The 55,730-nt window shown below is 63.3% G+C and carries 55 protein-coding genes and 1 pseudogene (1 of these 56 running past the window's edge); 37 read left to right on the top strand and 19 right to left on the bottom strand.

Annotation, left to right across the window (positions count from 1 at the left end):
• Together GJ699_RS14685 and GJ699_RS34170 are read left to right on the top strand one after the other, a co-directional pair.
• A protein-coding gene (locus GJ699_RS14685) for a hypothetical protein (protein ID WP_154377436.1) crosses the window boundary here: on the top strand, positions 1-217 show its 3' portion. Its footprint begins 14 nt before the window's first position; 217 of the gene's 231 nt are visible here — the last part of the coding sequence; its start codon lies beyond the left edge, outside the window; it ends in the stop codon at positions 215-217.
• Entirely contained in the window at positions 214-357 is a 144-nt protein-coding gene (locus tag GJ699_RS34170; protein WP_195763549.1) for a hypothetical protein, read from the top strand. Before GJ699_RS14685 ends, GJ699_RS34170 begins: the two co-directional genes overlap by 4 nt.
• A gap of 6 nt (positions 358-363) precedes the next feature.
• Here the strand turns inward: GJ699_RS34170 and GJ699_RS14680 are convergent, their stop codons facing one another.
• Complete coding sequence (locus GJ699_RS14680; protein WP_154377434.1) at positions 364-1,593, bottom strand: CaiB/BaiF CoA transferase family protein; 1,230 nt, start codon at positions 1,591-1,593, stop codon at positions 364-366.
• A gap of 79 nt (positions 1,594-1,672) precedes the next feature.
• On the opposite strand from GJ699_RS14680, the gene ugpQ reads away from it, so the two are divergent.
• The 9 genes from ugpQ to GJ699_RS14635 all read left to right on the top strand — a co-directional run bounded on the left by ugpQ (position 1,673) and on the right by GJ699_RS14635 (position 12,673).
• A complete protein-coding gene (gene ugpQ, locus GJ699_RS14675) occupies positions 1,673-2,425 on the top strand; it encodes a glycerophosphodiester phosphodiesterase (RefSeq protein ID WP_154377432.1) in 753 nt (250 codons plus the stop codon).
• A 142-nt stretch (positions 2,426-2,567) separates the two neighbouring features.
• A complete protein-coding gene (locus tag GJ699_RS14670; RefSeq protein ID WP_154377430.1) occupies positions 2,568-4,541 on the top strand; it encodes a TonB-dependent receptor in 1,974 nt (657 codons plus the stop codon).
• A 113-nt stretch (positions 4,542-4,654) separates the two neighbouring features.
• Entirely contained in the window at positions 4,655-5,275 is a 621-nt protein-coding gene (locus tag GJ699_RS14665) for a helix-turn-helix transcriptional regulator (protein WP_154377428.1), read from the top strand.
• Positions 5,276-5,355: 80 nt separating this feature from the next.
• Positions 5,356-5,778: a hypothetical protein gene (locus GJ699_RS14660; RefSeq protein WP_154377426.1), complete on the top strand. Its 423-nt coding sequence runs from the start codon at positions 5,356-5,358 to the stop codon at positions 5,776-5,778.
• Positions 5,779-5,854: 76 nt separating this feature from the next.
• A complete protein-coding gene (gene alaS / locus GJ699_RS14655) occupies positions 5,855-8,464 on the top strand; it encodes an alanine--tRNA ligase (RefSeq protein WP_154377424.1) in 2,610 nt (869 codons plus the stop codon).
• A 212-nt stretch (positions 8,465-8,676) separates the two neighbouring features.
• On the top strand, positions 8,677-8,934 hold the full coding sequence (locus GJ699_RS14650; RefSeq protein ID WP_072787281.1) for a sulfurtransferase TusA family protein: 258 nt from the start codon (positions 8,677-8,679) through the stop codon (positions 8,932-8,934).
• Between the two features lie 176 nt (positions 8,935-9,110).
• Entirely contained in the window at positions 9,111-9,860 is a 750-nt protein-coding gene (locus GJ699_RS14645) for an electron transfer flavoprotein subunit beta/FixA family protein (protein ID WP_154377422.1), read from the top strand.
• A gap of 12 nt (positions 9,861-9,872) precedes the next feature.
• The gene (locus tag GJ699_RS14640; protein WP_154377420.1) at positions 9,873-10,805 is read left to right on the top strand and encodes an electron transfer flavoprotein subunit alpha/FixB family protein; all 933 of its coding nucleotides are present in this window, start codon (positions 9,873-9,875) and stop codon (positions 10,803-10,805) included.
• Between the two features lie 77 nt (positions 10,806-10,882).
• On the top strand, positions 10,883-12,673 hold the full coding sequence (locus tag GJ699_RS14635; protein WP_154377418.1) for an acyl-CoA dehydrogenase C-terminal domain-containing protein: 1,791 nt from the start codon (positions 10,883-10,885) through the stop codon (positions 12,671-12,673).
• Positions 12,674-12,808: 135 nt separating this feature from the next.
• Here GJ699_RS14635 and GJ699_RS14630 read toward each other — a convergent pair whose 3' ends face one another.
• From GJ699_RS14630 to GJ699_RS14620, 3 genes are read right to left on the bottom strand one after another with little or no spacing between them, the layout of a single operon-like run.
• A complete protein-coding gene (locus tag GJ699_RS14630) occupies positions 12,809-13,774 on the bottom strand; it encodes a proline dehydrogenase family protein (protein ID WP_154377416.1) in 966 nt (321 codons plus the stop codon).
• A 17-nt stretch (positions 13,775-13,791) separates the two neighbouring features.
• The gene (locus GJ699_RS14625; protein ID WP_154377414.1) at positions 13,792-14,379 is read right to left on the bottom strand and encodes a glycine zipper 2TM domain-containing protein; all 588 of its coding nucleotides are present in this window, start codon (positions 14,377-14,379) and stop codon (positions 13,792-13,794) included.
• 15 nt (positions 14,380-14,394) lie between these two features.
• Positions 14,395-14,823, bottom strand: a complete 429-nt coding sequence (locus GJ699_RS14620; protein ID WP_154377412.1) for a TM2 domain-containing protein — start codon at positions 14,821-14,823, stop codon at positions 14,395-14,397.
• Between the two features lie 219 nt (positions 14,824-15,042).
• On the opposite strand from GJ699_RS14620, the gene rpsP reads away from it, so the two are divergent.
• The 9 genes from rpsP to GJ699_RS14575 all read left to right on the top strand — a co-directional run bounded on the left by rpsP (position 15,043) and on the right by GJ699_RS14575 (position 23,051).
• Entirely contained in the window at positions 15,043-15,291 is a 249-nt protein-coding gene (rpsP, locus tag GJ699_RS14615) for a 30S ribosomal protein S16 (protein WP_072787273.1), read from the top strand.
• Positions 15,292-15,306: 15 nt separating this feature from the next.
• Positions 15,307-15,867, top strand: coding sequence for a ribosome maturation factor RimM (gene rimM, locus GJ699_RS14610; protein ID WP_154377920.1), 561 nt, complete (start codon positions 15,307-15,309; stop codon positions 15,865-15,867).
• Between the two features lie 26 nt (positions 15,868-15,893).
• A complete protein-coding gene (trmD, locus tag GJ699_RS14605) occupies positions 15,894-16,640 on the top strand; it encodes a tRNA (guanosine(37)-N1)-methyltransferase TrmD (RefSeq protein WP_154377410.1) in 747 nt (248 codons plus the stop codon).
• 87 nt (positions 16,641-16,727) lie between these two features.
• Positions 16,728-17,114: a 50S ribosomal protein L19 gene (gene rplS / locus GJ699_RS14600; protein WP_154377408.1), complete on the top strand. Its 387-nt coding sequence runs from the start codon at positions 16,728-16,730 to the stop codon at positions 17,112-17,114.
• Between the two features lie 86 nt (positions 17,115-17,200).
• Positions 17,201-17,869, top strand: coding sequence for a CoA pyrophosphatase (locus GJ699_RS14595; protein WP_154377406.1), 669 nt, complete (start codon positions 17,201-17,203; stop codon positions 17,867-17,869).
• Between the two features lie 54 nt (positions 17,870-17,923).
• Complete coding sequence (locus GJ699_RS14590) at positions 17,924-18,889, top strand: CobD/CbiB family protein (protein WP_154377404.1); 966 nt, start codon at positions 17,924-17,926, stop codon at positions 18,887-18,889.
• Positions 18,890-19,124: 235 nt separating this feature from the next.
• Complete coding sequence (locus GJ699_RS14585) at positions 19,125-19,454, top strand: DUF3579 domain-containing protein (RefSeq protein WP_154377402.1); 330 nt, start codon at positions 19,125-19,127, stop codon at positions 19,452-19,454.
• A gap of 87 nt (positions 19,455-19,541) precedes the next feature.
• The gene (locus GJ699_RS14580) at positions 19,542-22,295 is read left to right on the top strand and encodes a M16 family metallopeptidase (RefSeq protein ID WP_154377400.1); all 2,754 of its coding nucleotides are present in this window, start codon (positions 19,542-19,544) and stop codon (positions 22,293-22,295) included.
• A 147-nt stretch (positions 22,296-22,442) separates the two neighbouring features.
• Positions 22,443-23,051, top strand: coding sequence for an Npun_F0296 family exosortase-dependent surface protein (locus tag GJ699_RS14575; protein ID WP_154377398.1), 609 nt, complete (start codon positions 22,443-22,445; stop codon positions 23,049-23,051).
• Here GJ699_RS14575 and GJ699_RS14570 read toward each other — a convergent pair.
• Positions 23,048-23,989: a glycosyl hydrolase gene (locus GJ699_RS14570; protein ID WP_154377396.1), complete on the bottom strand. Its 942-nt coding sequence runs from the start codon at positions 23,987-23,989 to the stop codon at positions 23,048-23,050. The two genes, GJ699_RS14575 and GJ699_RS14570, sit on opposite strands and share 4 nt — an antisense overlap.
• Before the next feature lie 86 nt (positions 23,990-24,075).
• Between GJ699_RS14570 and GJ699_RS14565 the strand changes: the two are divergent.
• From GJ699_RS14565 to GJ699_RS14555, 3 genes and pseudogenes are all read left to right on the top strand, one after another.
• A pseudogene (locus GJ699_RS14565) lies at positions 24,076-24,426 on the top strand (Rrf2 family transcriptional regulator); the annotation flags it as partial.
• Positions 24,427-24,717: 291 nt separating this feature from the next.
• The gene (locus GJ699_RS35315) at positions 24,718-25,200 is read left to right on the top strand and encodes an FAD-dependent oxidoreductase (protein WP_371867566.1); all 483 of its coding nucleotides are present in this window, start codon (positions 24,718-24,720) and stop codon (positions 25,198-25,200) included.
• A gap of 24 nt (positions 25,201-25,224) precedes the next feature.
• Positions 25,225-27,594 (top strand): ATP-binding protein, encoded by a 2,370-nt coding sequence (locus GJ699_RS14555; RefSeq protein ID WP_195763548.1) that lies wholly within the window; start codon positions 25,225-25,227, stop codon positions 27,592-27,594.
• On the opposite strand, the gene GJ699_RS14550 is transcribed toward GJ699_RS14555, so the two are convergent.
• Both GJ699_RS14550 and GJ699_RS14545 read right to left on the bottom strand, forming a co-directional pair.
• Entirely contained in the window at positions 27,565-28,752 is a 1,188-nt protein-coding gene (locus tag GJ699_RS14550; RefSeq protein WP_229262105.1) for an MFS transporter, read from the bottom strand. The two genes, GJ699_RS14555 and GJ699_RS14550, sit on opposite strands and share 30 nt — an antisense overlap.
• 69 nt (positions 28,753-28,821) lie before the next feature.
• Positions 28,822-29,751: a LysR family transcriptional regulator gene (locus tag GJ699_RS14545; protein ID WP_229262104.1), complete on the bottom strand. Its 930-nt coding sequence runs from the start codon at positions 29,749-29,751 to the stop codon at positions 28,822-28,824.
• Between the two features lie 93 nt (positions 29,752-29,844).
• On the opposite strand from GJ699_RS14545, the gene GJ699_RS14540 reads away from it, so the two are divergent.
• Positions 29,845-30,699, top strand: a complete 855-nt coding sequence (locus GJ699_RS14540) for an NAD(P)-dependent oxidoreductase (RefSeq protein WP_154377392.1) — start codon at positions 29,845-29,847, stop codon at positions 30,697-30,699.
• Here the strand turns inward: GJ699_RS14540 and GJ699_RS14535 are convergent.
• Together GJ699_RS14535 and GJ699_RS14530 are read right to left on the bottom strand one after the other, a co-directional pair.
• Positions 30,696-31,646: a cupin-like domain-containing protein gene (locus tag GJ699_RS14535; protein ID WP_154377390.1), complete on the bottom strand. Its 951-nt coding sequence runs from the start codon at positions 31,644-31,646 to the stop codon at positions 30,696-30,698. The genes GJ699_RS14540 and GJ699_RS14535 overlap by 4 nt on opposite strands.
• A gap of 74 nt (positions 31,647-31,720) precedes the next feature.
• Positions 31,721-34,489 carry a TonB-dependent receptor gene (locus tag GJ699_RS14530; RefSeq protein ID WP_229262103.1) on the bottom strand — a complete coding sequence of 923 codons (2,769 nt, stop codon included), beginning with the start codon at positions 34,487-34,489 and terminating at the stop codon, positions 31,721-31,723.
• Between the two features lie 372 nt (positions 34,490-34,861).
• Between GJ699_RS14530 and GJ699_RS14525 the strand changes: the two genes are divergently transcribed.
• Entirely contained in the window at positions 34,862-35,617 is a 756-nt protein-coding gene (locus tag GJ699_RS14525) for a GntR family transcriptional regulator (protein WP_154377388.1), read from the top strand.
• Positions 35,607-36,791 carry a glycoside hydrolase family 18 protein gene (locus GJ699_RS14520; protein WP_154377386.1) on the top strand — a complete coding sequence of 395 codons (1,185 nt, stop codon included), beginning with the start codon at positions 35,607-35,609 and terminating at the stop codon, positions 36,789-36,791. The genes GJ699_RS14525 and GJ699_RS14520 overlap by 11 nt, the downstream gene beginning before the upstream one ends.
• Before the next feature lie 30 nt (positions 36,792-36,821).
• Here GJ699_RS14520 and GJ699_RS14515 read toward each other — a convergent pair whose 3' ends face one another.
• The 7 genes from GJ699_RS14515 to GJ699_RS14485 form a co-directional block, all read right to left on the bottom strand.
• On the bottom strand, positions 36,822-38,126 hold the full coding sequence (locus GJ699_RS14515) for a tetratricopeptide repeat protein (RefSeq protein ID WP_154377384.1): 1,305 nt from the start codon (positions 38,124-38,126) through the stop codon (positions 36,822-36,824).
• 74 nt (positions 38,127-38,200) lie between these two features.
• The gene (locus GJ699_RS14510) at positions 38,201-39,493 is read right to left on the bottom strand and encodes an MFS transporter (protein WP_154377382.1); all 1,293 of its coding nucleotides are present in this window, start codon (positions 39,491-39,493) and stop codon (positions 38,201-38,203) included.
• 10 nt (positions 39,494-39,503) lie between these two features.
• Positions 39,504-41,009, bottom strand: coding sequence for a beta-N-acetylhexosaminidase (nagZ, locus tag GJ699_RS14505; protein ID WP_154377380.1), 1,506 nt, complete (start codon positions 41,007-41,009; stop codon positions 39,504-39,506).
• Positions 41,010-41,077: 68 nt separating this feature from the next.
• On the bottom strand, positions 41,078-42,091 hold the full coding sequence (locus tag GJ699_RS14500; RefSeq protein ID WP_154377912.1) for an SIS domain-containing protein: 1,014 nt from the start codon (positions 42,089-42,091) through the stop codon (positions 41,078-41,080).
• A gap of 5 nt (positions 42,092-42,096) precedes the next feature.
• On the bottom strand, positions 42,097-43,194 hold the full coding sequence (nagA, locus tag GJ699_RS14495; RefSeq protein WP_154377378.1) for an N-acetylglucosamine-6-phosphate deacetylase: 1,098 nt from the start codon (positions 43,192-43,194) through the stop codon (positions 42,097-42,099).
• A 13-nt stretch (positions 43,195-43,207) separates the two neighbouring features.
• The gene (locus GJ699_RS14490) at positions 43,208-44,080 is read right to left on the bottom strand and encodes a glucosamine kinase nucleotide-binding domain-containing protein (protein ID WP_154377376.1); all 873 of its coding nucleotides are present in this window, start codon (positions 44,078-44,080) and stop codon (positions 43,208-43,210) included.
• A gap of 314 nt (positions 44,081-44,394) precedes the next feature.
• Entirely contained in the window at positions 44,395-45,492 is a 1,098-nt protein-coding gene (locus GJ699_RS14485) for a GIN domain-containing protein (RefSeq protein ID WP_154377374.1), read from the bottom strand.
• Between the two features lie 255 nt (positions 45,493-45,747).
• On the opposite strand from GJ699_RS14485, the gene GJ699_RS14480 reads away from it, so the two are divergent.
• From GJ699_RS14480 to bufB, 9 genes are all read left to right on the top strand, one after another.
• A complete protein-coding gene (locus tag GJ699_RS14480; RefSeq protein WP_154377372.1) occupies positions 45,748-45,933 on the top strand; it encodes a hypothetical protein in 186 nt (61 codons plus the stop codon).
• Positions 45,933-46,433, top strand: coding sequence for a hypothetical protein (locus GJ699_RS14475; RefSeq protein ID WP_154377370.1), 501 nt, complete (start codon positions 45,933-45,935; stop codon positions 46,431-46,433). The genes GJ699_RS14480 and GJ699_RS14475 overlap by 1 nt, the downstream gene beginning before the upstream one ends.
• 25 nt (positions 46,434-46,458) lie before the next feature.
• Complete coding sequence (locus GJ699_RS14470) at positions 46,459-48,078, top strand: AAA family ATPase (protein ID WP_154377368.1); 1,620 nt, start codon at positions 46,459-46,461, stop codon at positions 48,076-48,078.
• A 48-nt stretch (positions 48,079-48,126) separates the two neighbouring features.
• Complete coding sequence (locus tag GJ699_RS34975; protein WP_154377367.1) at positions 48,127-48,807, top strand: general secretion pathway protein GspB; 681 nt, start codon at positions 48,127-48,129, stop codon at positions 48,805-48,807.
• Positions 48,808-48,875: 68 nt separating this feature from the next.
• On the top strand, positions 48,876-49,055 hold the full coding sequence (locus GJ699_RS14460; protein ID WP_154377365.1) for a hypothetical protein: 180 nt from the start codon (positions 48,876-48,878) through the stop codon (positions 49,053-49,055).
• A gap of 42 nt (positions 49,056-49,097) precedes the next feature.
• Entirely contained in the window at positions 49,098-49,643 is a 546-nt protein-coding gene (gene mobB, locus GJ699_RS14455; protein WP_154377363.1) for a molybdopterin-guanine dinucleotide biosynthesis protein B, read from the top strand.
• A gap of 54 nt (positions 49,644-49,697) precedes the next feature.
• The gene (locus GJ699_RS14450; protein ID WP_154377361.1) at positions 49,698-49,889 is read left to right on the top strand and encodes a YjfB family protein; all 192 of its coding nucleotides are present in this window, start codon (positions 49,698-49,700) and stop codon (positions 49,887-49,889) included.
• Positions 49,890-50,032: 143 nt separating this feature from the next.
• Entirely contained in the window at positions 50,033-50,290 is a 258-nt protein-coding gene (locus GJ699_RS14445) for a BufA1 family periplasmic bufferin-type metallophore (protein WP_154377359.1), read from the top strand.
• Complete coding sequence (gene bufB / locus GJ699_RS14440) at positions 50,239-51,957, top strand: MNIO family bufferin maturase (protein ID WP_308495519.1); 1,719 nt, start codon at positions 50,239-50,241, stop codon at positions 51,955-51,957. The genes GJ699_RS14445 and bufB overlap by 52 nt, the downstream gene beginning before the upstream one ends.
• Here the strand turns inward: bufB and GJ699_RS14435 are convergent.
• The gene (locus tag GJ699_RS14435) at positions 51,931-52,224 is read right to left on the bottom strand and encodes a hypothetical protein (protein ID WP_154377355.1); all 294 of its coding nucleotides are present in this window, start codon (positions 52,222-52,224) and stop codon (positions 51,931-51,933) included. The two genes, bufB and GJ699_RS14435, sit on opposite strands and share 27 nt — an antisense overlap.
• A 157-nt stretch (positions 52,225-52,381) precedes the next feature.
• Positions 52,382-52,600, bottom strand: a complete 219-nt coding sequence (locus tag GJ699_RS14430; RefSeq protein ID WP_154377353.1) for an RNA-binding S4 domain-containing protein — start codon at positions 52,598-52,600, stop codon at positions 52,382-52,384.
• Between the two features lie 187 nt (positions 52,601-52,787).
• Between GJ699_RS14430 and GJ699_RS14425 the strand changes: the two genes are divergently transcribed.
• On the top strand, positions 52,788-53,699 hold the full coding sequence (locus GJ699_RS14425; RefSeq protein WP_154377351.1) for a hypothetical protein: 912 nt from the start codon (positions 52,788-52,790) through the stop codon (positions 53,697-53,699).
• On the opposite strand, the gene fumC is transcribed toward GJ699_RS14425, so the two are convergent.
• Complete coding sequence (fumC, locus tag GJ699_RS14420) at positions 53,696-55,093, bottom strand: class II fumarate hydratase (protein WP_154377349.1); 1,398 nt, start codon at positions 55,091-55,093, stop codon at positions 53,696-53,698. The genes GJ699_RS14425 and fumC overlap by 4 nt on opposite strands.
• A 139-nt stretch (positions 55,094-55,232) precedes the next feature.
• On the opposite strand from fumC, the gene GJ699_RS14415 reads away from it, so the two are divergent.
• The coding region (locus GJ699_RS14415) for a type IV pilus assembly protein FimV (protein WP_371867565.1) at positions 55,233-55,730 on the top strand (498 nt) is incomplete at its 3' end.

Raw genomic sequence — 55,730 nt, 5'->3', positions numbered from 1 at the left:
CCGGCTCGCTTACAGCTTTGTTTTCTTTCTGACGTTATCGGCCGTCGCTGCCGCAGTCGACTTGCTGTCGGAATGGGTACATCAGCTGGGCGTGGCGGATTTCACCTACTACCTGATCGCGCTGACAGCGCACTTTATGCTTGTCGTCGACGTGCTGCTGTTTTGCTGCTTCGTACTTTATTCCGCCTGGGATTTTTTGAAAGGAGAAATGTTATGAACGAGAGCTATGCCAAGCGCATGTTCAAGGAGACGCTGCGCATCTACTTTGCGCCGCTTACCGGAGCGGTACGCGGCGCGATCCGCGCTGTCAGGGCCGAGATGCGGCGCGCGGATCGGGAGCGCTTGCGCGGGCGCTGAAATCCTCTACAGCACACCTTTCGCGCGCAGGGCGGCGATGTCGGCGTCGCTGCGGCCGAGCAGGTCGCGCAGGACGCTGTCGGTGTGCTGGCCCAGCAGTGGCGGGGCGACCGCGTTGTCGGCCGGGGTGGCGGACAGGCGCATCGGACTGCGCACCAGCTTGGTGGTGCCGGCGGTCGGATGCGGCACGTCCATCACCACGCCGCGCGCCTGCACTTGCGGGTTCTGGTAGACCTCGTCCAGATTGTTGATCGGGCCGCAGGGCACGCCAACGGACTCCAGCGTGGAGATCCAGTAATCGCGCGGATGTTGCAGCACCATCTCGGCCAGCAATGGCACCAGCTCGTCGCGGTTCTGCACCCGCAGCGGATTGGTCGCATAGCGCTCGTGCAAGGCCAGCTCGGGCCGGCCGCCGGCCTCGACAAACTTCTGGTACTGCCCATCATTGCCGGTGGCGACGATGATATAGCCGTCCGCACACTGGAAGGTTTGATACGGCACGATATTCGGATGCGCATTGCCCCAGCGCTTCGGCACCTTGCCGCTGTTGAGGTAATTGCTGCCGGCATTGGCCAGCATCGCCACCTGCACATCCAGCAAAGCCATATCGATGTACTGACCTTCGCCAGTGCGGTCGCGATGCGTCAGCGCGGCCAGGATGGCGATGGTGGCGTACATGCCGGTCATCAGATCGGTCAGCGCCACGCCGGCTTTTTGCGGCCCACCGCCCGGCAGGTCGTCGCGCTCGCCGGTCACCGACATCAGCCCGCCCATGCCCTGAATCAGAAAGTCATAGCCGGCGCGATGCGCGTACGGACCATCCTGACCGAAACCGGTCACCGAGCAATACACCAGATCCGGCTTGATCGCCTTCAGCGATTCGTAGTCCAGGCCATAGCGCTTCAGTTGGCCGACCTTGTAATTCTCCAGCACCACGTCCGCATGGCGCACCAGCTCGCGCAGCAATTGCTGGCCGTCGGCGCTGGCGATATCCACCGTGACCGAACGCTTGCCGCGATTGGCCGACAAGTAATAAGCCGCTTCGCTGGTGTTGTTGCCGTCGGCGTCGCGCGCATACGGCGGACCCCAGGCACGGGTATCGTCACCGCTGCCGGGACGTTCGATCTTGATGACGTCGGCACCGAGATCGGCCAGATTTTGTGAACACCACGGACCCGCCAGCACGCGGCTCAGGTCGAGCACGCGAAGATGGCCTAGCGCTTTTGGAGCTGTCATGACTGGTATAACCTTTTGAGTAGAACAATCAGGCCGCTAGTGTAGTGCATGTAGTGCAATTCATGATAAGGTTGCCATCATGTGGCCCTATCCTAAAATCGTTGCGCACCGTGGTGGCGGCAAGCTGGCGCCGGAAAACACGCTGGCTGGCCTGCGCGCCGGTCTGGCCTACGGCTTCCGCGCCGTCGAGTTCGACGTGATGCTGTCGCGCGACGGCATCGGCATGGTGATGCACGATCCTGAATTCGGCCGCACCGTGGCCGGCCACGGCAGCGTGGCTGGAACCGATGCCAGCGCGCTGGCCGCGCTGGACGCCGGCGGCTGGTTCGGCCCGCAATTTCGCGACGAGCCGGTGCCGTACTACACCCAGTTCATCGACTACTGCAAAGCGCAGCGGATCTGGATGAACGTCGAAATCAAGCCGGCCGACGGCCACGAGGCCGCCACCGGCGCCTGGGTGGCGCGCATCACCCGCGACAGTTATGCCGACGAACTGCGGGCCGGCGACCCGGCCGGCTATCCGCTGCTGTCCTCATTCAGCTTCGAGGCGCTGGCGGCGGCCCGCGACGCCGCACCGGAACTGCCGCGCGGCTATCTGCTGGACCAGATCCCTGTGGACTGGCAACAACAGGCCGAACAGCTGCAAGCGGTGGCCATCCACACCAACCACAAGCACCTGAACCCCGAGCTGGCGGCGCGCATCAAGGCCGCTGGATATGGCCTGTTCTGCTACACCGTCAACGATCCGCAACGCGCCCGCGAGATCCTGTCCTGGGGCGTGGACGGCTTCTGTACCGACCGTATCGACCTGATCGGCCCGGCCTTCGTGTGACCCATGCTTGTAGCACAAACGTGCTACAAGCCGGTTTTTTGCCATTTTTCTCCGTTATGATGCAGCGGACTGTTGCTTAAGCGACAGTTTTTCCATGCTGGCGCCACGACGCTGGCAGTGCCCATTTCAAGAAAAATAACTCATGTCCAAAAAAACCTTGTCCACCAAGTTGCGCTCGCCCGCGCTGATGCTGGCGCTGTGCGCCGCCTTCGATACCCGTGCCCAGACCGTCACTACCGACGATGGCAGCACCGCCAACACCGCACTGGAGCGGGCGGTGACAGCGCTGGTGGTGGAGCGTACCGACCTGGACGCCAGCGGCGCGGTGGCGCCGGCCACCTTCGGCGGCTCCGAGTTCAACCGCGACTTCCTGCGCGGCTTCAAGAACGATAGCGCGTCGCGCAACGGTCACCGCGACTACGGTTATCTGGGCACCGAGTGTATTTGCGCGGTGGAGGCGATCGAGGTGCTGAAGGGGCCAGCCTCGGCGTTGTACGGCAACGGCAAGCCCGGTGGCGACCTGAACACCATCGAAAAGCTGCCCGGCCTGAAGGATTACCGCAACATCAGCCTGTTCACCACCAGCCCCGGCATGACGCGCGCGCGGCTGGACGTGGCGGATGTGGTGGACGATGTGGCCTACCGCGTCAATGCACAGGCGTACACCGGCTCCACCTACGCCGACCTTAACAAGCGCGATTCGGTGATCGTGGCGCCGGTGGTCGAATGGCGGGTCACACGCGACCTGAAGATCAAGGCATCGTATAACGGCGGTTACGTGAACATGACCTGGAATCCGCAATTCCTGGCCAATCAGGCCTTGTTGTCGGTGCCGGCCACGCGCTTCCTAGGCGAAGCCAGCAACAAGACCCGCATCGTCGACAACACCGCCCGCGTCTCGCTGGAATATCAGCTGAACAGCAGCACCCAACTGCGCCAGGCGTTCTTCTTCCAGTCCGAAAGTTTCAGCGACAAAGGCCTGACCTACGACACCTATAACTACGCGCTGAGCGATCTGGTCGACGCGGCCGGCAACGTCAAGCGGGTGTCGCAGCGCGACCGCTCCGATCAGAATATCTTCGTGTCGCAGTCCGAGATTCTCGGCCGTACCAGACTGGCCTCGGTGCCGCTGGACTATCTGCTGGGCGTGGAAGTCGGCCGTTTCCACTACCGTTATAAACTGGAAGTGGGCAGCGCCGCCAGCATCAATCTCTACCATCCGGTGTATGGCGCCAGCATGTCGAGCGCGTTGGATACCTTGGCCGACCAGGCTTACGGCACCGACAACGTGGTGCTGTATTCGCAGAACCGTTTCCAGCTGAGCCAGCACCTGCGCTTGCTGCTGGGCGTGCGTGCCGAGCACTACCGCAATTACCTGCAGGATGTCGGCGAAAGCCGCTCCGAGTTCAGCGACTCGCTGTTCTCGCCGCGCGTCGGCATGACCTATCAGCTGCATCCGCAATGGATCGCCGCGCTCAGCTGGACCAACTCGTCGCGGCCGCAGATCGGCGCCAAGAGCGCCACCGGCAAGTTGTTCAAGCCGGAAGCGGGCACGCAGACCGAGGGCAGCCTGCAGTACACGGCGCCGGATGAATCGCTGAAAACCACCACCTCGGTGTTCTCGATCACCCGCAAAAATGTGCTGACCCAGGATCTGACCAGCCCGGCGTTCCAGATTGACTCCGGCCGCCGTCACAGCCGTGGCGTTGAGCAGGACTTGAGCTACAGCTTCACGCCGGCGCTCAAGCTGGATTTGTCGGCGGCCTATACCGACGCCTCGGTCAGCCAGGATACCGTGCTGCCAGTGGGCGCCTTGCTGGCTGGCGTGCCGAAATGGTTCTCCAGCGTGTATCTGGGCTACGACCTGTCGCCGGCCTGGAGTGTGGGCGCCGGCTATGTGTTCGAATCGCGCCGCAATGCCACGCTGCCGAGCAATGGCGTGGTGCTGCCGACCATGTCCAGTGTCGACCTGACCGCCACTTACAAAACCAAAAAATGGAGTGTCGATGTCACGCTGGTCAACATCGGCAACCGCCTGGGTTACACCTCGGATGGCTACACGGTCACGCCGATCAACCCGCGCGAATTGCAGATCAACGCACGCTACAAGTTCTGAAGCCGATTGGCGCAGGCTAGGCGGTAAGCGGCTTCTCATAAAAAGCTTTTAATTCCGCTGCCGCATTCTGCGTGTATCCTGAGTGACGGGCATGCCGCCGCGCGGGAGGAAATATGCAACTGACGCCAACGTTCAATGCGGTTGCGGTCTATCTGGATGGCGCGCTCAATCGGGTGGATCGCGCGGTCTTCCTGGTCGATGCGGAGTTGCGGCTGTTGCATGCCAATGCGGCGGCCGCTGAACTGCTGGAACGTGATACGGCTTTGCGGCTGCATGGCGAGAAGCTGTTGCAGGACAGCTGGAGTGGCGACCGCACCCTGGCGCAGTTGGTGGCGGCCGCGTTGGATGGCCACCACAGCGCGCACCTGCCGCAGGCACTCAGCCTGCCGCGCCAATCGCGTCCGCCGCTGCTGCTGACGGTGGCACCGTTTGTACCGCCCGAGGGCACCAGCGCCGTGCTGTCGCCGTGCGCGATCGTCATGGTCAGCGACCCCGATGCCCATCAACTGTCGTGCCCCGTTTTGATGCAGCTGTTTGATCTGACGCCGGCCGAAGCCGGCGTGGCGCGGGCGCTGGCGCACGGTCAGGCGCTGGAAGACATCGCGCAGGCGCTGGACATCAGCATGCACACCGTTAAAACCCATCTGCAAAAGCTGTTCCGCAAGACCGGCACCCGGCGCCAGGGCGAACTGGTGGCGATGCTGCATGGCGTGCCGACTCAGTCGTTCGAGTGATGCCGCCGTGGCGGCCGCTGCCTAGACTGGAGACAGCGCTCCGTTTGGCGAGCGTCGGATAAAAAAATGGGGGCTCCACAATGAAAACTCAATGGCTGCTGGGTACGCTGCTGTGCGCGACGCTGTGCGTGCAGGCTCAAGAAAACAACGATCGCGTGATGATTCCCGCGCCGCGCTTGTCGATCGATCTGCCGGCGCGGCACTACTTTATGGAACGCACGCAGATGAAGGAATTCCGCGGCGAATACACCTTGTCGAACGGGCAAACGCTTACGCTGTCCGGCAACGACTATGCCATGTATGCCGAAGTCAGCGGGCAGGGCAAGCACAAGTTGGTGGCGGCCAATCGCAACACCTTTGTTGCGCTGGACCGCAAGATCAAGGTCCAGATCGACCGCAGCCCGGATGGCGACATCGGCGGCGAAGTGCTGATGGCGGTGCCGGCCCGCATGGCCGATAGCGGGGAAATGGGCGAGACTGTGGTGAGATTGGCCACCCGCTAGCTGGGGCAGACGTGCTGGCTGTGGCATAATCACTCTTTTGCGATTTTGCGCCAGCCAGCTATCTCACCCATACGACATGAAATCATCTGAAATCCGCGAGAAGTTCCTCAAATTCTTCGAATCTAAGGGTCATACCATTGTCCGGTCCAGCTCCTTGGTGCCAGGCAATGATCCAACCCTGCTGTTGACCAATAGCGGCATGGTGCAGTTCAAGGACGTGTTCACCGGCACCGATAGCCGCCCGTACAGCCGCGCCACCTCGGTGCAGCGCTGCGTGCGCGCCGGCGGCAAGCACAATGACCTGGAAAACGTCGGCTACACCGCGCGCCACCATACCTTCTTCGAAATGCTGGGTAACTTCAGCTTCGGTGATTACTTCAAGCGCGACGCCATCAATTTCGCCTGGGAGCTGCTGACCAAGGTCTACCTGCTGCCGGCCGAAAAACTGACCGTCACCGTCTATCAGGAAGACGACGAAGCCTACGATATCTGGGCCAACGAAGTCGGCGTGCCGAAAGAGCGCATCATCCGCATCGGCGACAACAAGGGCGCGCGCTACGCGTCGGACAACTTCTGGCAGATGGCCGACACCGGCCCATGCGGCCCGTGCACCGAGATCTTCTACGACCACGGCGCCGATATCTGGGGCGGTCCTCCAGGCTCGCCGGAAGAAGATGGCGACCGCTTCATCGAAATCTGGAACCTGGTGTTCATGCAATTCAACCGCGACGAGCAAGGCGTGCTGCACAAGCTGCCGAAGCAGTCGGTTGACACCGGCATGGGCATGGAACGTCTGGCCGCCGTTCTGCAGCACGTGCACTCGAACTACGAGATCGACCTGTTCCAGGCGCTGATCAAAGCCGCCGCGCGCGAAACCGGCGCCACCGACCTGGAAAACAAATCGCTGCGCGTAATCGCCGACCACATCCGTTCGGCCGCGTTCATGATTGTCGACGGCGTGATTCCGGGCAGCGAAGGCCGCGCCTACGTGCTGCGCCGTATCATCCGCCGCGCGCTGCGTCATGGCCACAAGCTGGGCCAGACCAAGCCATTCTTCTACAAGCTGGTGGCCGACCTGGCGATCGAGATGGGCGCGGCCTATCCGGAGCTGGAAGAAGCCAAGGACAACGTCGCCAAGATGCTGAAGGCGGAAGAAGAGCGCTTCGGCGAAACCCTGGAAACCGGCATGAAAGTGCTGGAAGCCCAACTAGCGAAAGACGCCACCGGCATCGATGGCGCCACCGCCTTCACGCTGTACGAAACCTACGGCTTCCCGCCAGACCTGACCGCCGATATCTGCCGTGAACGCGATATCAAGTTCGACCAGGAAGGCTACGACGCCGCGCTGAAAGAAAGCCAGGAACTGTCGCGTAAAGGCGGCAAGTCGGTCAAGGACGCCAAGGTTGAATACTCGGGCGAGAAAAACAAATTCGTCGGCTACGACAGCCTGAATCACAGCAGCAAGGTCATCGCGCTGTACTCGGCCGGTTCGCCGGTGCAGGAACTGACGGCTGGCCAGTCGGGCATCGTGGTGCTGGACACCACCCCGTTCTACGCCGAGTCCGGCGGCCAGGTGGGTGACCAGGGCGTGATCGCCGCTGCCGCCGGCCAGTTCGACGTCAGCGACACGCTGAAGATCCAAGCCGATGTGTTCGGTCACCACGGCGTGCTGGCTTCTGGCGCGCTGAAAGTGGGCGACGCGGTCAGCGCGACGGTGGATCAGGCCAAGCGCGGCCGCACCATCCGCAACCACTCGGCTACCCACCTGATGCACAAAGCGCTGCGTGAAGTGCTGGGTTCGCACGTGGCACAGAAGGGCTCGCTGGTCGATCCGGACAAAGCCCGTTTCGACTTCAGCCACAACGCGCCGATGACCGCCGAGGAAATCGCGCAAGTGGAAGCCATCGTCAACAAAGAGATTCTGGAAAACCACGCCACCCAGTCGCACAATATGTCGTTTGACGACGCGGTCAAGCACGGCGCGATGGCGCTGTTCGGCGAGAAGTATGGCGACGAAGTGCGCGTGATGGATATCGGCTCGTCGAAAGAGCTGTGCGGCGGCGTGCACGTCAACCGCACCGGCGACATCGGCCTGTTCAAGATCGTGTCGGAAGGCGGCGTTGCGGCCGGTATCCGCCGCGTTGAAGCCGTGACCGGCGAAGGCGCGCTGGCGCTGGTGCAGGGCATGGCACGCAAGCTGAACGAAGCCGCCGCCGCGTTGAAATCGAATCCGGAAGAGCTGACCGTCAAGATCGGCGCGGTGCAGGACCAGGTGAAATCGCTGGAGAAAGAACTGGCGGCACTGAAGTCCAAGCTGGCGGCGGGGCAGGGCGATGAGCTGGCTGGCCAGGCGGTCGACATCAAGGGCATCAAGGTGCTGGCGGCAACGCTGGACGGCGCCGACGTGACCGCGCTGCGCGAAACCATGGACAAGCTGAAGGACAAGCTGAAAACGGCCGCCATCGTGCTGGCATCGGTTAACGACGGCAAGGTCAGCCTGATCGCCGGCGTCACCGCCGACACCACCTCGAAGGTCAAGGCCGGTGAGCTGGTCAACTTTGTCGCACAACAAGTGGGCGGCAAAGGCGGCGGACGCCCTGATATGGCGCAAGCCGGCGGCACCGATCCTAGCGGCCTGCCAGGCGCGCTGGCTGGTGTTTCGGAGTGGATTTCGTCGCGCATTTAAGCGGCTAGAAACTGTTGTAAAGCTGTGTTAATGCGGCCTGCGCGGGATTTAACATCGTGCGCAGGCCGTTGTCGTCTGGAGTCAGCTGTTGTATACTTTCCAGCTCGCGTTGCGAACTTGCAACGTACAACGAACTATTTTGGTGCAGCGCGTCATTCGACCGGAAAAGGAGTAGTATGACGACACCTCCCCAACAAACAGCAGGTTTCTTGATGAGCGACACGATACTTGAAAACGAAATCATCGAATTTCATAAGGAACTGGACGCGCGCGGCCTGAACTGCCCGTTGCCTATCCTGAAAGCAAAAAAGGCACTGGCCGAACTGCAGAGCGGTGAAGTGTTGCGCATCATGGCCACCGATCCGGGTTCCGTCCGTGATTTCCAGGCATTCTGCAAACAAACCGGCAACGCCCTGTTGTCGCACGTCCAAACCGGCCGTGAATTTGTCTTTTTGATGCAGCGCAAATAATCCGCGCTGTATTTTTCCCTTCCAGAAATTCGTCTGTGTGCTTTTATTTTTAGACGATTTCTACTAGCAAAAAATAGCACGATCGTGCTTTGATTTCTTGTGCGGGCTGGATTTCTCATATAATCTAGCCCACATTATTTAGTCCCGAATTCTTATTTTTTCCCAAAGGCACAGCTATGAAAGTCTTGGTACCCGTCAAACGTGTGGTCGACTACAACGTCAAGGTACGTGTGAAGTCCGACGGCACCGGTGTTGATATCGCCAACGTCAAAATGTCGATGAACCCATTCGACGAAATCGCTGTTGAAGAAGCGACCCGCCTGAAAGAAGCTGGCAAAGTCACCGAAGTGGTGGCCATCTCCGCTGGTGTGACCCAGTGCCAGGAAACCCTGCGCACCGCGATGGCGATCGGCGCCGACCGCGGCATCCTGGTGGAAACCGCGACCGAACTGGAGCCGCTGGCCGTGGCCAAGCTGCTGAAGGCGATTGCTGACAAAGAGCAGCCACAACTGATCATCCTGGGCAAACAGGCGATCGACGACGATTCCAACCAGACCGGCCAGATGCTGGCTGCGCTGCTGGGCTGGCCACAAGCGACCTTCGCCTCGAAAGTGGTGCTGGAAGACGGCAAAGCGGTCGTGACCCGTGAAGTGGACGGCGGCCTGGAAACCCTGTCGCTGACGCTGCCAGCCATCGTCACCACCGACCTGCGCCTGAACGAGCCACGTTATGTGACGCTGCCAAATATCATGAAGGCGAAGAAAAAAACGCTGGACGTGACCAAGCCGGAAGACCTGGGCGTCGATGTCACCCCGCGCCTGAAAACCGTGAAAGTTGCTGAACCAGCGAAACGCTCGGCCGGCATCATCGTACCGGACGTCACCACCCTGGTCGCCAAGCTGCGCACCGAAGCTAAAGTCATCTAAAGGAACACGAAAATGGTCGCATTAGTTATCGCTGAACACGACAACGCCAGCCTGAAGGCCAGCACCCTGCACACCGTTACCGCAGCGGCGCAAGCCGGCGGCGACGTGCACGTGCTGGTGGCCGGTTCGAACGCGGGCGCCGCAGCCACCGCTGCCGCCGCCATCGCCGGCGTATCGAAAGTCATCCACGCCGACGCCGCTTACTTCGCTGACGGCCTGGCCGAAAACGTCGCTGAGCAAGTGCTGGCAATCGCTGCTTCGTACAGCCACATCCTGGCGCCAGCCACCGCCTACGGCAAAAACATCCTGCCGCGCGTGGCCGCCAAGCTGGACGTGGCACAGATTTCGGAAATCACCAAAGTGGATTCGCCGGACACCTTCGAGCGTCCGATCTACGCTGGTAACGCCATCGCCACCGTACAGTCGACCGACAACGTCAAAGTCATCACCGTGCGCGCCACCGGCTTTGACGCCGCTGCCGCCACCGGTGGTTCGGCCGCCGTGGAAACTGTGACTGCCGCTGCCGACATCGGCAAATCGGCCTTCGTCAGCCGCGAAGTCGCCAAGTCGGACCGTCCGGAACTGACCGCCGCCAAGATCATCGTCTCCGGTGGCCGCGGCATGGGTTCGGGCGAAGCCTTCAAGATTCTGGAACCGCTGGCGGACAAGCTGGGCGCCGCCATGGGCGCATCGCGCGCTGCGGTGGACGCAGGCTTCGTGCCGAACGACTGGCAAGTTGGCCAGACCGGCAAGATCGTCGCGCCTAACCTGTACATCGCGGTCGGCATCTCCGGCGCGATCCAGCACTTGGCCGGCATGAAAGACTCGAAGACCATCGTCGCCATCAACAAAGATCCGGAAGCACCGATCTTCTCCGTTGCCGACTACGGCATCGTAGGCGACCTGTTCGAAGTCGTGCCACAACTGGTAGCAGAACTGGGCTAAAACGCGCGTAGCGCAATTTGAGGCCACGCCGATCCGGGACACGCCGGATCCCGTGGCCTTTTTCTTGGAGAGACGAGATGGCATACCAACCACCAATCAAAGACATGCTGTTCGTGATGAACGAACTGGCCAACCTGCAAGCCGTGAGCCAACTGCCCGGCTGCGAAGACGCCACCCCTGAAACCGCCGAAGCCGTGCTGGAAGAAAGCGCGAAATTCGTCGCCGCCGAAATCGCCCCGCTGAACCACGCCGGTGACAAAGAACCGAGCTACTGGACCAAGGATGGCGTGGTCACCACCAAAGGCTTCAAGGAAGCCTACCGCCAGCTGGGCGACGCCGGCTGGCAGGGCCTGCAGCACCCGGTTGAATTCGGCGGCCAGGGCTTGCCGAAACTGATCGGCACCCCGTGCGTCGAGATGTTGCATGGCGCGAATATCTCGTTCGCGCTGTGCCCGTTGCTGTCGGACGGCGCCATCGAAGCGCTGCTGATTGCCGGCAGCGACGAACAGAAAGCCACCTATCTGGAAGCGCTGGTGACCGGCAAATGGACCGGCACCATGAACCTGACCGAGCCGCAAGCCGGCTCCGACCTGGCCGCCGTGCGCACCCGCGCCGAGCCGCAGAGCGACGGTACCTACAAAATCTTCGGCACCAAGATCTTCATCACGTATGGCGATCACGACATGACCGAAAACATCGTCCACCTGGTGCTGGCGCGCACGCCGGATGCGCCAGCGGGCGTGAAAGGTATCTCGCTGTTCATCGTGCCGAAGTTCCTGGTCAACGCCGATGGCACGCTGGGCGCGCGCAACGATGCACACTGCGTATCGATCGAACACAAGCTGGGCATCAAGGCCAGCCCGACCGCCGTGCTGCAATTCGGCGACAACGGCGGCGCCATCGGCACGCTGGTGGGCGAAGAGAATCGCGGCCTGGAATACATGTTCATCATGATGAACGCGGCGCGCTTTGGCGTTGGCCTGCAGGGCATCGGCCTGTCCGAACACGCCTACCAGCACGCGCTGGCCTACGCCAAGGACCGCGTGCAGTCGCGCGACCTGAACGGCTCGCCGGCCGGCGTGGCGATTATCAACCACCCGGACGTGCGTCGCCTGCTGATGAACATGCGCTCGCAGACCGAAGCCGCGCGCGCGCTGGCCTATGTTGGTGCCTCGCTGTACGACATCGCGCACCACAGCGCTGATGCCGCCGAACGCGCGCACAACCAGGCCGTGTACGAATACCTGGTGCCGGTGATCAAAGGCTGGTCGACCGAACTGTCGCAGGACGTCACCCGTGATGGCGTGCAGATCCACGGCGGCATGGGCTTCATCGAAGAAACCGGCGCCGCGCAGCACTACCGCGACGCCAAGATCCTGACCATCTACGAAGGCACGACCGCGATCCAGGCCAACGACCTGATCGGCCGCAAGACCGTGCGTGACGGCGGCAAAATCGCCAAAGGCCTGATCGCCGACGTGCGCGCCACCGTGGCCGAACTGGGTGCGCAGGATGGTGCCGAGTTCGCCGCCATCCGCAAGCAGCTGGAGCAGGGCGCTGAGGATCTGGAAGCGGTGGTGGACTACGTGGTGGCCAACATCAAAGCCGACATCAAAGGCGTATTCGCCGGCAGCGTGCCGTATCTGAAGCTGGCCGGCATCGTGCTGGGCGGCTGGCAGATGGCGCGCGCCGCGCTGATCTCGCAGCAGAAACTGGTTGCGGGCGACGGCGACGCCAAGTTCTACCAGGCCAAGATCGCCACCGCGCGCTTCTTTGCCGACCACATCCTGACGCAATCGAGCGGCATCCGCGCCTCCATCATCGACGGCAGCGCCGGCGTCCTCGCCCTCGACATCGAGCAGTTCTAACGTCGCCCAACTCCGGGGTCAGGTCCATCATTTCTACACGCTCTCAACCGTAGCTGGCTCGCTACGGTTGAGAGCGTGTAGAAATGATGGACCTGACCCCGGATTTTTTTTGCGGATTGTTGTTGCTGTCTTGGGCTATGCCATTACATCAATAATTGCCTGGTAGACGCGCATCGGTTCTTCGGCGATGCGGTTCAGGACGTATAGGAAGTGCTCGGCACCGAAGACGGCGTATTCGCGGGTGGGGAAGCCGCGTGCCTGCAAGTCGTCGATTTGCTCGGTGCCGAGGCCGATCAGTGATTCGAATTCAAACCAGCGCGGGTCAATGCGTTCTTTCAGGATCAGCGCGCTAAGGTCGGCCTGGATGCTGCGGTCGTGGGTGGCGATTGAGCATTTGTGGCCGCTCAGCAGCAGTTCCTGCGCGTAGCGGCGGTAGGTGCTGGCCAGCTCGGGGCTGTTGCGCTCCAGCGAGATGTCGGCGCCGTCCAGATAGGCGCCTTTGACCAGACGGATGCGGCCAGGCAGCTTCATCAGCGCCGGCAAGTCCTGGGCGGTACGGAAGCGCTTGGCCGGCACGGTGATGCCGACGTTGCGCAGGTCGTCTTCCCGGTGCAGCCGGGTGTAGATGGCGTAGATGTCGTCGACGCGGTCCGCACCTTCAATCGAGATCATCACTTCGCGGTTGATTTCGGCGGCGGCGAGGGCGATGCGGCGTGCGTTGCGGTAGCCCAGCTCGCTATCCACCAGCGAGCCGAGGTGCGACAGGTCGAATGAGATCGAACAGTTGAGGTTGCGCTGGCCGATGGCGAGCACCAGTTGCAGAAAGACGTCGGTTTCGGACATCGCGAAGCCTTCGTCGCGCACGCTTTCGCCCATGTATTCGGCCGATGCGGCATGGCCACGACCGATGATTTGTTCGACCCGCTGGATGGCGTCTTCCACCGTCCGCCCGGCCACATAGCGTTGCGACACTTTGTGCATGTAGGGTCGTAGCAGCGGATCGTTGCAGAATTTTTCCTTGGCCTCTTCATCTAATGCGAGTGCGCGCAGCTTGCTGGCAGCCTGATCTACCAATGGTTGCCATTCCGACGGAAATGCCATTCTTTCTCCTCAGTTGATTAGTGACGGACGATGCTGCCGTTGGCTTTCTGCACCCGGTCGCCGCTGAGCATTTTGGGGTCGTGATCGAAGGTGTAGGACGCCTGTTTGCCGTCGTCGTATTGCACGTGCACGGTCCACTGTTTGCTGGACTTGGCTTTCTCTTCGATTTTCTTGCCGGCATAGGCGCCGCCGGCGGCTCCCGCCACGGTCGCCAGTTGACGGCCGTGACCGCTGCCGACCTGGTTGCCCAGCACCGCGCCCGCCACGCCGCCGGCGATCAGGCCCAGTGCGCTGCTTTCGCCGGCTTTTTCGTTGACGCTCACCTGCGTCACCTTGCCGCACTCATGGCAAGTGCCGGCGCGCGAGGGGCCGGCCTTGTACTGGGCGCGGGCCTGCGTCATGGCTTTGTCGTATTCGCCCTTGGAGTCGCGCAGGCATTGCATGCGGCGGCCGGAGTCCTGTTCGTCGCCGCACAGTTTTTTGTCGTCGGCGTAGCGGGTGGCGACGCGCTTGGTTTCGGCGTCGAATTGTTCTTTGGGTGTTTGTGCCTGTGCGCTAGCGGCGATGGCGACCAGCAGCAGGGCGGCGAGGGTGCGATGGGTCATGTTGTTCTCCTTGTGTTAACCATAGGCGCCACCAGTGTACAGCAAGTCAAAAAGCCGGGAGATCGTGGCGATCAGCCCGCCTGCGCCTATCATCATGCTGGCCACCAGCACCACGGCCACCGGCCAGTGCGTGTCCGATTGACGGCCGGAGGCACTGTTGTAGCGCGCGTCCCATTTCTCGTCCGACATCAGGCCCAGCACCAGCGCTTCCAGGAAGCCGACCAGACCGGACAGGATGATCGGTAGCAGCTTGTAGAAGCCATCCGCCTGCGGCACTGCCACCGACACCAGCCAGGCCGCCGGCAAGCAGGCCAGATGCGCCCACAGCCACCGGTCGCGCGCGCCGCGCAGATACAGCCGCTGCAGCCCCAAACCACCGAACAGAAAGGCCAATAGGGCGGCAAGTGTCTTGTTTTTGTGACGGGTCTGATGCAAAACAGTCATGGTTGCTCGGCAAAATAGTCAGGGAACCCGCAGTATCAGGCATAATACCGCCCCCGGCACGCCTTTTTTGCGGGTGCGCCTATTGCCCCGAACGCCGGAACAAGGGATAATCTTTGATTACCCTACATGCCCAATTATTTCATTAACGCTTGCTGCCTCGCGGCGAAGCGCGCTATAATTTGCGGCTTTTTCCGTCCTAGCACAATTTTTGGAAATATTATGGTCGTTATTCGTTTAGCTCGTGGTGGTGCCAAAAAGCGCCCTTTCTTCAACATCGTTGCAACCGATTCGCGTAACCGTCGCGATGGTCGTTTCATCGAGCGCATTGGTTTCTACAACCCAATGGCTTCGGGTCAAGAAGTTGCCCTGCGTATCACCGAAGACCGTCTGGCTCACTGGCAAGCTGTTGGCGCGCAACTGTCGCCGACCGTTGCTCGTCTGGTTGCCCAGAACAAAAAAGCAGCTTAAGTCTGCTTGACCGGTTTGACCGATAAGATTGCATCCGGGGTGCAAGTCCCCGACGATTTGGCACAGGTAGGCTTTGTCTTCGGTGCCTATGGCGTTGCTGGCTGGGTCAGGATTCGTCCTTTCTCGGAAGATGCGGATGCACTTCTCAAGGTGAAAACCTGGTGGTTGGATAAGCCAGCGTTGCACGATGTGGACGTCCAGCAGTGCAAACTGCATGGCGGCGATGTCGTGGCGCGTCTGGTCGGTGTGACTGACCGGAACGTGGCAGAGTCGCTGAAAGGCGCCGCTGTCTTCATTCCGCAAAGCCGCTTCCCGGTCTTGTCCGACGATGAGTTTTACTGGACCGAGTTGATTGGTCTGGAAGTAGAAAATCTGCAAGGTGAGCACCTCGGCACCGTGACTGACATGATGAGCAATGGACCGCAATCGATCCTGCGCATCACGCCAGCCGCCACGCCAGATGCCGATCCCGACGTCGCGGCGCAAGAGCGCCTGATCCCATTTGTGGACGCGTTCATCAACAAGGTGGACAAGCCAGCGAAGAAGATTATCGTCGACTGGGGTCTCGATTACTAGCGCAACACATTGAAGGGCGGTTCGCCATGCAATTTGATGTCGTAACCCTGTTCCCGGAGATGTTTGCCGCGATTACGCAGTCGGGTGTGACCCGGCGTGCGTTTGAACAGAATAAATGTGGCCTGTCGCTGTGGAATCCGCGTGATTTCACCACCGACAATCACCGCACCGTGGACGATCGCCCGTATGGCGGCGGCCCCGGCATGGTGATGCTGGCCAAGCCGCTGGAGCTGACCATCAATGCAGCCAAGCAGCGCCAGACCGATGCCGGTCTGCCGGCGCCGCGGGTGCTGTTCATGTCGCCCCAGGGCAAGCAGTTGACGCATGAGCGCGTGATGCAGCTGAAGCAGGAGCCCGGTGTGGTGATCCTGTGCGGCCGTTACGAAGCGGTGGACCAGCGCTTGCTGGACCGCGTGGTCGATGAGGAAATCAGCCTCGGCGATTTCGTGCTGTCCGGCGGCGAGCTGCCGGCGATGGCCTTGATGGATGCGGTGATCCGCCAGATTCCCGGCGTGCTGAACACCGATGCCTCGGCGATCGAAGACAGCTTCGTCAACGGCCTGCTGGATTCGCCGCATTACACGCGGCCTGAAACGTATGAAGGTGTGGGTGTGCCGCCGATTCTCATGGGCGGCAACCACGCCGAGATTGAAAAATGGCGTCGCCAGCGCATGCTGGAGGCGACCGCGCGCAAGCGACCGGATTTGCTTATCAAAGCGCGTGAGGCGGGACTGCTCACCAAGCGCGACGAGCAATTTTTGGCAGGCCTCTGAGCCTGTCTGTTATAACCCCATCCTCTACTGGGCAAGAGTGGAAGCACTCATAGCGCGCCAGCACGATGGTTTATGGAGTCATTAAAAATGAACCTGATTCAACAACTCGAGCAAGAAGAAATCGCTCGCCTGGGCAAAAACATCCCTGAATTTGCTCCTGGCGATACCGTGGTAGTCAACGTGAACGTAGTCGAAGGCACCCGCAAGCGCGCCCAGGCTTACGAAGGCGTTGTTATCTCCCGTCGTAACCGTGGCCTGAACTCGAACTTCATCGTTCGTAAGATCTCGTCCGGCGAAGGCGTTGAGCGTACCTTCCAGCTGTACTCGCCGCTGATCGCTTCGATCGAAGTGAAACGCCGCGGTGACGTACGTCGCGCTAAGCTGTACTACCTGCGTGATCGTTCCGGTAAATCGGCACGTATCAAGGAAAAACTGCCAAACCGTCGCCCAGCTGCGGCGAAAGCAGCCGTGTAATATCGGTTGTGTTTGGAGAGGGCGCCCGCAGGCGTCCCCGAAAGGGCGCCACCGGCGCCCTTTTTGTTTTTTGCAAAGGAGCTCCCTTGGCCCAGCCACTTTTCGATCCGCAGCAACTCCCCATTGAGGCCATCGCCGGCGAAGCGCCGCTGCCGGCCGACCGTCTGCAGCCCGACTGGCTGCGCCAGCGCTTTGCCGGCCTGCCGCCGAACTGGCTGCCGGAAGCCAACGAGCGCGCCTTGCCGGGCCGCGCCGAGCGCGAGCCGACCGCCGCCTCGGTGCTGGTGCTGCTGGTGCGGCGCGAGCACGGGCTGACCGTGCTGCTGACCCAGCGCACCGCCCACCTGACCGACCACGCCGGCCAGATCAGCTTCCCCGGCGGCCGCGCCGAAACTTACGATCAGGACGCGGTCGACACCGCGCTGCGCGAAGCGGAAGAGGAGATCGGCCTGAATCGCCGCCACGTCGAAGTGCTGGGCTGCCTGCCGCATTATCTGACCGGCACCGGTTATTGCGTCACGCCCGTGGTGGCGCTGCTGCAGCCGCCGTTCGAGGTGACCGCCGATCCGTCCGAAGTGGCGGCCATCTTCGAAGTGCCGCTGGCCTTTTTGATGGATGGCGCCAACCACCAGCGGCTGTCGGTCGACCTGCCGGGCGGGCGCCGCACCTTTTATGCCATGCCGTACGAGGGCTATTTCATCTGGGGCGCGACCGCCGGCATGCTGCGTAATCTGTTCCATTTCTTGCGTGCCTAGTCACACTACGCTATCGTAACAACCTCAAAGGCGAGGACGATACTAAGGACATACATGACATTTCTTTCCATCTTGTGCGCACTGCTGATCGAGCAGATGAAACCGCTGCGCGCGGACAATCCGATCTACGCCGAAATCAAGAGCCTGGCGTTGCGGATGGAAACATGGTTTAACGCCGGCCACTCGACCCATGGCCGCCTGGGCTGGTTCCTGATGATGGCGATCCTGATGGTGCCAACCGCAGCGATCTACTGGGTGCTGCGCCACTACAACTGGACGCTGGCGGCGTTCGCCTGGAACGTGCTGATCGTCTATCTGACGCTGGGCTTCCGCCACTACAGCCATTATTTCACCTCGATCCAGCTGGCGCTGAACGCCGGTGACGAGGCCGCCGCGCGCGCGCTGCTGGCCGAATGGACCAAGCTGGATACGGTGGGCATGGAAGTGTCCGAAATCGCCCGCATCTCGGTGGAAAAATCGCTGGTGACCACGCACCGCAATGTGTTCGGCGTGTTCTTCTGGTTCCTGATGCCGCTCGGCCCGGCAGGGGCGGTGATGTACCGCGTGGCTGAGCATCTGGCGCGCGCCTGGAACGAACCCGAGCATATGCGCAACGAAGCGTTCGGCCAGTTCGCCGCGCGTGCGTTTTACTGGATCGACTGGATTCCGGTGCGCCTGACCGCCGTGGCGTTTGCCGTGGTTGGCAACTTCGAGGATGCGATCTACGCCTGGCGCAACTTCGCTCACCGTTGGTCCAACGAGGCACTGGGCATCATCCTGGCGGCCGGTGGTGGCGCCATGGGCGTGCGCCTGGGCACGCCGGTGGAAAATGCCGTCAAAGCGCAGGTGGTGGACGCCACCACCGTCGATATCGAGCTGGAAGACGATGTGATGCCAGGCGAGGAGCCGAATATCCGCGCGCTGCAAAGCACGGTCGGCCTGGTGTGGCGCGCGCTGTTGTTGTGGATGTTGTTGTTGTTACTGCTGTCGAGCGCATGGTGGCTTGGAGCATCGCCTTAATTTCGCTCAAACCCGGGTACAATAGCGGTATTGCTCTGGTGCAGGAAAGAGGTTTTCTGCACCAAAGTGGGAGGTGGCTGAAAAAGCCAAAGGAAAATCAAGCACTTACGTATTTAGGTCTTCTATAAGATATAATACGTAAGATTCATACAGAATGACCCGCCCAGCGTTTACCCGCCGGGATCCTCCACGCATTCTTGTTACCAACAAGTCTCTACGCAGAAGCAGCGCGCCTATGTCAGTTCAAAAACCGGCAGAACAGCAAGATTCGTTCTTCATCCTTGGCCAAACCAGCAATGGCAGGCAGTTCCGTCCCAGCGACTGGGCGGAGCGGCTGTGCGGGGTGATGTCCTGCTTCAAGCCGGAAGGCGCCGCCGCCGCCCGCGACGCGCACCTGCAGTTCTCGCCGTACGTGACGCCAACCGTGGTCAATGGCGTCAAGTCGGTGGTGGTCAACGGCAAGCTGCGCGATCTGGAACCGATGGCTTATCACTTCGTGCTGTCCTTCGCCAAGGACAACGACCTGCAAGTGATCGACGCCTGCTTGGTGCCAGAAAAGAAATAATTTCTAACATTAATTTTTCCTTAAGTCTCTACCCACGGCGGTGAGGTGGGCGTATGCTGCGTGTTCCTATCTTTTTCGCGAGAGACTATGAACCACAGCCGTCTGAAACACGCCGCCGCCGCCAGCCTGATGCTGTGTGGCCTGTCCTTTGTAGCCACCGGTTCCGCCTGGGCCGCCGCTGCCGGCGTCACCCTGCCAGCCGGCGTGGTCAAGGGACCGTCGGTTGAGGGCATCACCGAATACCGGTTGCCTAACGGCCTGAAAGTACTGCTGTTCCCGGACGCGTCCAAACCCACCGTCACCGTCAACGTCACCTATCTGGTCGGCTCGCGTCACGAGAACTATGGCGAGACCGGCATGGCGCACCTGCTGGAACACATGATGTTCAAGGGCTCGCCGAAGAACAAGAGCATCCCGAAAGAGTTTTCCGATCGCGGTATGGAGTTCAACGGCACCACCGCCAACGACCGCACCAATTACTACGAAGTGTTTCAGGCCAGTCCGCAGAATCTGAAGTGGGCGCTGGACATGGAAGCCGACCGCATGGTGCATTCCTTCGTCGCGCGCAAGGATCTGGATTCGGAAATGACCGTGGTCCGCAATGAATACGAGAGCGGTGAGAACAGCCCGTTCGGCGTGCTGCTGAAGCGCATGCAGAGCGTGGCCTACGACTGGCATTCGTATGGCCGTTCGACCATCGGCAACCGCAGCGATATCGAGAACGTCAAGATCGAGAATCTGCAGGCGTTCTACAAGACCTACTATCAGCCGGACAACGCGGTGCTGCTGGTGGCCGGCAAATTCGATCCGTCGCAAACGCTGGCGTGGATCAGCAAGTCGTTCGGCGCGATTCCGAAACCGAAGCGCACCTTGCCGCCATTCTGGACCGTCGAGCCGACCCAGGACGGTGAGCGCAGCTTCGTGGTGCGCCGCAAGGGTGACGTGCAGATCGTCGCGCTGGGCTACAAGATTCCAAGCGCGCTGCAGGCGGATAGCGATGCGCTCAGCTTCATGTCCGAAATCCTCGGCGACACGCCGACCGGCCGCCTGCACAAGCAGCTGGTGGAAAGCGGCAAGGCGGCGCAGGTGTTCAGCTTTGGCATGACTGGCTATGCGCCTGGCCTGCAGATCATCGGCGCGGTGGTGAAGGCCGGCCAGCCGCTGGAACCGGTGCGCGAGGCGCTGACCGAGGCGGTGGAGGGCTTCGCCAAGACGCCGCCGACCGAAGAGGAAATGGAGCGCACTCGCCGCAACTTCGCCAATGGCATCGAGAAGTCGCTCAACGATCCACAGCAGGTGGGCGTGACGCTGTCGGAAGAGATTTCGCTGGGCGACTGGCGTCTGCTGTTTGAAGGTCGCGACAAGCTGCCGACGGTGACCTCGCAGCAGGTGGCCGAAGCGGCCGCGCGCTATCTGAGGCGCGATAACCGCGTGGTGGGCGAGTTCCTGCCCGAGGATAATCCGCAGCGCGCCGAGATTCCGGCCGCGCCGACGGTGGCCGAGGTGCTGAAGGACTTCAAGGGCAAGGAAAGCGTGCTGACCTCTGAGGTGTTCGATCCGAGTCAGGACAACATCAACGCCCGCACCGAGATCAAGACCATCGGCGGCCTGAAAGTGGCGCTGCTGCCGAAGAAGAATCGCGGCGAGACGGTGGCCGTTAACCTGCAGCTCAACTGGGGCAACGAGAAGAACCTGACCGACAAGTCCCTGATCGCCAACGTCGCCAATGAGATGCTGATGCGTGGCACCAGCAAGTACACACGCGAACAGCTGGCCGACCAGTTCTCGAAACTGAAGATCAGCGGCAGCCCTTACAGCTTCGAGACCACTGGCCCTAACCTGGATGCGGCGGTGCGTCTGGTGGCGCACGTGCTGAAGGACGCCAGCTTCCCGCAGGCCGAATTCGAACAGCTGCGCCAACAGTGGATCGTCGGCCTGGAATACTCGCGCAGCGAGCCGCAGGTGCTGGCCTCGGAGGCCATCGAGCAGCACTTCAACCACTACCCGAAAGGCGACATCCGCAATTCGATGACGGTCGACGAGCAGCTGGCCGCGATCAAGGCGCTGAAGCTGGAAGACGTAGTGGCGTTCCACCGCGACTACTACGGCGCCAACCACGGCCAACTGTCCATCGTCGGTGACTTCGACAAGGCGGCCATCAGCAAGACTATCGCCGACAGTTTCGACGGCTGGAGCAGCAAGGTCGATTACGCGCCGCTGGTGAACAGCAATGTGGACAAGGCGCCGCTGCATGTGAACCTGAACGCGCCGGACAAGGAGAACGGTTTTTACACCGCGCGCGCCAACGTCGATATCAACGTCAACGACGCCGACTATCCGCTGCTGGATTTGGCCAACTACATATTCGGTGGCGGCTCGCTGAAGTCGCGCATGATGGACCGGATTCGCCAGAAAGATGGTCTGTCCTACGGCGGCGGCAGCGGCATTAGTGCCGGTGAGCTGGATCGCGCCGGCCAGTTCGGCATGAGCGCCATCGCCGCGCCGCAGAATCTGAAGAAGCTGGAGGCGGCGGTGCGCGAAGAGCTGGAGCGCGCGCTGAAGGATGGTTTCACCGAGACCGAACTGGCCGGCGCCAAATCGGGCCTGATGCAGCAGCGCTTGCAGAACCGCGCCAAGGATAGTGTGGTGGCCAATGGCTGGACGCACAATCTGTACCTGGGCCGTACCTATAGCTGGAGCAAGGAGTACGAAGCCAAGCTGCAGGCGGCCACGCTGGCGCAGGTGAATGCGGTCTTCCGCAAGTACATCGATCCGTCCAAGCTGTCGATCGCGATTGCTGGTGATGAGGCCAAAGCCAAAGCCGCGGCTAGCAAACCTTAAGCGTTGTTTTCAAGGGCGCGGCGTGTAGCACGTTTGTGTTACACACCGCGTTTTCGCATTTACACTCTGTTTTCGTTGGTGATATTTTGATAATGAAACTGCTTATCGTTTCACTCTCATCACGTAACCAACCAAAAAGGAGTTGTAATGCGTTTCTATAAAAACTGCCTGGCAGCCGCCGCCCTCGCTGCATTGTGCATCAGCGCCCACGCCGCCGTTGACACTATCTCGATCACGTCCGGCCAATTCACGCCGATCCCGCAGCCCAACACGGTCACTTTCGACAGTCCGATTCCATACGATATTTACTATTCGTCGACGGAGCTGGTCCAGGGTACTGTCCCTGGCGTGTACGTGGCGCCGCTGTATGACACCACCAAATATCTGCGTACCGTGGATACGCCGACCACCATCACCTTTAACGGCGCCGGTGCGACCTATTTCGGTTTCTACCTCGGCTCGTCCGATGTCGAAAATACCGTGACGGTGTATGGTTCCGATGGCAGCGTCACCACCTGGAACGGCCAGCAGCTGTGGGAGTTGGAGGGCGGCACCTATCAGGACAGCTTCTACGTGAACTTGTGGGCGAGCAGTGGTACCACCTTCACCGCGATTGTCTTAAGCTCGGATGTGACGCCGATGGAAACCGACAACCACGCCTACATTCTGGCGGCTGTGCCGGAGCCTGAGACCTACGCCATGCTGCTGGGCGGCCTGGCTCTGATGGGCGTGGTGGCGCGCCGTCGTCGTCGCTAAAACTTCGGCAGCTTATCCAGCGTGATCACGCGCGGGTCGTTGTAGACTTCGCGTTTGTGCGTGTTGGTGTTGTGGTGCTCACCAGTCCAGAAGTTGTCTGGATTGGTGATGCCCTCAGCGCTGGCACCGTCGTTCCACACCATGAACCACAGCCACCACTCGCCGTTTGCCACGCTCTGGCCGATGTCGGGAATGTGGCCGGTTTCGGTGAGCGCGATGGGCCGGGCGTGGCTTTGCAACTGATGGTAAGCCGCGCTGTATTTGCCGTCGTAGACGTCGTAGCCGCTGATGTCGACCACGTCGTCGCCCGGATACCAGGCCGGGTCCTGGCCATTCCATACCCAGATCAGATTATGCAGGCCGTGCGTCTCGCTCAGGCGCTGGTGCATATGGCGCCATAGCTTCAGATACGCGTCGCGGTCACGTCCCCACCAGAACCAGCCGCCGGCCGCTTCGTGCAGCGGGCGCCATAGCACCGGCACGCCGGCATCCTGCAGCTGTTTCAGCTCGACGGCGATGCGGTCGATGGCGAGGTCGATTTGCGTGTAGTCGTCGTTGGTGGGCGCGGTGTAGGGTGTCTCCTTGGTGTAGAACTTGCCGTTCCCCATGCGCCAGTGCCAGTGGAAGCTCACCAGGCCACCCTTGCGCCACCAGGCGATGGCTTCTTCGGTTTGCTGGCGGCCATCGGCTTCGGTGCTGTCGTAGTAGTTCATGAAATCGTAGCCCATCAACGCCGGGTACTTGCCGGTGTCGTTGTGCACCCGCTCGGCCATGTCGGTGCTGTCTTTCCAGGTCAGGTCGGCCTGGCCGGCGATGATGGCTTTGCCCCAGGTGGCCTGCAGGTAGTCATACACGGACTGGGTGCGGGCGTTCATCGGCGCGGCGGCGGCTTGGGCGAGCGCGAAGCTCAGGAGCAGAAGCAGGGAAGGGTATCGCATCTCCGCAATGTACCGCCGCGTGACGCGGCTTACAACCGCAGTCGTGTGTTTAGCGCTGTTGCGTGCACGTTTTGTTGTTATGTACTATCGACAGCAAACTTTCCTCCATCCTGCACGTGCTGCTGCATATGGCGCATGGCGACAGGCCGTTTACTTCCGAAGAGCTGGCCGGCTTCCTCGGCACCAATCCGGTGCTGGTGCGGCGCGTGCTCGCGGGCTTGTGTGAGCGCGGCTACGTCGGTTCCGACAAGGGCCTTGGTGGTGGTTGGAGCATCACCTGCGATCTGCGCAAGGTGACGCTGCACGACATCTACGAGGCGGTAGGGGCGCCTACCGTGTTCGCGATGGGGAACCGTGAGGAACAGCCGCAATGCCTGGTGGAGCGCGCCGTCAACGAGGCGGAAGCGCTGCTGATCTCCCGCTTTAAAAACGTGACCACAAGGGAGTACACCATGAGCACCGCTGAATTTGACGTGATGATCATCGGCGGCAGCTATGCTGGCCTGTCCGCCGCCACACAACTGGCGCGCGCAGCTGATGAAGTATCCGACCGTGCAGTGGCAAGAGGGCACGGTCGCGCAGGCGATGGCGCTGGGGGAGGAGTTTCGCGTCACGCTGGCGGATGGCAGCGCGTACGGTGCGCAGCGGCTGGTGCTGGCCACGGGCATGGTGGATGAGCTGCCGTCGATTCCCGGCCTCGCGGAGCGCTGGGGCAGCAGCGTGTTTCATTGTCCTTACTGTCACGGCTACGAGCTGAATCAGGGCCGTATCGGGGTGCTGGCGACCGGCTGCCGGATTGGGGTCAGGTGACCTTCTTCCTGAATGGCGCTTTTGAGCCGGATGCCGCGCAGTTGGCAAAGCTGGCGGCACGCGGCGTGGCGATCGAGCGCACACCGGTGCGTGCCGTCAGCGGCACAGCGGAGGTCACGCTGCAGGACGGCCGCACGCAATCGCTGGACGGCCTGTTTGTGCTGAGCCGCCTGCACAGCGCCAGCCCGCTGGCCGAAGCCTTGGGCTGCGCATTCGAGGAAGGCCCGATGGGACGTTACATCCGCACCGACATGACCAAGGCTACCAGCATCCCCGGTGTCTACGCGGCGGGTGATGCGGCGCGCATGGCCGGCAGCGTGGCGTTCGCAGTGGCGGATGGCGCCATGGCCGGTGCGGCGGCGCACCAGTCGCTGGTGTTCGGTTTGCCGCTGGCCGCCTGAGCGCGATCTGAGATAATGGCGGTTATGGACAGTCTTCGTGATGATCGCAGCGTCGCGTTTGGACGCTATCAACTCTTCCCCGAATTGCGCGTGCTGTTGCGCGATGGGGAGAAGATCGATCTCGGCCCGCGTGCCTTCGATGTGCTGCGGATGCTGGTGGAGGCCAATGGCAAGGTGGTCGGCAAGGATGAGTTAATCGCCACCGTCTGGGGCGGCGTCATCGTCGAGGAAAACAATCTGCAGGCGCAGATGTCCGCCATCCGCCGCGCGCTGGGCGCGGACCGCGACATGATCGCCACCGAGTTTGGACGCGGTTACAGCCTGTCGGTGAGCCGCAATGCGCCGGCCCCGGTGGCCGCTTCGCCGGCCTTTCCGCATCCATTGACACCGCTGGTAGGCCGCGCCGCCGAGCTGGATGATGTGCTGCGGTTGATCGCGGAGCAGCGCTTCGTTACGCTGGCCGGTCCCGGCGGCATTGGCAAGACGCGGCTGGCGATCGAAGCCGGCCATCATCTGCGCGGCACATTTGCCGATGGCGTGTACATGGCGGAGATGGCGAAGATCGCGGAGAGTGATCTGGTGCGACCGGCGATTGAGCAATGCCTGCAACTGCCGTACGTGCAACTGCGCGACAAACATCTGCTGCTGGTGATCGACAATGGCGAGCATCTGGCGGACGCGGTGGCGGAAGTGGTGGAGACCTTGCTGAACCACGGCCCTGGCTTGCGCATTCTGGTGACCGCACAGGAGCCGCTGGATGGCGCCGGCGAGCATGTCTACCGACTGGCGCCGCTGGCGGTGCCGCCGGCCGACACGCACACCGCAGAGCAAGCACTGACGCATGCGGCGGTGCGGTTGTTCGTGGAGCGGGTGGCAGCCGGCCTGCATCAATTTGCGCTGGATGATGCCGCAGCCGCCACGGTCAGCGCGATCTGTCGTCAGCTGGATGGTTTGCCATTGGCGCTGGAACTGGCCGCCGCGCGCGTGCCGGTGCTGGGCATACAGGGCGTACTGGCCGGACTGACGGATCGCTTCAAGCTGCTGACGGCGGGTCGCCGCACCGCGCTGCCGCGTCAACGCACGCTGCGCGCCGCGGTGGACTGGAGCCATAATCTGTTGGATGAGGAGGAGCGCAAGCTGTTCCGCCGTCTGTCCGCGTTTGCCGCCGAATTCACCGCCGACGCGGCGCATCATGTGGGCGCGCCGGAGCAGGAGTCATGGCATACCATCGATCTGCTCAGCGCCCTGGTGTCCAAATCGCTGCTGCAGTCGGAGTTGGGCGGCGCCACGCCGCGCTACCGCTTCCTGGAGACGATACGCTTTTACGCCATGGAGAAACTGGCCGACAGCGGCGAAGTGGCGCTGACGGCGCAGCGTCATGCCGCGTTCTTCGCGCAGGTGGCGCAGCGCGCGTCCGGGGACTGGACCGAGTTGCCGACCCAGGTGTGGCGCCGCACCTACCAGGCCGACATCGATGACATCCGCAGCGCGCTGGATTGGGCGTTCGCGCCGGATGGCGACGAACAGACCGGCATCGACATCCTCACGCACGCGGCGCCGTTCTGGAATCAGCTGTCGCTGCACGGCGAATGCCAGCGGCGCCTGACGCTGATCCTCAACGGCAGCGTGAGCATCCAGGCCAGACAGGAGATGATGCTGCAGGCTTCCTACGGCACCTCATTGGCATGGGCGCGCGGGCCGGTGGCGGAAACCGGCAAAGCCTGGACCCGCGCGCTCGATCTGGCGCATCAGCTGGACGATCTGGAAACTCGCTTGCGCGCCCACTACGGACTGTGGCTGTACGCCTTGCGTTGCGACCGGTACCAGGAATCGCTGTCGCAGGCCAGGCAATTGACCGCGCTGGCGCGGCAGATCGGGGATGAGGACACGGTGATCACCGGCGAGCGGCTGGCTGGCGTGTCGCTGTACTTCCTTGGCGATTGTGCCGAGGCGCGGCGTTTGATCGAGATGTCGCTGCGCTGGTATGAGCGCGGCCGTTCGGCGCAGACCTTCCTGTTCGGCATGGACCAATACGCGGCGGCGCAGACTTACATTGCGCGCGTGCTGTGGTTTGAAGGTTTTACCGGCGACGCCTTGGAAGCCGCGATTGCCGCCGTGGCGCGGGCACGCGCCATCGATCACGCCTGTTCGCTGTGCTGCGCGCTGGCGGAGGGCTGGTGTTTGGTGCATGCGCTGAACGGCGACGATGAAGCCGTCGCGCAAGCTAGCGCCACGCTGATACGCACGGCGGACCAGCATGGCCTGGGCTTCTGGCGCAGCTACGGCGAGATGTTTGAACGCTGGCTGGAGGCCCGGCGGCACGACCCGCTAGCTGCGGCCGCGCTGCTGGACCGCCTGGCCCATTCAGGTGCGCCGCCGGGCCTGAACGGTTAAGGCGATGGCGGCCAGCGCGATACCCAGCGCCGACACGCCGCTCCAGCCCAGCGTCTTCCACGCCAGCGAGGCGCAGGCCGAACCGGCGGCGCCGCCGAGGAACATGCCGCCCATCAGAATCGCGTTCAGGCGGTTGCGCGCTTCCGGGCGCAGCGCCTGGATGATGTGCTGATTCGAGACCTGCGCGCTTTGCGCGCCGAAGTCCAACGCCACGATGCCGACCACCAGCCCGGCGATCATGCCCCACATGCCCAGCACCAGCCACGATACCACCATGACGAAGCAGGCGAATTTGATGACGACGTGCGGGCCGCGTTGGTCCGATACTTTGCCGGCGATCGGCGCGAACAGCACGCCGGCCGCACCGACCAGGCCAAACAGTCCCGCCACCTGCGCGCTGAGATGGTATTCGGCATCGAGGTAGAGGGCCAGCGTGGTCCACAGCGCGCTGAAGGAAGCGAACACGCACGCCTGGGTGATGGTGGCACGGCGCAGTTCCGGCAAGTCGCGCCAGAAGCCGAACAGGGATTTGATCAGCGTTGCATAGCTGGTGTGCGCCTTGGGCTGGCTGCGTGGCAGCAGCAGCGCCAGAATGGTCCACATCACCACCGCCATCGCCAGGCCGACCCAGAACATGGCGCGCCAGCCGTAGCGTTCACCGATGGCGCCGGCCAGCACGCGGCCCAGCAGTATGCCGCACAGCAGGCCGCTCATCACGGTGCCGATGGTGGCGCCGCGCCGGCTTGGTTCTGACAGTTCGGCCGCAAACGGCAGGATCTGCTGGGTGACGCTGGCGGTCACGCCCAGCACGATCGAGGCGGCGACAATCGACCACGCGTCCGGCGCCAAGGCGACGCCGATCAGCGATACCGACAGCGCGGCAAACTGGGTCAGGATCAGGCGCTTGCGCTCGATGCGGTCACCCAGCGGCACCAGGAACAGCAGGCCCAGTGCGTAACCCAGCTGGGTGGCGGTCGGCACCAGGCCGATGATGGATTCCTGGCCGGGAAAGGCCGCTTCCATGATGACCAGCATCGGCTGGTTGTAGTAGATGTTGGCGACAGCGACACCGCAGGCGATGGCCATGATCAGCGTCATGCCGAAGCTGAGCGAGGTGGCGGGCAGCAGTCTGCCGGCCGTTGGCTGTGAGGGATGCAAGGACTTCTCCGGTTTTTACTGAAGCGGGATTGTCCGGCAGTGCGAGCGGAAAGTCTTTGGGGCGGATTTTCAGAGGTCTGAAACGATGGCCGGCATGGCGGCGCGCATGTTGTCGATAAAGCAGCGCAAGCGCGCCGGATAGTGCGGCGCATGCGGATAGGCGAGGTACAGCGGCAGCGGCGCGGCTTGCCATTCCGGCACGATGTGCAGCAGGCTGCCGTTGGCCAGTTCGTCGCGCAGCGCCCAGGCGGAGGCCACGCACACGCCCAGTCCCGCCACAGCGGCGTTGCGCACCGCGTACAGGCCGTCGGTGCTCATGCGCGGCTGGATGGCGAGTTGGTGGCTGCGGCCATCGGCGTGTCGCAGCGTGATCTGGTTGCGGTAGAAGGTGCGCAGGGCCAGCCAGGGCAGGGCGGCCAGCTGTTCGGGATGCGTGGGCGGCTCCGCGCTTGCCCCCGCCACCGCCAGCAGCGATGGCGCGGCCACGGCGATGCGCGGCACGTCGGCCAGTTTGATGGCGATCACCGATGGGTCGCTGATTTCGCCCACGTGGATGGCGCAGTCGATGTTTTCGCCGATGAAGTCGGGCGCGCGGTCGTGCAGCAGCCATTCGACCGATACGCGTGGATAGCGGCGCAGGAAGTCGTTCAGTGGCGCGATCAGTTGCTGCTGGCCGAAGGCGTGTGGCGCGACGATGCGCAGCAGGCCGGCCGGCTCTTCGCGTGCGCCTTGTGCCTCGGTGGCCAGCGCGCTCCAGTGCGACAGCAATTCGCGCGCGTGGGCCAGGCAGCGTTCGCCGTCCTCGGTCAGCTGCATGGCGTGGGTGGAGCGCTGCAGCAGGCGCAGGCCCAGCATGCGTTCCAGTGCTTGCAGGCGGCGGCTGATGGTGGGCTGTGTGGTGCCCAGTTGCGCGGCGGCGGCGGACAGGCTGCCCGCTTCGACGATGCGAACGAAGGTCTGCATCAATTCGATGCGGTCGGCGTTGGTGGTGGTGCTCATACGTCGAGCGTATAACAATTGTGCGTGGCGGTCCACTACCGGTGCCGGCGCGGGCGGCGCATACTGGCTGGCTTACAGTATCGGAGGTGTGCAATGAAAGTCAGTTTTATCGGAATTGGCGCCATGGGCGCGGCGATGGTACCTAATCTGGTGCGGGCGGGGCACAGCGTCAGCGTGTGGAATCGCAATCGGGAGGCGGCGCAGGCAATCGAGGGTGTGACGGTGCTGGACTCGCCGGCGCAGGCGTTCGAGGCGGATGTGGTGATGACCATGCTGGCCAACGACGAGGCGGTGCGCAGTGTGATTCTGGACAGCGGCGTGTTGGCGGGCGCCAGCAAGGCGTGCGTGCACGTGATGATGGCGACGATTTCGCTGGCGCTGGTGGACGAGCTGGCGGCGCGGCATCGCGAGGCCGGCGTGGCGTTTGTGTCGGCGCCGGTGTTTGGTGTGCCGGCGGTGGCAGCGGCGGCGCAGCTGAACGTGCTGGCGGCGGGCGATGCGCAAGCCATCGCGCGCGTGCAGCCGTTGCTGGATGCGATCGGCCGCAAGACCTGGCTGCTGGGCGATGATCCGAAGCGCGCCAATGTGGTCAAGATCTCCGGCAATATGATGATCGCGCAGGCTTTCACGGCCATGGGCGAGGCGGCGCATCTGGGCGAAAGTTACGGCGTGTCGGCGGCGGATTTGCTGGAGGTGCTGACCAACACGATCTTCGCCAGTCCAAGCTATCAGCGTTATGGCGGCTTTATTGCGACCAATACCTTTGAGCCGGGCTTCCGGCTGCCGCTGGGGCTCAAGGATGTGAACCTGGCGCTGTCGGCCGCCGAGGCCAAGGGCGCGCTGCTGCCGGTGGCCGAGCAGGTGCGCGAGAACATGCACGAAGCGCTGGCGCAGGGCTTGCAGGATCGCGACTGGTCGGTGGCCGCGACCATCCGGCGCAAGCGCTAGGGACGCGCTTTGCGCAGCACGCCTTGCTTGTGCTCGGGGAGGTGTGCGGCGGGATCTTGTGCCGGATCGAACACGTAGTGCTGGAAGATCGTGCCCCAGGCCGCGCGTACTTCCGGCGGCTGGTGCTTCATCGCTTTCAGCGTGGCGACCAGCGCGTCGAACGTGGTGCCGGCATCGGCGGCCGGCTGCTCGTTCTTCCACCAGTAGTTGACCATCATGTTGAGGATGCCGTTGGACTGCACGTGATGCCACCACAGCGTGGGGATGTACAGCGCGTCGCCGGGACGCAGGTCGGCCACCAGCGCGTGCTGCATCGCCTCGCGGAAGCGTGGATGGCGCTCGTAGTCGGGCGCGCTGAAATTCACCATGCTGATAGGCGTCGGTGTGGGCGCGAAGTCCAGCGGGCCGATATACAGATTGTCCACCTGCTCGGGCGGGAACAGCGTGAAGCGCCGCTTGCCGCTGACCACGCAGGCCAGATTGTATGACTCGTCGAAATGCGCCGGCGTGGTGATGGTGTTCCCCAGCCACAGGCGCGGACGTACCGATGGCGGCAGCGCCGGCGCCACATTGTGCGCGGCGAAGCCGGGCAGGCAGTCGTCCACCAGCGCGCTTTGCACCGCTACCGCCGGCGGCTCGGCAAACTGCGAATAGCGCGCCAGCTGTTCGATCACGCGTGCCAGCGGCACCTTGTTGCGGACGAAGTTGAAGCCATCCATGTCCGGCTTGTAGAACAGCCGTCCGCGCTCGGCCGGCGGCGTCATCACCGCATCCACCTCCACGCCGCTGGCAAAGCCCAGCAGGTATTCGCACAGCGCTTCCGGTGAATGCGTAGCGCGCTGCACCACTGGCCAATGGCGCACGAAGTCGCGCAGGATGGCGGGCTGGTAGCTGCCCGCTACTTCGCTAAAGAAGCTGGCCGGGTCGAGATCGTGGTATTCGTTCATGAACCGTATCATGGCATAAAAAAACCCGCCAGGGCCGGGAGTGCCGTGGCGGGTAACAGACTACACAATGAAGCTTAGTACTTCATATGCAGACCGGCGTAGTACTGCGCGCCGTTGGCATAGAAGCGTGCCGGCTGATCCTTGTTGTAGATGTAGTTCTTCAGGATCGGGTTGTTCAGATTCTGGCCGCTGATGGTCAGGGTCAGGTTCTTGTTGATGTTGTAGTTGAACGATGCCGACAGCGTGCCGGTGGCAGCCTGGTACAGTGGCGTGCCGCGGTCCTGCGCCGCCAGGAAGTCCGAACGCCAGGCGTAGCTGATGCGCGCATTGAACGTGTCGTTTTCGAAGAAGATGCCGCCATTGGCGGTGGTCTTCGAAGCGCCCAGCATGTCGCATGGATCGCCGGAGGTCGCGGTCTGCATCGCAGGGCAGGAGCCGAAGTCCAGATGCGAATCGGTCAGCGTGACGTTGCCGTCGATGCCGAAGCCGCCGCCCACCGGTACCTGTGCCGCCAGTTCCAGACCTTTCACCTTGGCGCCGACGTTGATCGGCGAGGTGATGGTGTAGTTCGCGAACACCGCTTTGTTTTGCTCTTGCGAAGCGCGGGTGTCGAGGAACTCGCCGTTGCTGGTGCCGTAGCCCACATAGTCCTTCAGGTCCATGTAGAACACGCCGGCCGACAGCAGGGCGCGCGGTGCGAAGTACCATTGCAGCGAGGCGTCCAGGTTGGTGGACTTGACAGGCTTCAGGTGCGCATTGCCGCCGTTGCCGGTGTGGGTTTCGTCGGTCAGCAGCACCGCGCCGCCCAATGCGCCGTAGTCGGGACGGGTCATGGTGCGCGAGATGCCGAGGCGGCCCACCAGATCCGAACGCAGGTCGAACTTGAAGTTCGCGCTAGGCAGCGGGATGGTGCTGTTGTTGTCGGTCGAGGTCTGATAGACATAACCGCCCCATGGATAGGCAGGCAGCGTTTGGCCGGCCGGCTGGTTCGGCAGGATCTGGTAGCCGTTCGAGGTGCCTTCGGTACGCACGATGCGCAGGCCGACGTTACCGCTCCAGCCTTCGCCTTCCAGTTCACCCTGGACGTAGATCGCCTTGGTGTTTTCCTTCAGGTCGAACATGTCCTGGTAGTAGGTGCGGCTGACGTCACGGTTGGAGTGCAGATTGCCCCAGGCTTGCAGGACGGCCGGGTCCAGCATCCAGACGTTTTTCGGGAAGTCGCCACCAAGGTCGCTACCGAAGTTGCCTGGGTAGGTGGTGCCGTTCCAGGCCGGGTTGGTGGTGCTGCCGCCTACGTCGGTGTTGGACCAGTTAGGACCCTGCGCCACTTCGAAGTTGGAGCGGGTGTGATGGGTGCCGCGAATACCGAACTTGATCTCGCGCAGCGGGCCGGCGTCGATCTGGAAGGCGGCGTCGATCTGGCCGTAGCTTTCTTTGTCGTCGGTGGTGGCTGGCGATACGCCGAAGATCCAGTCCAGCGGCGTGCCGGTGAAGACGGCGGTATTAATGCTCGGGAATTTGACGGTGGCCGGCGAACCCATGCCGTTCAGCTGATAGCTGGCGCCGGAGTTGTTGACGTCACCTTCAAACACGCCCTGGCTCGGGGTCACACCCTTGCCCTTGGTGCTGCCGATCTTGCCGGTGACGGTCAGCTTGTCGGTCGGACGCCATTTGCCGTCGATGTCGAAGAATTCGCTCTGCGCGTAAGCGCCTTCACGCACGATGTTGTCGACGATGCCGTAACGCAGCGGCGTGGCGGCGGTGCCCTTGTTGGTGAACGAGGCCGACACCAGCGTGCCGTTGCGGATTACATAGCCTGGATCAGGCGCGACGCCGGCACCCAGCATGCCCGAGCCGTTCATGTCGGTCATGTAGTTGGTGTTGTAGTTCGATGCGTCCAGCTTGGAGCGGAAGTAGGTCGCTTCCAGCGAGAAGTCGCGGCTAGGCTTGAACTGCAGGTCGATCAGACCGCCCTTGCGCTTGCGCTCCTGCTGGAACAGCGAGGAACCGATCAGGCGCGGATACCAGACGTTGGCCAGGTCAGGATTGGTCTTGACGGCGGCGTTGGTCGGCGACACCTGGGTCCATTGCAGCAGCTCCTGGCCGTCGCGGCGCAGCGAGCGCTTTTCCGAGAACGCTTGCACCATCAGGCCCAGCGTGCCGGATTCGTTCTTCCAGTTGAACAGGCCACTGAATTGCGGATCGGTTTTTTCCGGCAGCGTGGCGTACACCGCCTGCACCGTGGCTTCCATCGAAATCGCGTTCTTGAAGTCGAGCGGATGACGGGTCTTGATGTCGATGGTGCCACTCGAACCGCCTTCGATCTGGTCGGCGGTTGGCGCTTTGTAGACCACCACCTGGCCGACGATTTCGGACGGCAGCAGCGAGTAGGAAGCGGAACGGCCAACGGCGCCGCCCACCTGGTCCAGCACGAACCAGTCGCCGGACGATACGGCGTGGCCGTTGATCAGGGTCTGGGTCAGCGAAGGGGCGGTGCCGCGCATCGAGACGCGGTCGTTTTCATCGAAGCCGCCCGAGCCCGCGCCCGAGGTGGAGATGTTCACGCCCGGTACGCGCTGCAGCGAGTCGGCCACGTTCTTGTCTGGCATTTTGCCGACATCTTCCGCAGTAATCACGTCGACGTTGCTGGACGCATTGCGCTTCACCGACAGCGACTGCTGCAGCGAACCGCGAATGCCGCTCACGATCACGGTATCCGGTTCGGTCGTGGTAGCGGCTTGCTGCGCCTGGGCGTTCATCGCGACGCTCAGCGTCAGGATGGCTGCCGCAGTCGCGATGGGCGTCAGTTTGGACATCTTGATGTTATTCGAGTTGTGATTCATGTTCCCTCCCGTTGATAGAAGGCTCCGCCGAGCCTGCCGATTGTTGATGTGATTCTTTACTTGTTTTTACATCCAAAAACCAATCCAACGCCAATATACCCGGCTTTCAATACCAGATCACTACCACTTTGGAATTCTTTTTTGTTATGTTGTATGTAACCTACAAAGTATCTTTTCAGCAATTGCGCAATACCGGATAGATAGTGGTATGGAAACCGTTGTGCGTCTTTGCAACAGAAAGAAAGCCTTTATCTATAAGGCTTTGTACAGATCGAGGAAAAATTTTTCGGATCGGCGAAGAGCCGGTGGTGGTGGGCTGGTATTTTGTTGGTATTATCGACGAACAAACACGGAGAGGACGTCTTCATCGTTATGAAACACGATCAAACGACACCACTGGTACACATCCGACAGCACCTCAATGAGACCAGTAATCTGCCCCTGTACCAGCGGCTGCAGCGCGCGCTGCGCTCGGCCATCGAGCTGCATTTGCTGGAGCCGGAGGATGCGCTGCCGGCCGAACGTCAGCTGGCGGCGGACCTGGATATCTCGCGCATCACGGTGCGCAAGGCGATTGATGGACTGGTCGAGGAGGGCGTGCTGGTAAGGCGGCCCGGCTCCGGTAATTTCATCAACACGCGCATCGAAAAGAACTTCGCCAAGCTGACGTCCTTTTCCGAGGACATGCGGGCGCGTGGCCGCGTGCCGCGCAGCGTGTGGCTGAAGCGCTCGGAGGGCACGGTAACGCCGGACGAGGCGATGCGCTTGCGTTTGAGTCCCGGCTCCAAGGTGTACCGCTTCAACCGCATGCGCTATGCGGACGAGGTGCCGATGTGTCTTGAGTACGCGACCATCGTGGCGTCGTGCCTGCCGTCGCTGGAGGCGGTGGATCACTCGATGTACGAAGCGCTGGAACGATCCGGCAACCGCCCGGTGCGTGCGCTGCAGCGTTTGTCGGCGTTGCTGCTGAATGCGGAACAGGCCAAGCTGCTGGAGGCGAAGGAGGGCGATGCCGGCCTCGCCGTCGAGCGGCTGGGATTTTTGCGCGACGGACGGGCGGTGGAATTCTGCCGTTCCTACTTCCGTGGCGATATGTATGACTTTGTGGCGGAACTGAATGCGAGCTAACTTTTTAATGGCCGCCGCGCTGGCGGCCGCACTGCCTGCCGGCGCGACGGAAGTCGTCGGCTACTATCCGGGCTGGAAGCACCAGAGCTATCCGGTGTCCTCGGTGGATGCCAGCAAGCTGACCATGGCGCTGTATGCGTTTGTGGACCTGTGCTGGGACGGCAAGCATGGCAATGCCGATCCATCGGTGAACAAGGTGGAGCCGTGCCAGGATGCGCGCAACGGCGCGCTGGCCTGGCGCAATGAGGCGGAGGATGGCGCCAATCTGCGCGCGCTGGTGGCGCTGAAGCGGCAGCATCCGCAATTCAAGGTGGTGATTTCGGTCGGCGGGTGGGACTGGTCGAATCGCTTCTCTAACGTGGCGGCATCGGCGCCGGCGCGCGCCAACTTCATCGCCTCGTCGTTGCAGACCATGCGTCGCTATGGACTGGATGGCGTCGACCTCGATTGGGAGTTCCCTGGCGAGGTGGGCGTGCCTTGCGTGGCGGGTGAAGTGTGTGCGCGGCCGGAGGACCGGCAGAACTTCATCACCTGGGCGCGCGAGCTGCGCACAGCTTTCGATGCAGCCGGCAAGCAGGATGGCAAGCGTTACAGCATCACCATTGCCGCCGGCGGCAACGCCAGTTACACCGGCGACGGCGTGTGGGTGAAGCAGCTGGCGCAAAGCCTGGACTGGATCAACCTGATGGCCTACGACTATCACGCGCCATGGGAGAAGAGCAGCAATCACCACGCGGCGCTGTACGACGACGTCACCGGTTCGGTGCAGCGCTATCTGCATGCCGGCGTGGCGCCGCAACAGCTGGTGCTAGGCGTGCCGTTCTACGGTTATGGATGGAAGGGCTGTCCGCCCGGTCCGAATGGCGATGGCTTGCGCCAGCCTTGCGAAAGCGGCGTGACCGATGGCGTCAACGGCAGCAATTCATACAGTTACGGTATGGTGCTGCAGCGCGGCGACGGCTACCGGCGCTATCGCGATGCGGCCGCCCATGCGCCCTACATGTACAACGCGGCGGAGCGGGTGTGGATCGCGTATGAAGATCCGCAGTCGCTGCGGGAGAAGGCGGCTTACATCAAGCAGCAGGGCTTGCGCGGCGCGATGTTCTGGGAACTGAGTGTGGACGACGAGCGGCGGCAGATGCTGAACACCTTGTCGGAAGCCATGCGGCCATAAAAAAAGCCGGCTTGGAGCCGGCTTTCTGTATTACTTCGCTTCAGCGGCAGCGACCTTGGGGCCGGTCGCGTACATGATCCAGTAGCGCGCCAGGTCGCTACGGCCATCGTTGCCGGTGATGGTCTTCAGTACTTCCACCGCCTCGTCCTTTTTGCCGGCCATGACCAGGGCATAGCCCAGGCGCAGCTTGGCGTCTTCAGGATTCTTGGACACGCCTTTGGCGATACCTTGCTTCATCAGGTCGATGCCCTTGTCGAACTGGCCCAGGGTGACGTAGTTGTAGCCCAGGTTGACCAGACCAACGCCGTCTTTCGACTTCTGCGCTGCAGGGATGCCGCTGTCGATGTTTTTCGCATCGTCAGCCGCGCCCTTGTTGGCGCTGGCTTTGATTTTTTCCAGTGCGGCTTTGTCCTTGCCGGCCGGGATGCCGTTCGGGTAGCCCTTGTCCATGGCGATCTTGGCTTCGGTGAAGAAGCCGCCCAGCACGGCCAGTTCGGCTTGTTCCGCGTAGTCTTCAGGCTCCATCTTGCCAGGTGCTGCCACGGCCTTGATACGTACCACGTCCAGATCCAGACGCTGCGCGGCGTAGCCTTTTTTGCCGCGCGTGCGGTTCAGCAGGTCGTTCCAGTAGTCTTCGGTCGGGTAGTAGCGAGTCAGCTCTTCCACCGCCTGCAGATACAGGTCGTTTTCCTTGGTCTTGATGGCGACGTTACCCAGCAGGAGCAAGGTGTCTTTCGGTGGCGTGGCGTTGGCTGCTTTGGCGGCTTCGATATCCTTCAGCACTTCGGTCTTGGTGGTGGCGAAGTCGTTTTTCAGGAAGTAGGCGCGCAGCAGGAACGGATGGAACTTGGCCTTGTCGCCGGTTTCGGCGGCGTACTTGTCGAACCAGACGATGGCCTGGTCGAAGTTTTTCAGGCTGCTGTAGTAGATGTTGGCGGTGGCTTCGATGAAGCGCGCTTTTTCTTCTGGCTTCAGGTGGCCCGAATCGATGATCGCTTGCAGTTCCTTGACGCTGGCTTCATCGTTGCCCTGAGCTTGGGCCAGTTGCAGGCGCATGCGGTGCAGGATGAAGTCTTCGTACGAGGTGATGTTAGGCATTGCCGCGGCTTGGTCGATGCGGCTCTGGAACTCGGCGTAGTTTTTGGCGTCCAGCAGTGGCTTGATCTGTGCCGGGTCGATCAGTTTATAGATCTCTGGGCGGACGGTGTCTTTCGGCGGTTCCACTTTCTTTTCTTCCGCAGCTTGAACCGGGGCCAGGCCCATGATGGCCGGCGCGGCGTTCAGGCCAACGGCGGCCAGGAGCAGACTAATACGAGCAAAACGAATGTGGGACATTGGTTATCCTTCAATCAGACAATTAGGAATGTAAACCCGCGTATTGTTACACAAAACCGGTTCGAATTCCGAATTCAACCGTGTTGCAGTGCACCGTCCAGCGTGACGACGGTGCGCGGGCGCGCGGCCATCGGGATGATCTGCGACAGCACGGCCACCGGAATCGCGCACAGCATGACCCAGATGAAGAAGTGCTGGTAGCCGAGCGCGATCTGGATATCGCCGCTGAATAGCTTGAACAGCACGAAGCCAAGCTGCATGATGCCGGTGGCGAAGGCGTAGTGCGCGGTCTGGTATTTGCCCGGCGCGACCACCTGCATCATGTACAAAATCAGGCCGACGAAGCCGAAGCCATAGCCGAACATTTCGACGCTGAGCGCTGCGCTGATGACGGCGAGGTCGGTGGGCTGGTAGTGCGACAGCAGGTAGAACGCCAGATTGGGCAGGTTGACCGCGAGGATCAGCCACAGAATGGCGCGCTTGAGGCTCAGCCACGAGGTGAAGTAGCCGCCGGCGATGGAGCCGACCAGGAAGGCCACGGTGCCGACGGTGCCATACACCGCGCCCACTTCGGCGGTGCTCAAACCCAGGCCGCCCAGCGCGCGCGCTTCGCGCAGAAACAGCGGGCCAATCGACTGCACCTGCGCCTCGCCGGCGCGGAACAGGATGATGAATACGATCGAAACCCAGATGCCTGGCTTGCGGAAGAATTCAACAATCACCTCCCACAGCGTGCGGGCGATGGCGGCGGCGTTGGTATCGGCGCTGACGGTGTTTTTGGCCAGCGGCAGCGACCAGCTGTTGTACAGTCCCAGCACGATCATCATGCCGCCCAGGATGCAGAAGCAGATGCTCCAGGCGGTGACCACGCCAACGGTTTTTTCCAGATGGCCGGCCAGCAGCAGCAGAGCGCCGGTGGTGAAGAATTTGGCGGCGTTGAAGAAGGTGCCGGTCCAGCCGGCGTACTGCGCCTGGCCTTTTTCATCCAGGCTGGTGATGTACAGGCCATCGCAGGCGATATCGTGGGTGGCGGCCGAGATGCCGACCAGCGCCAGCATCGCCATGCTGGCGGCGAACCAGAACGGCGCCTGCAATGCCAAGGCGACGCCGCCCAGGCATAAGCCGCCGAAGATCTGGAAGAAGGTGACCACCAGTTTTTTGCTGGGTGCCAGTTCCAGGAAGGGGCTCCACAGCGGCTTGAAGACCCAGGCAAATCCGATCAGGCCAGTCCAGTGATTCAGCTCGTCGTTGGGGACGCCCATGCTCTTCAACATCTGGTTGGCGACGATGGCCACGGCGAAGAAGGGTAGCCCCTGCGCCAGATACAGGGTGGGCACCCAGAGTTTCGGATTGCGGATGGAGGTCATGGTGGTCTCGTTATTGGATGAAGCCTGGAACCGGTGCGATGCCGGTGGCTTGCAGTTCGCCCGACAGCCAGGCGTTGATGGCGTCCAGCGCCGGCTGGGCGAAGCCGTAGGTCAGCAGCGCCGGCGCCTGGATGTCCAGCGCCTGATACGGATTCCACAGCGCCAGATGCAGGTCGGGACGCCAGTTGCTGCGCGCATGCTCGCCGTAGCGCATGCGCGAGGTGGAGGCCAGCATGGTGTAGCGGCCGTCCCGCGGCAACGCGGCCCAGTCGAAGCTATTGGCGTCGGCGAAGGTGATCAGTTCGACGTCATACAGCTTGCCGAGTGACGCGGCCACCACGGCGGCCGGCACGCCGGCTTCCGAGACGCCGTCGCTGACCACGTCCTGACGCGCTACCAGGCGCACCTTGGCGCCGGCTGCGGGAGGTTGCGGCGCGCGGCCGTTGGCGCTGTAGGCGGTCAGCGCGCGACGCCAGCCTTCGGCCATGATGACGCGGTCGGCGGCATCTTCCTTGTACGAGCGTGGCTTGCATGGATAGGCGCGCGCCAGCGCGGACAGACGGTCGAGGCGAGTCTGGATTTCGGCTTGCGACAGCTCGCCGGCGGCGATGGCGTTGGCGATCGCGTCCAGCGTTTCGTTTTGCGTTTCGGTGGTGCCGAGCGCCATCACCATGTCGGCGCCGGCGGTCAGCGCGCGCACGGCGGCGTTGCCGACGCCGTAGCGGCCGGCGATGGCGTGCATGTCCATGCCGTCGGTGATGACAATGCCCTGGTACTGCCATTCATCGCGCAGCAGGCCGGTGAGGATGCGGCGCGACATGGTGGCCGGGTTGTCGGCGTCCAGCGTCGGGTAGACGATGTGCGCGGTCATCATGGCCGGCGCGGCTGCGGAGGCGATACGGAACGGCGCCAACTCCAGCTGCTGCAGCTGTTCCACCGGCTTGTCGACGGTGGGTAGGTCGCGGTGCGAATCGACGTTGGTGTCGCCGTGGCCGGGGAAGTGCTTGACGCAGCAGGCCACGCCCTCGGCATGGCTGCCGGCCATCCACGCCATCGCCAGTTCGGCGGCGCGTTGCGGTTCGGCGCCGAAGGAGCGTTCGGCGATCACCGGATTGTGCGGGTTGTTGTTCAGGTCCAGCACCGGCGCGAAGTTCCAGTTGAAGCCCAGCGACTTGACGGCGCGCGCCACGGCGGCGCCGGTGCGGTAGGCCAGATCGGTGTCGTTGGCGGCGCCCAGGCCCATCGCGGCCGGCGGTGCCGGCACCCAGGTCGAGCGCACCACGGCGCCGCCTTCCTGGTCGATGGCGATCAGCGCGTCCGGCCCCATCGCCGCGCGCAGGTCGGCGGTGAGGCGCGCCAGCTGTTCGGCGTCGGTCATATTGCCGCGGAACAGACAGACCGCGCGGATGCCGTTCGCGCGCAGGAAGTCGGCGGTGGCCGCGTCCAGCACGGTGCCGGGGAAGCGGATCATGATCAGCTGGCCGGCGATTTTTCTGAGATCGTTATGGGTGCTCATTGCAGTGCTCCGTGCATGGACGCGCACCGCCGGCGCCGCTGCGCGAACGACGGCGCGGGCCGGGTGTATCAGTTGGTCTTGGTGACTTTGCTCAGGTGGCGAGGCTGGTCCGGGTCCATGCCGCGCGCCGCCGACAGCTCGGCCGCCATCTTGTAGAACGCCTGAATGGCGACGATGGGGTCAAGGTCCGGCGTGGCAGCCACCGGCAAGGTCAGATCGCGCTCGGCGACGTCGGCCGGTGCCGCCAGCAGCACGTGCGCGCCACGGCCGCGCATCTCGCTGGCCAGCGCCAGCAAGCTGGCTTGGGTCGGGCCACGGGTGGCGAAGATCACCAGCGGATAGCCTTCCTCGATCAGCGCCATCGGGCCGTGCTTGATTTCGGCGCCGCTGAAGGCTTCCGCTTGCAGCGCCGAGGTCTCCTTGAATTTGAGCGAGGCTTCCAGCGCGACCGGGAAGCTGATGCCGCGTCCCACCACCATGATGTTACGGGCCGGTGTCAGCACTTCGACCGCCTTCGACCAGTCTTCGGCGGTGGCGGCGCGCAGCGATTCGGGCAGCGCTTCCAGGCCGGCCAGCAGCTCGGGATCGTTCTGCCACGCGGCCACCAGGCGCGCACTGGCCACCAGGCTGGTGATGAAGCTCTTGGTGGCGGCCACGCTCTGCTCTTTACCGGCGCGCAGTGGCATCGACCATTCGGCGGCGTGCGCCAGCGGCGAATCGATGTCGTTGACCAGTGCGATGGTGGTGGCGCCGCCGTCGCGGAAGTAACGGATCGGTTCCACCACGTCCGGGCTCTGGCCGGATTGCGAGATCGAGATCGCTAGCGTGTCGCGCGTGATCAGCGGCGATTTGTTCAGCGTCACCAGCGACATCGGCAGCGAGGCCACTACGCGACCGAGGCGCGCCATGATCAGGTAGGCGGCGTAGGCGCAGGCGTGGTCGGAGCTGCCGCGCGCGATGGTCAGCGCGGTGGAGAACGAGGTGCTCCTCAAATGGCGGCCCAGTTCCGCATAGCGGTCGGCGTCATGGGCCAGTTGGCCGGCGACGCAATCGGCGGCGGACAGGGCTTCTTTCAACATCATTGAGGTCACAACAATTCTCCTTCGATATAGACGGCTTTGAGGTTCAGGTCACGGTCGAGCACCACGAAGTCGGCAAAGGCGCCGGGGGCCAGGCGGCCCCGCTCGGAGAGGCCGAGATAATCGGCCGCATAGGTTGAGACCCGCGCCGAGGCGTCCGCCAGATCGAGGCCGAGTCCGACCAGGTTGCGCAGCGCCTGGTCCATGGTGAGGGTGCTGCCGGCCAGCGTGCCGTCGGGCAGACGCACGCCGCCCATGCACTTCATGACCTTGTGCCGGCCCAGCATGTACTCGCCGTCCGGCATGCCGGTGGCGGAGGTGGAGTCGGTCACGCAGTACAGATGCGGAATGCAGCGCAGCGCGGTCTTGATGGCGCCGGGGTGCACGTGCAGCAGGTCGGGAATGAATTCGGCAAAGCGCGCATGGGCCAGCGCGGCGCCGACCATGCCGGGCTCGCGGTGATGCAGGCCGGTCATGGCGTTGAACAGATGGGTGAAGCCGTGCGCGCCGTGCTCCAGCGCGGCCACGCCGTCTTCATAGCTGCCCAGCGTATGGCCGATCTGGACCCGCATGCCGGCGTCGGACAGTTCGCGCACCAGCGCCAGATGGCCTTCCAGTTCGGGCGCCACAGTAATCAGCTTGAGCGGCGCCAGTTGTTCCAGCTTCCGCACGTCGGCCAGCTTGGCACTGCGCGCGTAGGGCGGCTGCGCACCGAGCTTGCCGGAGTTGATGAACGGGCCTTCCAGATGCGCGCCCAGTACCCGCGCCTCGCCCTTGCCGCGCGCGGCGGCGGCCAGGCCAATGCCTTGCAGCGCCAGATCGATGTCTTCCGGCGGCGCGGTCATGGTGGTGGCCAGCATGCTGGTGGTGCCGTGGCGGGCGTGGATGGCGGCGATGGTGCGTACCGCGTCGCCGCCTTCCATCACATCGCGGCCGCCGCCGCCGTGCACGTGCAAATCGATAAAGCCAGGCAGGATATAGGCCGCTTCATTCAGCGCGGGATCGGTGCTGGCGCCGTCGATGGCGCTGACGCGCTGGTTGAATGTGAGTTCACCGTGGACCCAGCCGGACGGTGTCAGGATATTGCCTTTGATTGCATCGCTCATCTGCGCGACTCCGCTACGAATGCTGTAAACGTTGTTGGATCAGGCGCAGCGCGCCGGCGGCCGAGTCGCCGCGCGGCGTCACCAGACGTGGCAGCAGGGCTGGCGGCAGGTAAGGGCGCAGTGGCGTGGCCAGGCCGCCGCACAGGGCGATCGGCAGCGTGGCGCTGGCGTCCAGCGCGTTGGCCATCAATTCCACTTCGCGGCCGGCGGCGTGCAGGATGGCGCGCGCGGTGTCGTTGCTGTCACCATGCTGCAGCACCAGCCGCGCCAGTTGCGCGTACTGCGTCTGCGTGGCTTGCGCCAGCCAGTTCTGGATCGCGTTGCGCTCGCCGCCGCAGGCGTCGGCCACCGCGCTGGCGAAGGCGTTGGCGGCGACGCGGCCGTCCAGCACCTGCTGCACGTGGTTGATGGCGCGCAGGCCCATCCAGGCGCCACTGGCTTCGTCGCCGGCCGGGAAGCCCCAGCCGCCGACTTCGACATGGCGACCATCGCTCAATTTGATTTCGCCGACGCTGCCGGTGCCGAGCGCGATGATGGCGCCGGCGGCGCCGTCGTGGGCGCCCAGCACGGTGGTATGGCCGTCGCTTTCCAGCGCGACCTGGGCGTAACCGGGATTGGCGGCGACGAACTCAGCCGCCCATTGTTTGTTGTGCACGCCAGCCAGGCCGAGACCGATGGCGATGGTGTTACGGGCCGGCACATCGAGGCCGGCCGCGCGGAACGCCGTCTGGGCGGCGGCCTCAACCGCAGCCCAGGCGTGGGCGATGCCATGCATCAGGCCGGAAGGGCCGGCGGCGCCGTCCGCGATTTCGCTGCCGTCGGCGCGCGCCAGGCGGAGCCTGGTGCCGCTGCCGCCGCCATCTACGCCGATGAGAAAGTCGATCATGTTTACCCGAGAGTGCTTGCAGCCGGGGATGGGCCGCGATGAAGGGCACTATAGGGTTGGCACACCAGCTTGTCAACAGGTATTTAACTGGTATTGAAAAATATCGAAGTGGACTGCGCTTGTTAAATTGAAATTATTCCGCAAGTACTTGTTTTTGCTGAGTAAAAAAGAAAAAACCGGCACGCGGCCGGTCTTTGATGCGTTAATGCCACTTTTGTCCACTTCGGGGTCAGTTCTCAAAATCGGACATTGAGTCGCGCGCGACTCAATGTCCGATTTTGAGAACTGACCCCGAAGTGGACACGAGCTGGAGTTTAGCGGTGGTAGGTGACGAGGTGGGTGCGGCTGGCGTCTTGTTTGTCGGCCAGCGCGACGACGGCGTTGCCGGGGCCGTGGACGCTGACGTCGGTCTGGCGGGTGCACAGTTGGCGTGCGTCGAGGTCGCCGGAGCCGGTCACCTGGGCGTTGAGGATGGTGGCGTTGCCGGACAGGATCATGTTGCCGGGGCCGCTGAGGCGGGCGCGCACGTTTTGCGCGTCCAGCCCGCGCACCGTCAGGTCGCCGGAGCCGTGCACTTCGGCGTCCAGTTTCTTGATGTGGCCGGCAATGCAGGCTTCGCCCGGGCCGTGCAGTACGGCGCTGGCGGCGCCGGCGTCCAGCGTGCAGGCGTCGAGGTCGCCCGAGCCGTGCACTTCGGCGTGCAGTTCCTGGGCGCTGCCGCGCAGTGATACCGAGCCCGGTCCGTGCAGCGCGGCGTTGACGCGGCCGGCGTGGATGTCGCCAATGTCGAGGTCGCCCGAGCCGCGCACCACCAGGTTCAGGTCTTGCGTGACGCCGCTGGCGTCAACGTCGCCGGGGCCGTTCATTTGCAGGTTGAGGCTGGCGGTCTGCAAGGCGCGCAGGTCGAGATCGCCGCTGCCGCTGGCGGTGACGCTCAGCTCGCTCACCTTGCCGCTGGCGCGCAGGTCGCCGGGACCGTCCGAGATCAAGGTCAGCTGTTTGCCCTGGTAGTGCTGCAGTTCGACGTCGCCGCTGCCGGCGTTGCGCAGGCTTTTCAGGTTGGCGGCGCTGATGCGCACGGTCAGCTCGCGGCGCTTGTCGTTGCCCCAGTTGAAGCTCCAGCCGTTGCCTTGCTTGCGGGCCTGGCGCACGGTCAGGGTGTCGCCGCTGACGGCGGTTTCGATGTCGGCCAGGCGGCTGCGCGGGCCGGAGATTTCGACTTTGTCGCCGGCGTCGGCGCTGACGATGGTGCGGAACGGGCCGATCAGGTTGAGGCTGCTGAAGGCGGTGACGCTGCGGGTTTCGCTGCCGTAGCTGTCATCTTGCTTGTTGTCGGCCTGGCTGTGGCTGGCGGCGAGGGTGGCGCCCAGCAACAGGGCGGCCAGGGTGGTGTACTTGATCGTCTGCTTCATGTTGGTCTCGATATGGTAGAAGGGGCGAGAACTGGACGATATGACAAAACCATGCTGCCGTCGCGCGGCATGGGATGGACGCGCGGAAGCGTGGGATCAGCTGCAAAATTCCGGGGCTGAGCCGCACTTCAGCTTTGTGCGCGCACGGCCGATACTGTTTGTGTGGCCGCGCTGCGGCCGTGATGTCATAATGGGCGCATCTATTTGTATCTATCTATCAGCGGGAGCGCCCGACGCAGCGAGAAAGGAGCGCACATGATCAAATACATGGGAACCAAGAATACCAGCGACGGCGGCGTGCTGTACGTATTTTTAATTAACGGCTTGCAGAAGGAAATTCGCGAGCATGCCTTGAAGCAGTATCCGGGCTGTTACGAAGCGTTGCCGCCGACCGCCAAGGCGCGCATCAGCGCCAACCGCGCGTGGCTGTCAAAAACATAATGCGCGGGCTGTGCGGCGCGGCGCTGGCGCTGGCGCTGGTCTGCGGCGTGGCGGCGGCGCAGTCGGTGCCGACCACCTTTGGCACCATCATCGGTAACGGCCTGCTGTGCCGCGATCATACCGAAAACAATTACTACTACGGCTATCTGCAGAAGCATTTCGGTGCCGCCTACAAGCACGAGGGCGGGGCGTTCTGGTTCCGCACCGCCGGCGCCACGCTGTGGGGCACGCCGATTTCCGAGGTGATGGTCAGCGACGATACCAGTACCTATGTGTTCGTGGGCGCGGTGGCCGAGGCCACGCCGGATAATCTGGAGAAGGCCATCATCCAGCAGGTGGGCACGCATTACACGGTGATCGATACCTCGGCCTATCCGGTGCGCGAGGCCAAGCCGGCCAGCCGCATCGTGTATTTCGATACCAAATCCAAGATTTATTGCGCGAAGTGGCAGCCGTTGCCGCCGGTGCAGCCGCCGCCGATCCGACAACGGCTAAAATAGGCCACCGCGCACTCACTGGGTTTTCATGTACACGCAATTCTTCAATCTGAAACAATCGCCGTTTTCCATCGCGCCCGACCCACGCTATCTGTTCATGAGCGAACGCCATCGCGAGGCGCTGGCGCATCTGCTGTACGGCATCGGCAGTGGCGGCGGCTTCGTGCTGCTGACCGGTGAAATTGGCGCCGGCAAGACCACGGTGTGCCGCTGCTTCATGGAGCAGATTCCCGACAATTGCAAGCTTGGCTATATCTTCAATCCCAAGCTGTCGGTGGAGGAGTTGCTGCTGTCGATCTGCGATGAGTTCGGCATCGCGCTGGCGCCGCAGGGAGCGGGCGCGGTCAGCGTCAAGGGTTATGTGGATGCGATCAATGCCTATCTGCTGGCCTCGCACGCGCAGGGGCGCAACAATGTGCTGATTATCGATGAGGCGCAGAATCTGTCGGCCGAGGTGCTGGAGCAGTTGCGCTTGCTGACCAATCTGGAAACCAGCGAGCGCAAGCTCCTGCAGATCATTTTGATCGGTCAGCCGGAGTTGCGTGGCATGCTGGCGCGGCCGGAGCTGGAGCAACTGGCGCAACGGGTGATTGCGCGTTATCACCTGGGTTCACTGTCGGAGGCGGAGACGGGAACGTATATCGAGCATCGGCTGGCGGTGGCCGGGGCTGGCGCGGTGGCGCCGTTTCCACGCAAGCTGATGGGACTGGTGCATGGGCTGACCAAGGGCGTGCCGCGCCGTATCAATCTGTTGTGCGACCGCGCTTTGCTGGGGGCGTATGTAGAGAATCAGCCGCAGGTGACGCGCACGATCTTGAAGCGGGCGGCGGCCGAGGTGTTTGCCGGTCAGGACGCTGCGCCGTCGGGCGCGCGGGCTGCGCTGGCGGGGCGTTGGCCGCTGCTGGCGGCCGGGGTGCTGGGCGGTGTGGTCATCAGCGCGCTGGCGTGGCAACTGGCGGCGCGCCCCGGGCCGACGGTGGTGGCGCCGGCGCAGGCGGCCAGTGCGGCGGTGGCGGTATCGTCCGCGCCTGCTGTTGCTGCTGCGGTGGCCGGGGCGCCAGCGCCGGCCTTGCCGCCGAGTGGCGACAGTGCGGTGGCCTTGCGCCAGTTGGCCGGCCTGTGGGGCTTGACGCTGGTGGATGGCGATCCCTGTCCGACGGCGGCGCGCGCCAATCTGCGCTGTCTGCAAGCGAAGGGCTCGCTGGACGATTTGCGCCAGCTGGACCGCCCGGCCATGCTGAAGCTGCACGACGATCCGGTCGGCCCCAATTACGTGCTGCTGACCGCGCTGGACGACGGCACGGCCAGCATCGTCGTTCCCGGCGGCAAGCCGCAGACGCTGAGCGTGGATGCGCTGGCGGCACGCTATGAAGGCGAGTACACCACCTACTGGCGCGCGCCACGGGCCTGGCGCGACGAGGTGCGCAGCGGCGACCACGGGCCTGACGTCGATTGGCTGGCCCGTCGCCTGTCGCAGATTTACGATTTGAAGAAGCCGCAGGAGAATCAGCCGCTGGACGCGGCACTGCGCACGCGGTTGATGGAATTCCAGAGCGCGCAAAACCTCAAGGCGGATGGCGTGGCCGGGCCGAAGACTTTTATCCGCCTGTATCAGCTGGGTGGCGTGCAGGAGCCGCATCTGCGCTGATGACAGCGCGCGGCATACGATAACGCGGTATTTAACTTATTTGAAGCTATGTCTTATATTTTGGAAGCGTTGAAGAAGGCGCAGGCGGAACGCCAGTTGGGCAATTCGCCGACCATTCATGCGCCGACTTTGCAGACGGCAGACAGCCATGCCGGCGCCGGGCGGATCAGCAAGCAGCTGATCCTGGCGCTGCTGGCGATGGCCGGTGTGATCGGCGTGCTGCTGGTGCTGGTGTTGCGGCCGTCTGCGTCACCGGAGGCGCCGCTGGCGGCTGCCGCGCCGGCGGCGGTGCAGCCACCAGCGCCAGTTGCCGCAGCGCCGGCATCGTCACCAGCGCCGGCGCCGCTGCCGCTGCCGGATGCTGATTTGCCGCCGTCGGTGGCGAATCTGGCGCGCGCCACGGCGTCGGCGCCGGTTGCCGCAGCGGCTCAGGCGGTAGCGCCAGCGTCAGCGTCAGGGGCAGCGCAACCGGCCGCCAAGCCGGCCTCGGCGTCGGAAGAACCGGTGGCCAATCTGCGCGAGCTGCCGGAGCCGATCCAGCGTTCGATTCCGCCGGTCACGGTGGGCGGCTATATTTACTCGAAGAACGCGGCCGACCGCTTGTTGCTGGTCGACAAAATTCTGCGCCATGAGGGCGAGGAGGTGGCGCCTGGCTTGGTGCTGGAGAAATTGCAGCCGAAAGAGGCGATTTTCAACTTTAAAGGCTATCGTTACCGCGTCCCGTACTGAGGCGTAATGCGCGTGTCACAAAATCATGATATTTTCTTATCATTGTGAACTCAGCAAGGGGAAATCTCATGAAACACCTGAAATGCCTGCCGTTCCTGATCGGCGCCGCCGCCTACATGCCACGCGTGCATGCGGCTGAAATGATTTCCTCCAGCGAGCCGAGCACCTGGAGCATGGTGCTGATCTGCGTCGCTTTGGTGCTGCTAGCCGGCCGTAGTCACTCCAACGGCATTAAAATCAAAGACTGACGCCTTCCCCTATAATGTCGGGCATCAATAGGAGGCCCGGCAATGCACCAAGTAAGTCCCGCGCACGCGCGCAACATCCTGGGAATCATCGGCACCTCCGGCAGCGGCAAGACCACGCTGCTGGAATACCTGCTGGCACAGCTGGCGGGGCGGGGGCTGAAGGTCAACGTTATCAAGCACAGTCATCACGATCTGCACCTGGAACCGGCGCACAAGGATAGCGCGCGCCTGCGCATGGCCGGCGCGGCCGAGGTGATGGTGGCGTCGCCGTTCCGTTACGCCATCATTCATGAATTGCGCGGCGCGCCGGAACCGTCGCTGGACCAGCAGCTGGAGCGGCTGGCGCCGGCCGACCTGACCTTGTTGGAAGGCTTCAAGGCTTACCCGATCGACAAGCTGGAAGTGTACCGGGTCGAGGCTGGCCGGGCGCCGCTGTATCCGGACGATGTGCACGTGGTGGCGGTGGCGGCCGATCATCCACGGCCGGACGGGCTCCGCGACAGCGTGACCTGGCTGGACCTGAATCAGCCGGAGACGGTACTTGTCTGGCTGCTCACGCATCTGAAAAAAATTTCAGCGCAAGCCTAAAGTTGCTCCGGCGCCTGCCGTAAATGACTTGATACCCCTTAATGGAGGTCCATCATGGACGTTACCGGCATTGCGCAGACCGCAACCACGATTGCGGACACCGGCACCAAACAGGCTGTCGGCGTTGCAGTACTGAAAAAGGCGCAGGACATACAGGCATCCAGTGCTTCGGCGCTGGTCGAGGCGATTCCGCCGGTGCCTAACCTGCCTTCTCACCTCGGCAACAACATCAATACCACCGCCTGAGCGCGGCGGTTCCGCTGTTCCCGGCGCGCCGTCCGGCGCGCGGCGCGCTCGCGCCTTGCTGTCTCCCTGCTGCTCCGACAGGTGCGTACCGGCACGATTGCTGGTACGCTGCGGACTTATACTTTATCCTCGGGAGATACACCATGAACAAACGTCACGCCTTGATCGCCGCCGCGCTGGCCACTGTGTGCGCCACCCAGGCTGGCAGCGCCGCCGCCGCCGATCAGGAGAAGTGCTATGGCGTGGCCAAGGCTGGCCAGAACGATTGCGGCACCGCCGCCCACTCCTGCTCCGGTCAGGCCAAGACCGACAATGCGCCGGATGAGTGGAAATTCGTTGCCAAGGGCACTTGCGAGAAAACCGGCGGCAAGACCACGCCACCAGCCGCGCCAGCCAAGTAAGCATGGTGGATGGCGCGGTGGCCGGCCTTGGTGTCGGCATCGGCCTGCGCGCGCCGCACTACCGGCAGTGGCTGACGCAGCGGCCGGCGCTGCGCTGGCTGGAGGTGCATAGCGAAAATTATCTGGATCAAGCCGGCTGGGATTGGCATGTGCTGGAGCAGTTGCGCGCCGATTATGCGGTCAGTCTGCATGGCGTGGGGCTGGGGCTGGGCTCGGCGCGTGGTTTTTCCGATGCGCATCTGGCGCGCGTGCGCGAGCTGGTGGCGCGGCTCCAGCCGGCGCTGGTGTCCGAGCATCTGTGCTGGGGCGCGGTGGCCGGGCGGCAGTTGCACGATTTGTTGCCGCTGGTGTTGGACCGGGCGGCGCTGGACTGGATGGCGGCGCGGGTGCAGCGGGTGCAGGACGCGCTGGGCCGGCAGTTGCTGGTCGAGAATGTGTCGACCTACGTGCGCTTTGCGGCGGACGCGATGAGCGAGGCCGAGTTTCTGGCGGCGCTGGCGACGCGCACTGGCTGCGGGCTGCTGTTGGATGTCAATAATTTGTATGTGAACCAGTGCAATCACGGTGAGGATGCGCTGGCCGCCATCGCCGCGATTGCGCCGGGCATGGTGGGGGAGTTGCATCTGGGCGGGCATCTGGTGACGCCGGAGGCGGTCATCGATCATCATGGCGACCGCGTGGCGCCGCCGGTGTGGCGCTTGTACGAGGCGGCGCTGGCGCGCTTTGGCGCGGTGCCGACCTTGATTGAATGGGATGCCGATTTGCCGCCGCTGGAGGTGTTGCTGGCTGAGGCCGATCAGGCTGCCACTCGGATGGCTGGCGCCGCGCCGCCCTGCAGGGTAACGCAGCCGCTGCCCGGCGAGGCACGGCCGGCGGCGGCGGGGCGGCCTGACGCCGCGCTGGCCGACGCGCAGCAGCTGTTTGCCGGCGCGCTGTTCGACGCGCAGCTGGCGCCGCCAGCGCTGGCGCAGTTGCGTGCTGGCGAGCATCTCAAGCACCGGTATGCGCTGTATCGCGGCAATCAGAGCGCCACCTGGACCAAGTCGCTGGCGGCGGCCTATCCGGTGCTGCTGGCGCTGGTGGGCGAGGACTTCTTCGGCGGCCTGGCCCGCGCCTACGGCCGCGCCCATGCCGCCGACAATCCCGACCTGAACCACTTCGGCGCCGCGCTGCCGGCCTTCCTGCGCAGCTTCCCGCACACGGCCGAACTGCCGTATCTGCCGGACATGGCGACGCTGGAATGGGCCGTGCACCGCGCCCACTACGCGCCCGCCGCGCCAGTACTGGACGCCGCCCAGCTGGCCGCGCTGACGCCGGAACAATTCGAAGCGGCCCGCTATGCGCTGCAGCCGAGTGCTAGCCTGCTGGCCTCGGCATGGGCGATCGCGCCGCTATGGCTGGCACATCAGCCGGACAGCGGCATCCCCTTCCCGGAAGACATGGCGGTGCCCAGCCACGCGCTGGTCAGCCGGCCGCAATGGCAGGCGCAAGTGCTGGCGCTGGACACCGCTGGCCACGCCGCGCTCACCACATTGCAACAAGGCGGCAGCATGGGCGCCGCGCTGGACACGGCGTTTGCATTGGATGAGGAATTCGATGTGGCGACCAGCCTGCGGACCTGGCTGGCCCAGCGGGTGTTATCAGCGGTCGTGACGGAAGGCGCGTAGCAGCTTGTCTTCGCCGGTCAGGTCGCGGTGCAGGCGGTTGGCGGCGGCGGTCAGTTCGATCATGCGGGCGATTTGCACGTCTTCAAAGCGTGCCAGCTCGGCGGTGGCGGCCTGCAGGGCGACCGCCAGCTTGTTGCGCGCGGCCTGGTAGGCGTCGCCGTGGTACTGGTCGGTGTTCTTCAGCAGTTCTTCGGCGTTTTCTATCACCTGGCGCAAGTCGTCCAGCAACCGTTCCTGGGTGGGGCTGTTTGGTGCGGGACCGTCCATGACATCACCCCTGCAATTGAAAACGGGTTGAAAAAACCGGATACAGGCTGGCCCACTATAGCGAGGCCGGCGCTGACCGGATTGTGCAAGGTCAAACCCGCTTGCCCTGGCCGCCTTGTAGGCAGCTTAGGCTATTATTGCTGTAACGCAAGAATAATTACGCGGCTTGCACGGTAATTCTAACGTCTCCAACGCTGACTTGCTGGCCGGCGCGGATTTTGGCGGTCTTGCGCAGCTCTTGCTTGCCGTCGACCTTGACGTCGCCGCTGGCCACGATCTGCTTGCCGGCACCGCCGCTGTCGCACAGTCCCACCAGCTTCAGCAGCTGGTTGAGTTCGACAAACTCGCCATTTAATTCAAAGCTTACTTTTTGCATTTTATCCTCTGTTGCCATGATGTGAAATCGGCTGCTCAGCCCGCACTGCTTAGTGTAGCGGCATTCCGACAGGCGCGCAGTTTACCCTATCCCTGTAAGGGTATACCGATAGCCACGGGCAAAAGAAGTTGCTATTCTGAGTTAACTGCTAAATATTTAAGCAGGGCGCAATGTGGCGGGTTGCATCATGAAAAAGCACTTTCTGGCATTGACGACACTGGGTCTGCTCGGGGCCGAAGCGCTCGCTTCCGATCCCTGGGCCATGCCGACCCAGCCTCTATTGTTTGAGCAACGCTCCAACGCGGCGTTGCTGTTCGATGCGGCCGACCGACAGGGGGCGCTGGCCGACAGCCTGCAAACCACCAGCGTGCCGCGCTATGCGGCGGCGCCGAACGGCGTGCCGCGCCTGCACTTTGGCGCCTTGCCGGACAATCTGGCGTTGCTCGATCCGCTGGGGCCGGTGTTGAACGAGCGCGGCAAGCGCTTCCTCAGCAGCGCCGAGTTCGAGCGCAAGATGGGGCGCGGCACCGGCATTCTGACGGTCGGCGTCCTGCGCGAGGCCGGCGGCGCGCCGGGCACGCAACAGAGCATGGTCAGCATGTTGAATTCGCGCCCGACCACCACGTTTACCTCGCTGTCGCTGGGCTATGCGCTGTCGCCGTACAGCTCGCTGATGGCACTGGCGTCGTATGGCAAGACCGAGGGGCTGGGCAGTCCGGACAGCCTGCTGGCGCAGGTGTCGTCGGTGCGCACGGTGGCCTACAGCGCCGGCTTTGTGCGGCGCCAACTGTTCAACAGCAGCGACCGGCTGGCGGTGACGTTCTCGATTCCGGCCAAGGTGCGCGGCGGTTCGCTGGAATACAACGCGGCCGTGCCGCAACCGGCCGATGGCGGGCTGGCAGCGCTGGGCGCGCCGCGCCTGAACCTGTGGCCGACCGCCACCGAGCGCGACCTGGAGTTCGGCTATACCCGCCACTTTGGCCACGATGGCAACAAGGGCCGGGTGACCGGCGCGCTGATGTGGCGCGTCAATCCCGGCCATGACGCCGCCGCGCCGCCGGACTGGCTGGTGGGCGTGCGCTACGCCTACGGTTTCTAGCCCTTGGCGCCCGGCTTGGTCATGTCCAGCGGCACGATCCACTGCGTGAACTGCTCGGCCGTGACATAGCCCAGCGCCAGCGCGGCTTCCTTCAGCGTGGTGCCTTCGTGCTGGGCCTTTTTGGCGATGCTGGCGGCCTTGTCGTAGCCGATGTGCGGCGCCAGCGCGGTCACCAGCATCAGCGAGCGCTCCATCAGTTCGGCGATGCGGTCGCGATTCGGTTCGATGCCGTGCACACAATGTTCCTCGAAGCTGCGCATGCCGTCGGCCAGCAGGCGCGCGCTTTGCAGGAAGTTGTGGGCGATCAGCGGCTTGTAGACGTTGAGCTCGAAGTTGCCGGAGGCGCCGCCCATGGTGATGGCGACGTCGTTGCCGAACACCTGGCAGGCCAGCATGGTCAGCGCCTCGCACTGGGTCGGGTTGACCTTGCCCGGCATGATGGAGCTGCCCGGCTCGTTTTCGGGGATGCTGAGCTCGCCCAGGCCGGAGCGCGGGCCGGATGCCATCCAGCGCACGTCGTTGGCGATTTTCATCAGCGCGGCGGCCAGGGTTTTCAGCGCGCCGTGGGCCGACAGCAGGGCGTCGTGGCCGGCCAGCGCGGCGAATTTGTTGTCGGCGGTCTGGAATGGCAGCTTCAGTGCGTGTTCCAGTTCGGCGGCGATGCGGGTGGCGTATTCCGGGTGGGCGTTGAGGCCGGTGCCGACGGCGGTGCCACCGGCCGCCAGTTGCAGCACGCCGGGCAGGGCGGCGTTGATGGCGTGTTCGGCAAAGTCGAGATGGGCCACGTAGCCGGAGAATTCCTGGCCCAGCGTCAGCGGGGTGGCGTCTTGCAGGTGGGTGCGGCCGATTTTGACGATGTCGGCGAAGGCGGCGGACTTGCTCTGCAGGCTGGCGCGCAGTTGTTGCAGCGCCGGCAACACGTTGTGGGCCAGCGCCTGGGCGGCGGCGACGTGGATGGCGGTGGGGAAGATGTCGTTGGACGATTGGCCTTTGTTGACGTCGTCATTGGGGTGCAGCAGCCGGCTTTCGCCGCGCACGCCGCCCATCAGTTCGGAGCCGCGGTTGGCCAGCACTTCGTTCATGTTCATATTGGACTGGGTGCCGGAGCCGGTTTGCCACACCGCCAGCGGGAATTCGGCCGGGTGCTGGTTGGCCAGCACTTCGTCGGCGGCCTGGGTGATGGCGATGGCTTTGGGGCCGGGCAGCAGGCCGAGGTCGAGGTTGACGCGGGCGGCGGCGCGTTTGACGCTGGCCAATGCGTGGATCAGCTCGGTCGGCATTTTTTCGCTGGAGATGCGGAAGTGTTCCAGCGAGCGCTGGGTCTGGGCGCCCCATAGCTGGGCGTCGGGGACGTCGATGGGGCCGAAACTGTCACGTTCACTACGGGTGCTCATATTGAATCCTTGTAGAGAAAGAAATGCAACGAGTGTAGCGCAGTTTGGAAAAATTGACCGGGGGCTACAAAACCGGGAATTTCTGCCGTTATAGCTGTTACACTTTTTGGAATTCTCGCCTGAACCGCGACTTGAGACGATGCAGCACAAGCTATTACCTATTCTGATGTGCGCCTGGCTGGGCGCCGCGCAGGCGGCCGAGCTGGGCGAGGTCGCGCCCCATTCGTATATCGGTCAGCCGTTGGCGGTGGATATCGAGCTGGGTTCGCTGACGCCGGAGGAGGTGAGCGGGCTGCAGGTGCGGCTGGCCGATGCGAATGTGTATCGGGGCGCGAACGTGACGATGAATCCGGCGCTGGCGTCGGTGCGCTTGCAGGTGGAGCGGCGTGGGGCGCGGCAGGTGTTGCATGTGTCGACCACGCGGGCGGTGGAGGCGGATTATCTGCATTTGTTTGTGGAGTTGGGCGTGCCGGGCAAGCAGGAGGTGCGCTTGGCGACCATTTGGCTGCAGCGTGATCCGAATCCGCCGGCGCCGGTGGTGGTGGCGCCGCCAGTGCCCCTGGCCAGTGCGATGACGCCGGCGCAGGCGGAGCAGATTGCGGCGCAGGCGCGCGCGGCGCGGGCGGCGGCTTCGGCT

Source organism: Duganella guangzhouensis, assembly GCF_009674535.1.
Classification (GTDB): Bacteria; Pseudomonadota; Gammaproteobacteria; order Burkholderiales; family Burkholderiaceae_D; genus Rugamonas; species Rugamonas guangzhouensis.
The sequence above is the reverse complement of the archived record's forward strand: the minus strand, read 5'-3'. Positions and strand labels throughout refer to the sequence as shown.

Coding starts and splice junctions, on each gene's coding strand:
- GJ699_RS14570 (WP_154377396.1), bottom strand. CDS start 23,989: ATGCGATACCCTTCCCTGCTTCTGCTCCTGAGCTTCGCGCTCGCCCAA.
- GJ699_RS14670 (WP_154377430.1), top strand. CDS start 2,568: ATGTCCAAAAAAACCTTGTCCACCAAGTTGCGCTCGCCCGCGCTGATG.
- GJ699_RS14575 (WP_154377398.1), top strand. CDS start 22,443: ATGCGTTTCTATAAAAACTGCCTGGCAGCCGCCGCCCTCGCTGCATTG.
- GJ699_RS14535 (WP_154377390.1), bottom strand. CDS start 31,646: ATGAACGAATACCACGATCTCGACCCGGCCAGCTTCTTTAGCGAAGTA.
- GJ699_RS14525 (WP_154377388.1), top strand. CDS start 34,862: ATGAAACACGATCAAACGACACCACTGGTACACATCCGACAGCACCTC.
- GJ699_RS14485 (WP_154377374.1), bottom strand. CDS start 45,492: ATGAAGCAGACGATCAAGTACACCACCCTGGCCGCCCTGTTGCTGGGC.
- GJ699_RS14635 (WP_154377418.1), top strand. CDS start 10,883: ATGGCATACCAACCACCAATCAAAGACATGCTGTTCGTGATGAACGAA.
- GJ699_RS14490 (WP_154377376.1), bottom strand. CDS start 44,080: ATGATCGACTTTCTCATCGGCGTAGATGGCGGCGGCAGCGGCACCAGG.
- GJ699_RS14620 (WP_154377412.1), bottom strand. CDS start 14,823: ATGACTGTTTTGCATCAGACCCGTCACAAAAACAAGACACTTGCCGCC.
- rpsP (WP_072787273.1), top strand. CDS start 15,043: ATGGTCGTTATTCGTTTAGCTCGTGGTGGTGCCAAAAAGCGCCCTTTC.
- trmD (WP_154377410.1), top strand. CDS start 15,894: ATGCAATTTGATGTCGTAACCCTGTTCCCGGAGATGTTTGCCGCGATT.
- alaS (WP_154377424.1), top strand. CDS start 5,855: ATGAAATCATCTGAAATCCGCGAGAAGTTCCTCAAATTCTTCGAATCT.
- GJ699_RS14555 (WP_195763548.1), top strand. CDS start 25,225: ATGGACAGTCTTCGTGATGATCGCAGCGTCGCGTTTGGACGCTATCAA.
- GJ699_RS14645 (WP_154377422.1), top strand. CDS start 9,111: ATGAAAGTCTTGGTACCCGTCAAACGTGTGGTCGACTACAACGTCAAG.
- GJ699_RS14445 (WP_154377359.1), top strand. CDS start 50,033: ATGAACAAACGTCACGCCTTGATCGCCGCCGCGCTGGCCACTGTGTGC.
- GJ699_RS14460 (WP_154377365.1), top strand. CDS start 48,876: ATGAAACACCTGAAATGCCTGCCGTTCCTGATCGGCGCCGCCGCCTAC.
- GJ699_RS14665 (WP_154377428.1), top strand. CDS start 4,655: ATGCAACTGACGCCAACGTTCAATGCGGTTGCGGTCTATCTGGATGGC.
- GJ699_RS14500 (WP_154377912.1), bottom strand. CDS start 42,091: ATGATGTTGAAAGAAGCCCTGTCCGCCGCCGATTGCGTCGCCGGCCAA.
- rplS (WP_154377408.1), top strand. CDS start 16,728: ATGAACCTGATTCAACAACTCGAGCAAGAAGAAATCGCTCGCCTGGGC.
- nagA (WP_154377378.1), bottom strand. CDS start 43,194: ATGAGCGATGCAATCAAAGGCAATATCCTGACACCGTCCGGCTGGGTC.
- GJ699_RS14630 (WP_154377416.1), bottom strand. CDS start 13,774: ATGGCATTTCCGTCGGAATGGCAACCATTGGTAGATCAGGCTGCCAGC.
- ugpQ (WP_154377432.1), top strand. CDS start 1,673: ATGTGGCCCTATCCTAAAATCGTTGCGCACCGTGGTGGCGGCAAGCTG.
- GJ699_RS14470 (WP_154377368.1), top strand. CDS start 46,459: ATGTACACGCAATTCTTCAATCTGAAACAATCGCCGTTTTCCATCGCG.
- GJ699_RS14585 (WP_154377402.1), top strand. CDS start 19,125: ATGTCAGTTCAAAAACCGGCAGAACAGCAAGATTCGTTCTTCATCCTT.
- GJ699_RS14510 (WP_154377382.1), bottom strand. CDS start 39,493: ATGACCTCCATCCGCAATCCGAAACTCTGGGTGCCCACCCTGTATCTG.
- GJ699_RS14480 (WP_154377372.1), top strand. CDS start 45,748: ATGATCAAATACATGGGAACCAAGAATACCAGCGACGGCGGCGTGCTG.
- GJ699_RS14590 (WP_154377404.1), top strand. CDS start 17,924: ATGACATTTCTTTCCATCTTGTGCGCACTGCTGATCGAGCAGATGAAA.
- GJ699_RS14515 (WP_154377384.1), bottom strand. CDS start 38,126: ATGTCCCACATTCGTTTTGCTCGTATTAGTCTGCTCCTGGCCGCCGTT.
- GJ699_RS14530 (WP_229262103.1), bottom strand. CDS start 34,489: ATGAATCACAACTCGAATAACATCAAGATGTCCAAACTGACGCCCATC.
- nagZ (WP_154377380.1), bottom strand. CDS start 41,009: ATGAGCACCCATAACGATCTCAGAAAAATCGCCGGCCAGCTGATCATG.
- mobB (WP_154377363.1), top strand. CDS start 49,098: ATGCACCAAGTAAGTCCCGCGCACGCGCGCAACATCCTGGGAATCATC.
- GJ699_RS14660 (WP_154377426.1), top strand. CDS start 5,356: ATGAAAACTCAATGGCTGCTGGGTACGCTGCTGTGCGCGACGCTGTGC.
- GJ699_RS34975 (WP_154377367.1), top strand. CDS start 48,127: ATGTCTTATATTTTGGAAGCGTTGAAGAAGGCGCAGGCGGAACGCCAG.
- GJ699_RS14520 (WP_154377386.1), top strand. CDS start 35,607: ATGCGAGCTAACTTTTTAATGGCCGCCGCGCTGGCGGCCGCACTGCCT.
- GJ699_RS34170 (WP_195763549.1), top strand. CDS start 214: ATGAACGAGAGCTATGCCAAGCGCATGTTCAAGGAGACGCTGCGCATC.
- GJ699_RS14430 (WP_154377353.1), bottom strand. CDS start 52,600: ATGCAAAAAGTAAGCTTTGAATTAAATGGCGAGTTTGTCGAACTCAAC.
- GJ699_RS14680 (WP_154377434.1), bottom strand. CDS start 1,593: ATGACAGCTCCAAAAGCGCTAGGCCATCTTCGCGTGCTCGACCTGAGC.
- GJ699_RS14450 (WP_154377361.1), top strand. CDS start 49,698: ATGGACGTTACCGGCATTGCGCAGACCGCAACCACGATTGCGGACACC.
- GJ699_RS14425 (WP_154377351.1), top strand. CDS start 52,788: ATGAAAAAGCACTTTCTGGCATTGACGACACTGGGTCTGCTCGGGGCC.
- GJ699_RS14640 (WP_154377420.1), top strand. CDS start 9,873: ATGGTCGCATTAGTTATCGCTGAACACGACAACGCCAGCCTGAAGGCC.
- GJ699_RS14540 (WP_154377392.1), top strand. CDS start 29,845: ATGAAAGTCAGTTTTATCGGAATTGGCGCCATGGGCGCGGCGATGGTA.
- GJ699_RS14475 (WP_154377370.1), top strand. CDS start 45,933: ATGCGCGGGCTGTGCGGCGCGGCGCTGGCGCTGGCGCTGGTCTGCGGC.
- fumC (WP_154377349.1), bottom strand. CDS start 55,093: ATGAGCACCCGTAGTGAACGTGACAGTTTCGGCCCCATCGACGTCCCC.
- GJ699_RS14580 (WP_154377400.1), top strand. CDS start 19,542: ATGAACCACAGCCGTCTGAAACACGCCGCCGCCGCCAGCCTGATGCTG.
- GJ699_RS14545 (WP_229262104.1), bottom strand. CDS start 29,751: ATGAGCACCACCACCAACGCCGACCGCATCGAATTGATGCAGACCTTC.
- GJ699_RS14650 (WP_072787281.1), top strand. CDS start 8,677: ATGAGCGACACGATACTTGAAAACGAAATCATCGAATTTCATAAGGAA.
- GJ699_RS14435 (WP_154377355.1), bottom strand. CDS start 52,224: ATGGACGGTCCCGCACCAAACAGCCCCACCCAGGAACGGTTGCTGGAC.
- GJ699_RS14625 (WP_154377414.1), bottom strand. CDS start 14,379: ATGACCCATCGCACCCTCGCCGCCCTGCTGCTGGTCGCCATCGCCGCT.